At 42.8% G+C, this 57,671-nt stretch carries 41 protein-coding genes (1 of these 41 running past the window's edge); 29 read left to right on the top strand and 12 right to left on the bottom strand.

The annotated features are described in order from the left end of the window. Both ABJL82_RS08095 and ABJL82_RS08090 read left to right on the top strand, forming a co-directional pair. A protein-coding gene (locus ABJL82_RS08095; RefSeq protein WP_347274225.1) for a type II secretion system F family protein crosses the window boundary here: on the top strand, positions 1–777 show its 3' portion. It extends 426 nt beyond the left edge of the window; only the last 777 of its 1,203 coding nucleotides appear in the window; the start codon falls outside the window, past its left edge; the stop codon is at positions 775–777. Between the two features lie 145 nt (positions 778–922). After that, entirely contained in the window at positions 923–1,657 is a 735-nt protein-coding gene (locus ABJL82_RS08090; protein ID WP_347274224.1) for a dolichyl-phosphate beta-glucosyltransferase, read from the top strand. A gap of 115 nt (positions 1,658–1,772) precedes the next feature. Here the strand turns inward: ABJL82_RS08090 and ABJL82_RS08085 are convergent, their stop codons facing one another. The 3 genes from ABJL82_RS08085 to ABJL82_RS08075 all read right to left on the bottom strand — a co-directional run bounded on the left by ABJL82_RS08085 (position 1,773) and on the right by ABJL82_RS08075 (position 8,551). Continuing rightward, positions 1,773–3,767: a flippase activity-associated protein Agl23 gene (locus ABJL82_RS08085; RefSeq protein WP_347274223.1), complete on the bottom strand. Its 1,995-nt coding sequence runs from the start codon at positions 3,765–3,767 to the stop codon at positions 1,773–1,775. 133 nt (positions 3,768–3,900) lie between these two features. Next, on the bottom strand, positions 3,901–6,747 hold the full coding sequence (locus tag ABJL82_RS08080; RefSeq protein ID WP_347274222.1) for a PA14 domain-containing protein: 2,847 nt from the start codon (positions 6,745–6,747) through the stop codon (positions 3,901–3,903). A 490-nt stretch (positions 6,748–7,237) separates the two neighbouring features. Beyond that, positions 7,238–8,551 carry a TldD/PmbA family protein gene (locus ABJL82_RS08075; RefSeq protein WP_347274221.1) on the bottom strand — a complete coding sequence of 438 codons (1,314 nt, stop codon included), beginning with the start codon at positions 8,549–8,551 and terminating at the stop codon, positions 7,238–7,240. Between the two features lie 602 nt (positions 8,552–9,153). On the opposite strand from ABJL82_RS08075, the gene ABJL82_RS08070 reads away from it, so the two are divergent. From ABJL82_RS08070 to ABJL82_RS08055, 4 genes are all read left to right on the top strand, one after another. After that, the gene (locus ABJL82_RS08070) at positions 9,154–9,984 is read left to right on the top strand and encodes a class I SAM-dependent methyltransferase (protein ID WP_347274220.1); all 831 of its coding nucleotides are present in this window, start codon (positions 9,154–9,156) and stop codon (positions 9,982–9,984) included. Then, positions 9,981–10,853, top strand: a complete 873-nt coding sequence (locus tag ABJL82_RS08065; RefSeq protein WP_347274219.1) for a methyltransferase domain-containing protein — start codon at positions 9,981–9,983, stop codon at positions 10,851–10,853. Before ABJL82_RS08070 ends, ABJL82_RS08065 begins: the two co-directional genes overlap by 4 nt. A gap of 26 nt (positions 10,854–10,879) precedes the next feature. Next, positions 10,880–12,838 carry a BCCT family transporter gene (locus ABJL82_RS08060; RefSeq protein ID WP_347274218.1) on the top strand — a complete coding sequence of 653 codons (1,959 nt, stop codon included), beginning with the start codon at positions 10,880–10,882 and terminating at the stop codon, positions 12,836–12,838. A gap of 143 nt (positions 12,839–12,981) precedes the next feature. Further along, a complete protein-coding gene (locus ABJL82_RS08055; RefSeq protein ID WP_347274217.1) occupies positions 12,982–13,551 on the top strand; it encodes a nitroreductase family protein in 570 nt (189 codons plus the stop codon). A 119-nt stretch (positions 13,552–13,670) separates the two neighbouring features. Here the strand turns inward: ABJL82_RS08055 and ABJL82_RS08050 are convergent, their stop codons facing one another. Further along, on the bottom strand, positions 13,671–15,521 hold the full coding sequence (locus tag ABJL82_RS08050) for a PAS domain S-box protein (RefSeq protein ID WP_347274216.1): 1,851 nt from the start codon (positions 15,519–15,521) through the stop codon (positions 13,671–13,673). 453 nt (positions 15,522–15,974) lie between these two features. On the opposite strand from ABJL82_RS08050, the gene ABJL82_RS08045 reads away from it, so the two are divergent. Beyond that, a complete protein-coding gene (locus tag ABJL82_RS08045; protein WP_347274215.1) occupies positions 15,975–16,271 on the top strand; it encodes a hypothetical protein in 297 nt (98 codons plus the stop codon). Positions 16,272–16,479: 208 nt separating this feature from the next. Here the strand turns inward: ABJL82_RS08045 and ABJL82_RS08040 are convergent, their stop codons facing one another. Both ABJL82_RS08040 and ABJL82_RS08035 read right to left on the bottom strand, forming a co-directional pair. Beyond that, positions 16,480–17,262 (bottom strand): DNA-binding protein, encoded by a 783-nt coding sequence (locus tag ABJL82_RS08040; RefSeq protein ID WP_347274214.1) that lies wholly within the window; start codon positions 17,260–17,262, stop codon positions 16,480–16,482. Positions 17,263–17,752: 490 nt separating this feature from the next. Beyond that, positions 17,753–18,448 (bottom strand): phosphopantothenoylcysteine decarboxylase, encoded by a 696-nt coding sequence (locus tag ABJL82_RS08035; RefSeq protein ID WP_347274213.1) that lies wholly within the window; start codon positions 18,446–18,448, stop codon positions 17,753–17,755. A 232-nt stretch (positions 18,449–18,680) separates the two neighbouring features. On the opposite strand from ABJL82_RS08035, the gene ABJL82_RS08030 reads away from it, so the two are divergent. From ABJL82_RS08030 to ABJL82_RS08020, 3 genes are all read left to right on the top strand, one after another. Further along, positions 18,681–18,806, top strand: coding sequence for a hypothetical protein (locus ABJL82_RS08030; RefSeq protein WP_347274212.1), 126 nt, complete (start codon positions 18,681–18,683; stop codon positions 18,804–18,806). 338 nt (positions 18,807–19,144) lie between these two features. Then, positions 19,145–20,362, top strand: a complete 1,218-nt coding sequence (locus ABJL82_RS08025; RefSeq protein WP_347274211.1) for an aryl-sulfate sulfotransferase — start codon at positions 19,145–19,147, stop codon at positions 20,360–20,362. Between the two features lie 68 nt (positions 20,363–20,430). Continuing rightward, a complete protein-coding gene (locus tag ABJL82_RS08020) occupies positions 20,431–23,430 on the top strand; it encodes an SBBP repeat-containing protein (protein ID WP_347274210.1) in 3,000 nt (999 codons plus the stop codon). Positions 23,431–23,505: 75 nt separating this feature from the next. On the opposite strand, the gene folD is transcribed toward ABJL82_RS08020, so the two are convergent. Further along, positions 23,506–24,417 (bottom strand): bifunctional methylenetetrahydrofolate dehydrogenase/methenyltetrahydrofolate cyclohydrolase FolD, encoded by a 912-nt coding sequence (gene folD / locus ABJL82_RS08015; protein WP_347274209.1) that lies wholly within the window; start codon positions 24,415–24,417, stop codon positions 23,506–23,508. Between the two features lie 825 nt (positions 24,418–25,242). Here folD and ABJL82_RS08010 point away from each other — a divergent pair. The 4 genes from ABJL82_RS08010 to uvrA all read left to right on the top strand — a co-directional run bounded on the left by ABJL82_RS08010 (position 25,243) and on the right by uvrA (position 33,396). Then, on the top strand, positions 25,243–27,954 hold the full coding sequence (locus ABJL82_RS08010; RefSeq protein WP_347274208.1) for a PAS domain S-box protein: 2,712 nt from the start codon (positions 25,243–25,245) through the stop codon (positions 27,952–27,954). Between the two features lie 247 nt (positions 27,955–28,201). Continuing rightward, the gene (locus tag ABJL82_RS08005; protein WP_347274252.1) at positions 28,202–28,912 is read left to right on the top strand and encodes a heme-binding protein; all 711 of its coding nucleotides are present in this window, start codon (positions 28,202–28,204) and stop codon (positions 28,910–28,912) included. A 180-nt stretch (positions 28,913–29,092) separates the two neighbouring features. After that, the gene (locus ABJL82_RS08000) at positions 29,093–30,610 is read left to right on the top strand and encodes a leucyl aminopeptidase (RefSeq protein WP_347274207.1); all 1,518 of its coding nucleotides are present in this window, start codon (positions 29,093–29,095) and stop codon (positions 30,608–30,610) included. Further along, on the top strand, positions 30,607–33,396 hold the full coding sequence (gene uvrA, locus ABJL82_RS07995; protein WP_347274206.1) for an excinuclease ABC subunit UvrA: 2,790 nt from the start codon (positions 30,607–30,609) through the stop codon (positions 33,394–33,396). Before ABJL82_RS08000 ends, uvrA begins: the two co-directional genes overlap by 4 nt. 434 nt (positions 33,397–33,830) lie before the next feature. Here uvrA and gspE read toward each other — a convergent pair whose 3' ends face one another. The 5 genes from gspE to ABJL82_RS07970 form a co-directional block, all read right to left on the bottom strand. Next, a complete protein-coding gene (gene gspE, locus ABJL82_RS07990; RefSeq protein ID WP_347274205.1) occupies positions 33,831–35,504 on the bottom strand; it encodes a type II secretion system ATPase GspE in 1,674 nt (557 codons plus the stop codon). Between the two features lie 168 nt (positions 35,505–35,672). Then, complete coding sequence (gene gspG / locus ABJL82_RS07985; protein WP_347274204.1) at positions 35,673–36,113, bottom strand: type II secretion system major pseudopilin GspG; 441 nt, start codon at positions 36,111–36,113, stop codon at positions 35,673–35,675. Between the two features lie 213 nt (positions 36,114–36,326). Next, positions 36,327–37,049 carry a prepilin-type N-terminal cleavage/methylation domain-containing protein gene (locus tag ABJL82_RS07980; protein ID WP_347274203.1) on the bottom strand — a complete coding sequence of 241 codons (723 nt, stop codon included), beginning with the start codon at positions 37,047–37,049 and terminating at the stop codon, positions 36,327–36,329. Continuing rightward, positions 37,033–37,203: a hypothetical protein gene (locus ABJL82_RS07975; protein ID WP_347274202.1), complete on the bottom strand. Its 171-nt coding sequence runs from the start codon at positions 37,201–37,203 to the stop codon at positions 37,033–37,035. The genes ABJL82_RS07980 and ABJL82_RS07975 overlap by 17 nt, the downstream gene beginning before the upstream one ends. Beyond that, on the bottom strand, positions 37,190–37,477 hold the full coding sequence (locus ABJL82_RS07970) for a GIY-YIG nuclease family protein (RefSeq protein WP_347274201.1): 288 nt from the start codon (positions 37,475–37,477) through the stop codon (positions 37,190–37,192). The genes ABJL82_RS07975 and ABJL82_RS07970 overlap by 14 nt, the downstream gene beginning before the upstream one ends. 1,043 nt (positions 37,478–38,520) lie before the next feature. Between ABJL82_RS07970 and ABJL82_RS07965 the strand changes: the two genes are divergently transcribed. The 15 genes from ABJL82_RS07965 (at position 38,521) to ABJL82_RS07895 (ending at position 56,950) form a co-directional block, all read left to right on the top strand. Then, positions 38,521–38,931 carry a response regulator gene (locus ABJL82_RS07965; protein WP_347274200.1) on the top strand — a complete coding sequence of 137 codons (411 nt, stop codon included), beginning with the start codon at positions 38,521–38,523 and terminating at the stop codon, positions 38,929–38,931. A gap of 46 nt (positions 38,932–38,977) precedes the next feature. After that, positions 38,978–40,342 (top strand): cache domain-containing protein, encoded by a 1,365-nt coding sequence (locus ABJL82_RS07960; protein ID WP_347274199.1) that lies wholly within the window; start codon positions 38,978–38,980, stop codon positions 40,340–40,342. A 130-nt stretch (positions 40,343–40,472) separates the two neighbouring features. Next, a complete protein-coding gene (locus tag ABJL82_RS07955; protein WP_347274198.1) occupies positions 40,473–40,856 on the top strand; it encodes a hypothetical protein in 384 nt (127 codons plus the stop codon). Between the two features lie 153 nt (positions 40,857–41,009). After that, the gene (locus ABJL82_RS07950; protein WP_347274197.1) at positions 41,010–42,230 is read left to right on the top strand and encodes an MFS transporter; all 1,221 of its coding nucleotides are present in this window, start codon (positions 41,010–41,012) and stop codon (positions 42,228–42,230) included. Between the two features lies 1 nt (position 42,231). Continuing rightward, a complete protein-coding gene (locus ABJL82_RS07945; RefSeq protein WP_347274196.1) occupies positions 42,232–43,539 on the top strand; it encodes a hypothetical protein in 1,308 nt (435 codons plus the stop codon). Between the two features lie 351 nt (positions 43,540–43,890). Continuing rightward, a complete protein-coding gene (locus tag ABJL82_RS07940) occupies positions 43,891–44,790 on the top strand; it encodes an NAD(P)-dependent oxidoreductase (RefSeq protein ID WP_347274195.1) in 900 nt (299 codons plus the stop codon). 276 nt (positions 44,791–45,066) lie between these two features. Continuing rightward, the gene (locus tag ABJL82_RS07935) at positions 45,067–46,200 is read left to right on the top strand and encodes an SAM-dependent methyltransferase (protein WP_347274194.1); all 1,134 of its coding nucleotides are present in this window, start codon (positions 45,067–45,069) and stop codon (positions 46,198–46,200) included. Positions 46,201–46,373: 173 nt separating this feature from the next. Continuing rightward, positions 46,374–46,619, top strand: a complete 246-nt coding sequence (locus tag ABJL82_RS07930; RefSeq protein WP_099326317.1) for a ferritin family protein — start codon at positions 46,374–46,376, stop codon at positions 46,617–46,619. Between the two features lie 162 nt (positions 46,620–46,781). Further along, positions 46,782–47,759 carry a thiamine pyrophosphate-dependent dehydrogenase E1 component subunit alpha gene (locus ABJL82_RS07925; protein WP_347274193.1) on the top strand — a complete coding sequence of 326 codons (978 nt, stop codon included), beginning with the start codon at positions 46,782–46,784 and terminating at the stop codon, positions 47,757–47,759. Positions 47,760–47,874: 115 nt separating this feature from the next. Further along, positions 47,875–48,516 carry a LexA family transcriptional regulator gene (locus ABJL82_RS07920; protein ID WP_347274192.1) on the top strand — a complete coding sequence of 214 codons (642 nt, stop codon included), beginning with the start codon at positions 47,875–47,877 and terminating at the stop codon, positions 48,514–48,516. Positions 48,517–48,600: 84 nt separating this feature from the next. Beyond that, positions 48,601–49,575 (top strand): alpha-ketoacid dehydrogenase subunit beta, encoded by a 975-nt coding sequence (locus ABJL82_RS07915; RefSeq protein WP_347274191.1) that lies wholly within the window; start codon positions 48,601–48,603, stop codon positions 49,573–49,575. A gap of 15 nt (positions 49,576–49,590) precedes the next feature. Beyond that, positions 49,591–50,841 carry a dihydrolipoamide acetyltransferase family protein gene (locus ABJL82_RS07910; protein WP_347274190.1) on the top strand — a complete coding sequence of 417 codons (1,251 nt, stop codon included), beginning with the start codon at positions 49,591–49,593 and terminating at the stop codon, positions 50,839–50,841. Continuing rightward, the gene (gene lipB / locus ABJL82_RS07905; protein ID WP_347274189.1) at positions 50,792–51,499 is read left to right on the top strand and encodes a lipoyl(octanoyl) transferase LipB; all 708 of its coding nucleotides are present in this window, start codon (positions 50,792–50,794) and stop codon (positions 51,497–51,499) included. The genes ABJL82_RS07910 and lipB overlap by 50 nt, the downstream gene beginning before the upstream one ends. A gap of 256 nt (positions 51,500–51,755) precedes the next feature. Further along, positions 51,756–55,142, top strand: coding sequence for a PAS domain S-box protein (locus tag ABJL82_RS07900; RefSeq protein ID WP_347274188.1), 3,387 nt, complete (start codon positions 51,756–51,758; stop codon positions 55,140–55,142). Between the two features lie 542 nt (positions 55,143–55,684). Then, positions 55,685–56,950, top strand: coding sequence for a DUF2130 domain-containing protein (locus ABJL82_RS07895; RefSeq protein ID WP_347274187.1), 1,266 nt, complete (start codon positions 55,685–55,687; stop codon positions 56,948–56,950). Positions 56,951–57,671: the final 721 nt, after the last annotated feature.

Raw genomic sequence — 57,671 nt, 5'->3', positions numbered from 1 at the left:
CAGGTTTTAAAGAGATTGGGTGATTTTCAGGAAAAATTGCAGAAAACAAAAGGTGAAATTATCTCGGCAATGATTTACCCTTTGTTGTTAAGCAGTACAGGGCTCTTGTCGATTGGGGCGCTCATTGTTTATGTTATCCCTAAATTTTCTCAAATCTTCGAAGGGATGGGCATTTCTCTGCCATTCTCAACAATGGTGCTTATGGGGATGAGCCAATATGGTATAAAATATGGCTGGATTTTTATTGCGGTGATTATGGCGGTATTTTTCATGTATAAAAGGGCGATGAAGGATAATACTACTGCTGCCAAAATAGATCAGAAAAAATTGAAATTGCCTCTCATGGGAAATCTGTTATGGAAAATGCAGATATCCAGATTCGCGAGAACGATGGGTACATTGTTAGAAAACGGTGTTCCGTTGCTGAAGTCTTTAGATATTGTCAAAGATGTTTTGTCAAATAAGTATCTTTCTGAGATTCTCATCGGTGTTAAGACAAATGTAAAAGAAGGCGCCGGTATTACCGTTTCACTTGCGGAGAGAGGTTTTCTGCCTGAAATTGCAATCCATTTGCTTAAGGTAGGTGAAGAAACAGGGAAATTGGACCGGATGCTTCTTAAGGTCGCGGACAATTTTGATGCGGATGTAGAAAGCCGGATGAAACGTCTCGTGACGATGGTGGAGCCTGTGCTTATATTGCTCATGGGGGCAGTTATTGGTGTTATTGTTATCTCTATGCTTACTGCAATTCTTAGTGTAAATGATATGAAGTTTTAAAGTAACTTCTCAATAAGTTGTGATAAACAACCCCCAGTCCCCAGTCCACAGTCCACAATCTGCAATTTTGCCGACTGCTGACTGCCAACTGCTACGGTATAATAAAAAATTCCAGGTCCCTTAACCCTTTCTGTGAATGGTTATAATGAAAGAATGCTTCCTGTCGATAATAATCCCCGCATATAATGAAGAGGAAAGAATTTTACCTACCCTGGAAAGTGTTTGTGCCTTCCTTTCGAAACAGGAGTATCTTTCTGAAGTTATTGTGGTGGATGATGGTTCTGTGGATAATACCATAAAAAAGATAAACGAATTTTCACATGCAAACAAGAGCGGCATAATCCTGTTGAAAAATAAGAAAAACAAGGGCAAGGGTTATTCCGTGAAAAGGGGTATGCTGGCGGCAAATGGCGAGTATGTTTTTTTTACCGATGCCGATCTCTCTACGCCAATAGAAGAGATTGATAAATGTTTACCCTACCTTAAAACAAAAGGCTATGATGTGATTATCGGGTCGAGAAGCATTTTTGGGGCGGATATAATAATACATCAGCCATGGTACAGGGAAAAGATGGGCAAAATCTTTAATTGCATTATCCGGTGGCTATTAATGGGCGGGGTGATAGATACGCAATGCGGATTTAAGGGATTTAAAAGAGACGCCGTGAGAAAGGTCTTTGAAAAGTGCAGAATAGCGGGGTTTGCATTTGACGTTGAGGCGCTCTATCTTTCCAATAAATTTCATTTTAAGATGAAAGAAATACCGATCAAATGGCGAAATTCCACGCTAAGCAAGGTAAGTCCTGTAAGGCATTCACTGCAAATGCTGAAGGATATTATAATGATAAAAATAAATGATTTGAAAGGCTATTACGGCTAGTCCGTAATACTTTGGATTTTTGAAAAATTCCAATAATTGCAATGTAGGGGCGAAGCATTTGTTGTATATTGTCATAAATGCGTTCACGCCCAAACGGGCAAATGCTTCGCCCCTGCTAATCCGGTTTTTTGTGAAAAAATATATCGCCGGGAATCAACGTTTCTTGCCCGCCAGGCGGTTTCCATAATAACGCCATAATGGCCCCGCCTCCAATATCAAAATATTGAATCCGTATAGCATGATACCCTTCTTCGAGGAACATCGTTCCCGAAATATACCGCACGGCATGCGGCTCTCCATTATCTACCACAAGGTTTTCATCAAGGTAGACAAAAGACCCGTCGTCTGACCTTGTGGCAAATTGATAAACCCCGCTTTTTTGAATATGCAGATAGCCTTCCCATGCTATTCCAAAAGGAGACCGGTAAGGTTTTTTGGTCTCATCATTATACGTGAAAGAAATAGAGCCTTTTTCAATGGACGAGGAAAAAGGTTTTCCAATGCATTCAATGTTATAGTAGTACTGAGCCTTTAATCCCGGATCAAGCTCCTCTGCGGAGACATTCAAAGGCAATCGCGTAAACGTTTCTCTCCCGGTTTCATGAGCAAAGGCACTATCATATAATCCTTGTTGTATATATGCGGTGATCCATACGCCCGGACGCAAAACAAACCGTTCGTTTTTGTAATTTCCCTTTAGTTTTCCCTTTAAATCATTATCTCCCTTTTTATCCGCTAAAATAACGGGTGCATTGGGATTATCTATCACTTTCCCCCAGAAATTTGCGTGTTTGTACTCCCGGAGATACCAGGGTAGCGGCCAGTAATCCTTTGAAACGATGTTTATCACCATGTCCTTCCCGCATATGCCTGAAAGCGTTTCTAACCGGTCTATTAAATTATAAACATCTCTTTTTGTCTGAACATACACAAGCTCATATCGCTCATCATCATAATTTACAAAGTTTAACATGATAGATTGATAGCAGAAGAAGCAAAAAACACCGGTGTATATTGCAAAGAAAATTGCGTAATGCCATTTGCGTGTGATAATTTTAAATAATCCGTTTATAAAAATGCCGGCTAAGATTGCAATCGGAAGGGTAAGATTTATGATCAACCAGGGAGTTTTGTATGGTATGCATGAGTAAATGACATAGATAAATACCGCCCATACGGAGGTAAAAATGGCGAATCTGTTTCTGTACCTGAATGAATAGTACACCCCGGCAATTCCCATAACCAGCATGGGAAGCTCAAATTTATAGAGTAATTTAAAATAATAAAAGAAGGGTTTTGCGTGGCCTCCTGCCGAATGAGTGCCGGTTTTTGTCCATATCTTTAACGTAGTTAAAATGCCTTTTACGCCGTCATAGTAAGTGAAAAACGATGAATAAAATAAAAAATTAATGAGCAGAAACAGGCCGATGCTGATGCTGATTACGTGCCATTTTTGCCTGCAGGTATTCCCAAAAACGCTAAAAATTTGTTTTATACACTTGATTCCCTTACGGGGGGGAAAAAGTAATGCTTCACAACCATATGCACAGATTAATGATATGATAAATACGGTAAATGTTATTATGTAGGTTTCTTTTATTGTAACGATAAAAGCGATGCATGATGCGGCGAAATAGATATATCTGGATTTTCCTGTTTCCGAATAGAGAAAAAAAGAGACAACAGTTGTCAGCGTAAAAAATATAAAATACGTTTCGTGGATAGTATCTCTCGAGAAAAAAGAATTAGAGGGAGAGATGGCAATGAGTAACCCGGCAGTGAGCAGGCCAATGTTCCCCATTCTTTTTCGTAAAGGATAAAGTGAGGCCACAACCATAATCCCAAATAAAACCGGCATAAGCCGGAACGAGAAATCTGTTTGGCCTAATACATAAAAAGGGATCAGCCCAATATAGTAGAGGAAAGGGCCATGATAGTTTGCGGGGTCGTAACGATATTGATTCCTCTCAAACAGATTCCGCAGGAAAAAACTATTCACTCCTTCGTCGGAATGTAGCGGACGAATATCCAAATCCCAAAAACGAAAGAGTGATGCGATAAAGACAGGCACAAAAAAAGCAATGATTAATGGTATAGTTTGTTTTTTCATGGATGTTTTATAGTAATTTAAAGAAACGATCTCCTAAATCCCAGGGAGCTTAAGGGAACCACAGATTTCACAGATTTAAAACGATAGCTGATAGCTGATTGTCATGAGCCATCAGCTAATTCATAAAAAACCGCTACATTTCGTTCGCTTCGGATGATTCATTTTCATGAACTGAAAATCTTTCAACAGGTATTTTTACCACACTGCCGTCAGAATTCTTCCACAATAATCTGAACACCGCTCCGCCTTTTTCATCGAAATACTTAATCTTAATTTTGTGTTTGCCTTTTTCGAGAAAAACAGCACCGGATTTTTCCTTTACCATATGGGAACCGCCGTTGTCAATTATCAATGCATCGTTAATGTAAAGCCATGAGCCGTCATCTGATGATAATACAAATGTATAAGTATCAGCAGTATCGATATTGATAAACCCTTCCCAGATAATACTAAAGGGACTGTTAAAAAACTTTGTATTATTACTTGTCCAATCAAATTCAATTTCAGCGTCAATGTCTTCGTAAATGGGTTCGTCTAGCCACTCTATAGTGTCATAGTATTTAACAGACAGCCCATTTTGCCGGTTTTTTAGGGTGTTCAACGGCTTTTTGGGAAGCAAAGCCCGTGCAGGAATAACTGATTCCCTCCCCCTGGAGAGAGGTTTCCATGTAAGTTTTAAAACCGCCCCGCCTCCTTTATCAAAGTATTTTATGACCATTTTGTGGGCGCCTTTTTTCAGTGTAATAGTTTCGGATTTTGACTGTACCCTATGGGCTCCGCCATTGTCAATAAGGAGATCTTCGTTTATATAAAGCCATGAACCGTCGTCCGATGCCAATGTAAAGGTATATTGGCCGGTATTCTTAATGATAATGTATCCCTCATATACAATGCTGAATGGACTTGGCACAAATTTATCATCATCATTTGCCCAGTTGAAATTGATATCGGCAGTAATTTCTTCAAAAACAGGGGCGCCTCTCCAATCTTCGTTGTCATAATATCGCACCGACAAACCGTTTTTTTTGGCTGCTATATCAGAAGTAAGATCCGGGGTGATTTTCTTGTTAAGATCAAATACCTGATAGCTTCGTGTACTGATAATACAGGTATAATTCTTTTTGAAAAAATCCCTGTTTGCATATTTTCTTTTTTCATGGGGACCAATAATCGCGTAATCGGTTTTGTATTTGTTAATAAGTGAAATGGCATTGGGCTTTCCCCTCAACATTGCATTAATATCGACTTCCCGTTCCCTGCCACCGCTGTGTCCATGACTCCAAACATGGCCCGGAAACCCCATAAGGGCCTTTCGTCCTGTTAAAAATACCGGGTGGTTATGCACCGTTGCGTTGAGAAAAATTGCGTCGGCAGGAGTTTCATTGACAATCTGTTTGGCAAGTTCTATTTCTTCCGTGCTGAATTCCTTCCAGCCATTTATAGGGACTATGGCAAATTTAAAAACATCGATGAAACCGGCGGCGATGAGGGAAAACACCGAAAGGAAAAAAATGGTTTTTGAAAGGATCTTCAAACGTTTGTTTTCATAGAGATACGTCAATGCGAGCGCCGCCAACGGGGTAACGCCAAGGTGCCAGTAAATAAGTATTTTTATATTGTCCCATGCCCACGGGGCAAAGAGGAGGATGTTTGGTATTAAAAAAAGTATCAGAAATGTGAGCGGAAAATATTTTAAACGGCTTAATGCAGTAGTGTTTTGTTTTAAAAAGAAGAGGATGCCCCCGCCGATTACAAAAAACCAGAACAGGCTCGTGTTTTTGATCCAGAACCATAATAAATTTTCATCCCCTGCCATCCATCCGAATTGAAATTTAAAGAAACGTTCACTGTCGACATGACTGGAAAAATACCATACCTGCGGTAGTGAGAGTATAAAGGCCGGAAAAAAGAATAAAAACCATTTTCGCCAGTCCCAGTAAATTATTCCTAATGGTATCGTTACCATCAACATTGCCAGAAAACTATGGGTATGGAAAAAGGGCAATGCCCCGGCAACGACGCCTGCAAATAAGAACTCTTTCCAGTGCTTCTTTTGTATGCCGGTGTAGAGGAATAAAAAAATGAGCATAGTAAATGGAAATCCGAAAAGGAAAGACCGCTGCGGCACATTGAGACAGGTTAACGGGGTAATCCAGTGATAATTTAATGGGGGGATTTTTGTGTAATTTTGTGGTAAATCGGCAAGAAATTTCCAGAGACTACCGGACGTGTTCGCAATGTCCTGAAAGAAATAGTAGAAACCAAATCCTCCGGATAAAAAGAAAATAAAGGCGGAAAGGGTTGCGGCAAGCCTTTTTTTCGTTATGCGATAGGTAAAATAGTAAAGAATGCCGTAAAAGGAAACGGTTAATAGAAAACCGGGTATAAACAATATATCTCTGAAATTTAAGCCCGATTTAAGGAAAATAGCCGATAAGAAATCGGACAAAATGGGATAGGTTAGTTTTTTGCCTGCAAAAGCGGGGTCGAGAGGCGGAACGTTCTCTCCCCACGCAAAGGAGGTAATGTACGCAAGGTGTAAAGGCAGGTCGCCGTAATTGTTAGATAAACCTACATATATGCCGGTTTCTTTCCATATAATGGTGCGATAAAACAGACGGCAGAAGATCACGGCAAAAAAGGCAAAAACGGCAATATGTGCAAAATATGACGTTTTATTCAGCAGAAAATCTTTTTTAATGTCCGTTGCTTCATAGAGTATTTTTCGTTTTATATCGCTACGGTTTATTATGAAAAATAAGATGCAAAATAACAATGATAGTGCTATGGAAAAATAGATACATATAAATTGCAGCTTCCAGATTAAAGAGAATAGATAGACGAGCCATGTTTGCAAACCTAACCCTATGGCAATTCCATAGGCGCCCCTTTCAAAAAGGGAATATTTTGCTGCCAGAAAGTAGGTAACCAGAAAACCCGTTATGACGGAGACAATTATAAAGGTAATGGCAAGTATCATAAGGTCGTGTAGTGAAGAATGATAATTACTTAATTTACTATTCAATCAAAAGTAGAAACAAATTAACATACAATAGAAATTCAGATTAAGCAATAAATTTTTAAAGGGGAGAACTACGGTGTTTTCCGGAAAAGAGGCATTGACGCAAAGATGCTAACAAGTTAAGCATAAGCTGGCATAGCCGGAACCAAACAAGCAGGAAATAAGAAATTCGAAGTACGAAACACGAAACAAATTCGAATAACAAAGCATAAAATTACAAAACAAATCCAAAACATCCCTCTGCGTGTGGTCACGCACAGGCAGGCAACAATATGAAACATGAAACGCGAGATACGAAAGATGCACTTGTTTAGAATTTCAAATCATTTTGTAAGTAGAATTTGTTTCTGATTTCGTGCTTCAGATTTTACCATTAATTATTTTGCCACAAAATGCAAAAAAATTACTGATAATGTACTATTGAGCCAATCGATTATGCAGCAGGAGTTCAATCCGCATTTCCCGCCACATTTACTGACTTAAAATAAAATGGCGGTACTTTTGTAGACCCATGCCATTCCGCCCTATCGCCAATCGCAACGATATTGTTAAATAAATCAAAAACGTTCCCTGCAATCATGCAATCCTTTACCCTGCCAATAATTTCTCCGTTTTCGATAAGGTATCCGAGATCTATGTTTACGGAAAATTCACCTGCCAGCACATTGCTTTGTCCTCCGCCAAGCACCTGGTCAACCAGAATGCCGCATTTAATATCTTTCACCATTGAGTCAAACGGCATATCACCCGTTTCAACGAGGATGTTGGAGTATCCGGGAGACGGTTGGGAAGAAAACCCGCGGTTGCCATTTCCGGTTGATTGCGTTTTCATAATGCCTGCGGTCTGTAGATCGAAAATATAGTTTTTCAACACGCCCTTTTCAAATAATGGTGTGCGACGTGCAGGCACCCCTTCGGAGTCCACAGGATAGCTCATATCAGCAAGATCGATAGTTGCGTCATCATAAATACTTACTCTCGCGTCTATTATCTTCTCTCCCAGCCTGTTGGTGAGGGGTGAAGCGCCTTTTTGCAATAATTTCCCATTACATCCTGCTTCAAATGTGGAAAGAAAGACGTCCATGGCTTTTGCCGTAACAACAACAGGATAGTCGCCCGTTTTTAATTTTACTTCCTTCTTTGCTAGTTTTAAATCGTTGAGCGCTTTATCAACGTGTTTATTGAGATCTGTTGCAAGTCTCTTTGAACTCTCTCCCTCGCCGATTGAAAGCAGGCTTTGTCCTTTAATATGTAAGATTTCTATGCCAATGCCCACCGAGGTGGATTCAATGGTAATGTCTAAGCCTTTTGAATTGAGAAGGCGCTGTTTTCCGTGGCCTTTCCCTATTCCCGCACTGCATTCGTAGCCGGAATCTACCGCCAAAGCCCTTTCAATAGCCTCTTTTCCGATACTTACACATTTTTCAATGGGAAAGTCAATAACGTCCCTGTCAAAAACGGTTACGTGCGGATAATTATTTTGCGGGGGAAAATCAAACGCGGCAATTTGTCCAAATTCTGCGCTCTCCAACGCATTTGCCACAAGTTTTTCCGGCTTTCTGAAATCGGTGGTGCAGGAAAACCCTATCCTTCCATCCTTTATTACCCGGAGGCCGACCCCCCGAACGGATTTAGTATTAATGTATTTTAGTTTATTATTTTCGAAGCTTACCGAACGTGTTTCCCCTTCTTCATAAATAACTTCAACGTGTGCAGTATGCTTTAGCGCCTGTTCCAGAATCTTCTCTTCAATTTTGTCCATTTGAATAAAACCCCCCCGTTATTTTGAATTAATTGTATGTGCATTTTACCGTATTGCATGCAAATTTTTACCTGAAAATGAAAGAAGCAACCCTGACAGGGTTCCGAACCCCGTCAGGGTTAATATACTCAGTTTACAAAGACTATGTTGTTTCATCTGAAAATACTTTGTTTGCATACTACATAATTAAGGTCAGTTCCGTCAAGTGCATAGGTAATTAAAATTATTCAAATGAGCAATAATTTGAGAATTGAATATTGAACATTTGACCCTGTCTGCGGAACTTGGGAAAAAAGCATTCTACTTTTTCAAAAAACTAAAATGTTTCAAAAAATCATCTTGTTATTTTGTTTCGGATTTCACCATTAAATACTTTATTAAAAAATAAAAAAACTACTGATTTAGAAAATGCTATGTCCTCGTTCTCAGGCTTGATACAGGCAACCGGCAATGTGAGATACCTCGAAAGGGTTGTTTTAACAGCATTTTTTATGGTTGACAAAAATTTACATGCTGGTTAGCATAAAAATACCGATCGGCAAAACGTACATATTTATCTTTTATCGTATGAAAAATCTTCAGAGGAGGGATATCTGCAAATTATGGATACGAATACAAAAAAGAACCAGCAGGATTTCGGCAAAAATCCTCAATCTATCCGGCGAACCGATCATTACAAGGCTGAATATGTTCACAGTTTTGTGGAGAAATGGGACGAGTTGATCGACTGGGATGCTCGTGCGTCCAGTGAAGGAGAATTTTTTATTGAAGAACTCCGTCGCCGCGGCGCCCGTAAAATCCTCGACGTTGCGACCGGTACCGGCTTTCATTCTATCCGGCTCCTCAAAGCCGGTTTTGAAGTGGTAAGTGCTGACGGAAGCCCTGAAATGCTTGCCAAAGCCTTTGCTACCGGGCGTGAACACGGCTTTATTCTCCGCACGGTGCAAGCGGACTGGCGCTGGCTTAATCGGGATGTTCACGGCAAATTTGACGCCGTGATTTGCCTGGGAAATTCCTTTACCCATCTCTTCAATGAGCATGACCGGCGCAAAGCCCTCGCAGAATTTTACGCCGTCCTTCGACATGACGGCATTCTTGTTCTCGATCAGCGGAATTATGACGCTATTCTTGACGAAGGCTTTAAATCCAAACATACATACTATTACTGCGGCGAAAACGTCAGAGCTGAACCCGAATATGTTGATGAAGGCCTGGCACGGTTTCGCTATGAATTCAACGACGGTTCCAATTTTCACCTGAATATGTTTCCCCTCCGAAAAGATTACACACGCAGACTCATGTTCGAAGTCGGTTTCCAGACAATTCGCACCATCGGTGATTTCGAAGAAACTTACCATCAGGCAGATCCCGATTTCTTTATTCATCTCGCTGAGAAACGCTACGGAAACGAACCAGAGAAAATTGCCCGATGACGTATTCCCAGCTCGAAACAACCACCAGGGATTATTATAACGACCAAAGCGCAGACCATTTTTATTATTCCGTATGGGGTGGTGAAGATATCCATATAGGGATCTATCGGTATCCTTCTGAGCCTATATTCACGGCCAGCAGGCGTACAGTCGAAACCATGTGCGCGTTCCTTCCGCGGCTGAACGCATCTACCCGGGTACTCGACATCGGTGCAGGTTACGGCGGCTCCGCGCGGTACCTGGCCAGGCAGTTTCAATGCCCGGTTACTTGCCTCAACCTCAGCGGCGTCCAGAATCAAAAAAACCGCCAACAAACCGAAGAAGCCGGATTGGATTCACTCATCGAAGTAGTTGAGGGCAGTTTTGAAAGCATCCCGCTTCCCCCGAATAGCTTTGAGGTTGTCTGGTCACAGGATGCCATCCTTCACAGCGGCGACCGCAAAAAGGTGCTGGAGGAAGTTCATCGTGTCCTCAAGCCAGGAGGGGTCTTCATCTTCACAGACCCCATGCAAAGTGACGAATGCCCTAAGGATGCCCTTGCCCCTGTGCTGGCGCGAATCCACCTCGAATCGCTTGGCTCGCCCGGTTTTTATCGCCAAATAGCCACTCAACTTGGTTGGATAGAGCTAAAATTCGAAGATTTGTCTTCCCACCTCCCCATTCATTATGGACGTGTTCTTGAGGAAATTACCGGACGGGAAAAAGAAATCGTCCGGCAGTGCACACCGGAATACATTGAGAGAATGAAAACAGGATTGGGTCACTGGATCAGGAACGGTGAGAAAGGATATCTCAAATGGGGCATCTTCCTTTTCCAAAAACCGGATGTTTCCCATGATAGTTTTGTAAGCTCCAGACCGGTTCAATGATAGGGGGGGCGCATTTTCGCCATCTCATGAAGCATCATACGCCGGTTTTTTATGTTTCTGTCGTTCTAACTGCATTGCTGGTATTCTGGGGTTATTTTGCCCATGAGCACCTGGCGGATACTGCCCAAAGTGCCCTCACCTTTACCATCAACAATTTCGGTTGGTTTTATCTCTTGTCCACCGCGGGGTTTGTCGGCTTTTGCCTCTATCTCATCTTCAGCCCTTACTCCAGCATTAAACTCGGCAAACAGGATGATCCGCCCGAATATTCTTTTTTGTCCTGGCTTGCGATGCTCTTCTCCGCCGGGATGGGCATCGGCCTCGTTTTCTTCGGCGTGGCTGAACCGATGACTCATTTCGCACATCCGCCCCACGGTCTGGCGGAACCACATTCGCCTGAAGCTGCCCGTATGGCGCTGCGGTATTCCTTCTTTCATTGGTGTCTTCATCCCTGGGCCATTTATGCGGTCATTGCCCTCTCCATGGCTTACGCCCAATTCCGGAGAGGAGAATCCGGATTGATCAGTACAGTCTTTCGCCCTCTTATCGGACGGAAAGTGGACGGTCCCATCGGCCAACTTATTGATATACTTGCCGTCCTTGCTACTGTATGTGGAGTAGCTACCTCTCTTGGTTTAGGTACCTTACAAATAAACGGTGGATTACATCATATTTTTGGTGTTCCCAACACGGCTACTATCCAAATGCTAATCATAGTTATTGTTACGGTTTTGTATCTTATCTCGGCCAGCACCGGACTCAACAAAGGCATTCTCTATCTTAGCAACCTTAATCTGCTTATCGCCGGACTCCTCCTTGCCTTCGTCCTGGTTTGCGGTCCCACCGTTTTCATCCTGGATTCTTTTACCACCATTCTCGGCAGCTATTTACACGAGTTTGTGAAGATGTCGTTCCGTCTCACTCCCTTTAGGCATGGTGATGAATGGGTTGGGTCATGGACACTATTCTACTGGTCATGGTGGATTGCCTGGGCGCCCTTCGTCGGTACCTTTATTGCCCGCATCTCCAAAGGTCGGACTGTTCGCGAATTTGTAATTGGCGTCCTCTTCGTTCCGTCCGTTATAGGCGCCCTCTGGTTTGCCGCATTTGGCGGAGCAGCCCTCTATTTTGATCTTTTTCAGGATGGCGGCATTGCCGATGCCGTACAATCCGACATGACCTCTGCACTTTTTATTACCCTGGAGCAATTCCCCCTGGGCATCGTACTTGGCGCCCTTGCGGCCCTACTTATCGTTACCTTCTTTGTTACTTCCGCCGACTCTGCTACATTCGTACTGGGCATGCTTACTACCAACGGCAGTGCAAACCCTCCCACTTCGACCAAAGTGATTTGGGGCATTCTACTGTCTTCCATCGCGGCGGTACTGCTTTTCAGCGGCGGCCTGGCCGGATTACAAACAGCCTCCATCGTCACTGCCCTGCCCTTCGCAGTTATTATGGTTTTCATGTGCCTTGCCTTGTTTACCGCTCTTAGGAAGGACTACCAACTCACTCGTCCGCGTACCCCTGAGCCTGAACCAAAAAACATTCTATGTCCGGTAGATTACTCCATATATTCAGAAAAGGCATTAAATTATGCAATAGAGATTGCCGGCAAATATGGATCAAAACTCTATTTGATACACGTACTTGATGCGCGTATCCATGGTGTGAATGAGTCGGTGCTTTACCGTTTCAATATCGGAGATGAAAGCACTATCAAAGAATTGAATGATAGATTGCTCAGATGCGTAAAAGAAGATGTCCGGAGCAAGATGCCCGTTGAGAGTATCGTCGTACAGGGGGTTCCATTTGTTGAAATCGTTAAGGCGGCAAGGGAGTATGCTATCGACCTGATTGTAATGGGCACGCACGGCAGAACGGGTATATCCCATGCAATTATGGGCAGTGTTGCAGAGACTGTTGTACGCAAGGCGCATTGTCCGGTATTTACCGTTAGACATGCGGAATATGATCCCGGTTAAATAAATCCGGATACTGGTCAATCGGTAATCGGCAGTCGGTATATTGCAGATTGTAGATTGCCGACTGTAGACTGTAGAGACTGTGGAAGGTAGAAATTATTATAAAACCTAAACTTTTTGAGAAGTTACGAAGGAGGGTGAAAATGCTGAAGGATATGATTATAAAAAACAGAAGTTACCGGAGATTTTATCAGGAATTTTTGATAGAGATGGAAGTATTGGAAACCCTTGTAGATTACGCACGACTTTCTGCATCTGCCGGCAACATGCAGCCGTTGAAATATATGCTTTCTTATGATGCACAAAAGAATGCCTTAATATTCCCGCATCTTGCCTGGGCGGGTTATCTGCAGGACTGGCCTGGGCCTGTCGAAGGGGAGAGGCCTTCTGCATATATAGTAATGCTTGGGGATACCACTATCAGCAAAAACTTTTGGTGCGACCATGGCATTGCGGCGCAGAGTATTCTCCTTGGGGCAACGGAAAAGGGGCTTGGTGGATGTATTATTGGATCAATACAGAAGGAAGGATTGCGAAACGTATTGAACATACCCGGTGAGTATGAAATCCTTCTTGTATTAGCGCTGGGAAAACCGAAGGAGAAGGTGCTTATTGAGCCGGTGGGCAGCGACGGGGACATAAAATACTGGAGGGACAAGGAAATGATACACCATGTACCGAAGCGGGCGTTAGAGGAAATCATTATTCCTTAGACCGGGCCTGTAACTTTTTAATCGACAGTCCACAGTCGGCAATCTGCAATCATCAAATTGCAAATTGTGGACTGCCGACTGTGGACTGCCGATTGCAGACTGTAGCCTGTGTCATTAACTTATCGGGAAGTAACCATGGCTTCAACCCTGTTTCCTCCATCGTTTTTCGCTTTGTAAAAGGCCTTATTTGCGAGCGTTACCAAAGGTTCCACTTCGGATGCGTGTTCCGGAAATGAGGAGATGCCGATGCTGATAGTAATGTTTGCCCGATTGCCTGAAGCCGGATCATGAAAACGGGTATATTCTATGCGCTGTCTGATTCCGTCTGCTTTCACCAGCGCCCTTGTGGCAAATGTCGCCGGCATAATAATGGCGAATTCCGCGTCATCATACCTTGCTATAATATCGGAATCACTGACCGAGTCGCTTAAGACTCCGGCTATCTGCTGCAGGAGGAGATTCCCCGCATTATTGGAGCCGTATGTTTCGGTTGTCGCTTTGTAATTGTCGGGTCCCAATATAAGAAGGCTTAAGTTCTCGCCCCTTCTTTTTGCCACTGCGAGTTGCTTTGTCAATAGTTCTGTAAAATACCGTTTATTGTATATTCCTTGAAATTCGTCCATTACGTTTGTATGTTTTGCTATCTCAAGAAGTTCCAATTTGTGCAGAGCGAGCGCCGCCGTTTCTGTATAATTAGACATAAGCCTTTGGTTTTTTTTGTTTTTCCATGTGCTGAATTCTTTTTTCATCATGAGCACCATACCTGCCGTCTTGTTTCCAATAATGATGGGAAAACAAACATAACCTCCGCTTTTCTCGCGTGTTACAATACATTCACACGGAGATTCGGAGGCAATATCATTTACGACTGATTTTTTCCCGGTATTCATTACTTTACACAGTGAAGGGTCAAGTATTGCTTCCTTATGTATTAATTCCCCGGCTGGCATTACAGGGTCAATGACCGGCAGGTAAAGCATGCTTTTTTCCTTGTCAAGCATAATTACGGCAACGATGTCCGGAGCAAAGTTTTTTTGCAGTGCAGAGACAAGATGTTTAAAAAGGGCCTCTTCCTGTACCTCTTCTTCGTTGATAATTGTAGAAAAAGACATCAGGTCTTCCAATTCTTTAATGTGCTTAATCCGCTCTTCTTCCATCAGTTTACGTTCGGTGATATCCTCTTTTACAACGATAAAGTGGGTGATTTTGCCCTCATGGTTTCTGATTGGAGAGAGATATACATTTTCCCAATACATTTCACCGTTCTTCTTTTTGCAGCAAAATTCTCCATTAAGTTCTTTCCCCGAAAGAAGGGTCTTCCACAGTTCTGCAAACTCTTCGGAAGAAATGTTTTCCGGCTTGAGAACGCGGGGGTTTTTCCCGATAACCTCTTTGGCGGTGTAACCGCTTGATTCTGTGAACCGTGGATTAACGTATTCTATGATACCCCTGGAATTGGTTATAATGGTTGTAACGGGACTTTGTTCAATGGCGCGTGAAAATTTACTTAACTCTTCCTCAGCTTTTAAGCGTTCGGTGATGTCTTCTTTTACTGCGATAAAATGAGTGATGGTGTTTGATTGGTTTTTCACGGGGGATATATATGCATATTCCCAATACAAATCGCCGTTCTTTTTTTTGTTGCGAAATTTTCCCTGCCATTCTTTTCCCGAAGTGATTGTCTTCCATAAATGGTCAAATTCCTCTGCCGGAATATTGTCTGGTTTTAAAATATTCGGGTTTTTCCCAACTACCTCTTCAGGCGCATAACCGGTTAACTGCGTAAACTTGGGGTTGACGTATTCAATAATGCCTTTTGCGTTGGTGATTACTACGGTGCATGGACTTTGTTCTATTGCGCGTGATAATTTGCGCAAGTCTTCTTCTGCCCTTAAATGTCCGGACAATTCCTCTTTAAGCATCTTGTTTTCTTTTGCAAGGTCTTCTAATGTCTTAAGTGTTTTTTGCATAGTTGTTTTAAATCTCCATTAATGGGAAGTTATCTCACGGTTCAGAATGTTTTTGTGCTCAGTTTTTGCCATAAATAACCTGAAGGATTCTCATGTAATTTGAGAATTCTTTATTCTATACATCTTTAAATATTCGGTAAATTTCTACTCATTGATTATACAATTCTTCATTGTCAGTTACATAAAATATATCTTCTCATCATCCCATCCATAATTACTACACCTTCCTTTTTTTAACATTTTGCCGTAAATTCTTTCGCATGGATTTTACCTGAGTTTCTATCATAGGTGCCGTGGGTGCTTGGGGATTTTAATCATTTTTCAAAATGAAGTCAAACATTAACCCTAATGAACCAAACAAGCACGAAACGCGAAGCACGAAATACGAAAGGGAAACCCACAGATTAAACAGATTAAAAAAATCATCACAAATTTACTAATGACTAATGACTAATGACTAATGACCAATTCAAAACTTGTTTCGGGGGAGAATATTGTAGAGGGTTTTTATTTACGGCAACATCGGTTTCAGGGATAGGGGAGGAGGATATTAGCGGCAAGGGAAAAACTCCAGGCGGGTTCAGGCTTACAACCGTTCGGCTGAGTTCACGACGAAGCCTGAACCTGTCTGAAATTTTTTATCTGTGCTCATCTGCAAAATCTGACGGAGAAAAAGTATTTTCAGGCGAATGGTTGATTGCTTTATTTACATTAGCAGCTATGGACATAGTTTTCGACTGTTTAAAATAAAACAGGCTGTCCGGGAATAGAGAATCCCGCAAAAATCCAGCTATTAATATACCGTGATTTATTATAGCAGAAAATTGCGAAACACTGAATTCCCGGACAGCCTGAAAAGATAATAAAGAACTTTTTGCCCGTTAGGGCGATGAATACATCACAAAAGAAAATGTGCATCGTTAAAATTCATCTTTAACAAGCCGGGCTACCCCCTCCGTTATTTCTTCACTGTGGCTTCTTCCACGATTACATTGTATTTATAACCGCTGCCGAAATCCTTATCCTTATAGAGAGTGCCGCTTACCGTAACAATGTCGCCGACAGAAGGTTGGTCTTTTGTGGTGACTACGAGGTCTGTATTATTCTTATCCTGGCTTCCGCTTCCGTCCTGAAGATGCAGCCAGTTCTTCCCCATAATGCCAACAGAAACTTTAATCACTTTACCCTTCACAATGACTTTTTTCTTGTTAAGCTTCTCACTGTTTTCATAAAGTTCCTCTACGGTATAAGCGTCTGCCCCTGTAGCTTTTTCCACAGAGATCTTTTCATTTGTTGAAACGCTGATGCCCTTGCTGCCTTTGGTAGTGTATGAAGGAGCTTCTTGCCCTGAATCCGCCAGACCGTTGGAAAAAATGATTTTGTCAAATGTTCTGTTCAATGTCTTGCTTTCAAAGCCGGTCATTTCGAAACCTGGTTGCAAAACAACCTCCTGCCCCACGGATACGGTTGTTTCCGGTATGGCTACCCATGTTTTTTTCCCGTAGTCATCAATGCAGAGATACGTATAGCCGCCACTGTTCATTGTTTCTGCAATTTTTCCGGCAAGAAAATAGCCGCCCTCGTCTTGTGCTTCGTGCGAAGGTTCCTGTGAATAATTACTATGTGTATAGTCACGCGAGGGTTCGTCCACCGATTTCATTTGATAGGCAAAGGTATTTTTGGCGATCATTGCGGAAGACATTGTTAGCGATAAAGCAAATACAAATACAATTTTTTTCATTATAAAGGCTCCTTCTTTATTTTACTAAGATTTCAGGTGAAATAATGTACTGTTTAATGTATTAACGTTAAGCTGCAACACTTGCAGACTCCATTCGGCGGAGCTGTTATGCGGCAAACAGGAAAAAAGGTTGTTTTTCAGCAAAAATACTGCAGTACGTAATGAAATCGGCCAATGAAAAAATGATACTCACTTTATCATGATAAAACAAGAATTTTATTATCCATTAATTTGTTGCAGGTTTGTCTATTCCGCCTCATGTTTCATGCATACGTGTTTTCAAATAGGAGAGGCGTAAAGGGTAATTACACTGCGTGCATGGCCGCAACCAGGACAACCCTGCGCCTTCTCACCTTAGCAACCGGGGAATTACCAGAGTAGGGGCGAAGCATTTGCCTGTGTACAGTAGACTCGTTCAATTAGAGTGGAGTTAACGCGTGTACCGCAACATTTTACGTCCGAATCTTATATACAGGCAAATGTTTCGCCCCTACATTTCTAAAATCAGATTTGTTTGACTATATATTATGTCTATGAGCCTTTCTGCTATATCTTGTTTTGTATTGCACGTTGCCACCAGTTCCTGATGTGAATTAATGATATAACCGGGGTGTTTATCCCCTAAAATCTCATGCTGGTCATTTGCTACCACAAAATCTGCTTTATTTTCCAGCAAGGAGGCATAGGCCCTTTTCATGAGTTCATCATGGGGAATCCCCGCTTCTAATTTAAAACTGATGAGCAGCGAACGGGGCCAAAGCTCTTTTATTAACTTTATTATTTTCGGAGTTTTTATAAACCGTACGGTAATCTCATTGCTATGGGAAGACACTTTTCCTTCGACCGGTTGTTCAGGGATATAATCCAGCACTGCCATGGCGTGGACAACGGCGGCAAAGACTTTCCCCTGTAAACCCTCCCGGAATAATTTTGACAGATCCTGTAGAGTTTCTATTTCAATGAGGGTAAGCCGGTTACCCGTTTCTTTTCCTAAGCAAGTAATATCAGGAATAATACTTCCAGTGCCATACGCCATTGTGACGTCCGCCCCCCTTTTAAGCGCTTCGGTTGCTATTGCAGCCCCCAATCTGCCGGAAGATTTATTGCTTATATATCTGACGTCGTCTATATAACCCCTTGTAGGTCCTGAAGTTATAAGTATGTTTAACCTCTTTTTATCTTTCATCTGCTTAACGTGGCCTTTTAAAAAAATTGAGCGATTGGCAATAAGGTGATTTTCTGAAAAACTCTGTAAAAAACAGGTTTTCTCCTCCAACGTGGGAAGTGTATCAATTTGACAAAGCGGATGCAAGGTCCTGCTTGCCGTTATCGGCAATATAGTACAAGGCAAGTGGGATTGTAACACTTTAGTTTTTTGAAAAACGTAAGAGCGAGAGACGAAGCATGAGAGACAGGAGATGAAAGACGAGAAACGAGAGACGAGAGACGAGAGACGAGAGACGAGAGACGAAGGATGTCCGTTGTCTGTCGTCCCTGCATCGTGTGGAAAACAGCGCTATTATTGGAATTTTTTGAAAAACTAAAGTGTTACAAATTGTTGCAATAATCATTGTGCCATTATGGTGTATTATGGCATTTTTTATTTGCAAATAGGGTGTTGGCATAGTAAAAGAATAGCAAAAACATCCCAATCCCATTTTCCTTAATTGTGAAATCAGAAATCCAAAACAAATTCCCATTTTGTGCTTGATATGTTCTGGCTATGCCAGTTTAGGGGGAAAGGAGGCATGGCAACAATAGAAAACATTAGGTTGTTGTTACAAATTGAACCGTCAAAATAAAGCGTTCGCATTCTAGATATTTTGTATCTGCCGCAGGATTGTATTATAAACTCAAAGGCATTTTATAGGAAAAACTGAGTATGAAAAGCTCAAAACAAATAATAAAAACAGCGATGTATATTTTAGGTTTCACGGCATTGATTAGCGGCTGGCAAGGTAAAGGCATACAAGCCGATGACCTGGCGTATAAGTTGACGATAGACCAGCAAACCTTCCGTAGGGTTAGCCGCACAGGCGTTGTTGCAATTGACAGGGAAAAAGCTGCTATGGGATATGTTCTTTTTACTCCAATGAATAATACCTGCGGCGAAGTATTTCTTATTGATACGAATGACGGCAAGGTGGCGCATCAGTGGAATTTGCCTTATGCCCCCGGTGTATATGGCTATTTACTGCCGAATGGCAATCTTTTCTATAACGGGCAGGTGGAGGATGACGGCGCCTGGGATCTGTGGCCAAACTGGAGCAGTTTTAAAGGGGGCATTATGATGGAAGTGGACTGGAAAGGAAATATTGTATGGGAGCTTCGCAATCCCTACCATCACCATGACGGCAGGCGTACCTCTTCCGGAGGCGCCATTTACCTGGCGGTGGAAAAATTGCCGGCGGAGATAAGAGACCAGGTACAAGGGGGGACAGAAGGTTCCGGCAAAAAAGGCGATATGTGGGCGGATATTATTATAGAGGTAGATGCGAATGGAAGTCGGGTATGGAAGTGGCATGCGAAGGATCACCTTGATTTCGATACGGATGTTATTCAATCAAATTGCCCCAGGGATGAGTGGACGCACGCAAATGCCGTTGTTCCGTTAGAAGAGGACAACCAGGTAATGGTGAGTTTCCGGAATATCTCTACCGTTGGAATTATTGACAAGAATACCGGGAAATTTGTCTGGAAGCTCGGACACTCTACCTTTGCCCAGCAGCATGACCCACGCATCCTTAAAAATGGCAATATACTTGTATTCGACAACGGACAGCAGCGGAAGTCTGAACCCGTCCCCTATTCCAGGGTAATAGAACTAAACCGGGATACAAAAGAGATTGTGTGGCGATACCGTGATGTGCCGGCAATTAATTTTTTCAGCCCTACAATATCGGGAGCGCAAAGATTATCAAACGGGAATACCCTTATCACCGAAGGGTGTTTTGGCCGCATATTTCAGGTAACATCCGACAAGGAAGTGGTATGGGAATATGTAAGTCCTTATTTTTATGCGAATAAAGAAGATGTGATTGATAATTCCATTTTTAAAGCCACATTTTATACCGCAGAGGAAATTCCTAATTTACGATAACATAATAGTAGGGACATGGCATGCCATGTCTATATCTTTGCAAGAACCCGAGGAGGGGAATTTTTGAGATGAAGAACAGGAACGTTGCGTTGGCATTTTTGATATGCATTGCACTATGGGTGTTTTCTTTTAAACAGGCATATTCAGCAGGTGAGAAACCTGATATACAAACGCCTGTTTCCAAATATGAGTTGTTTGGCGGGAGCGGACAGCAAACAAAGGGCAAAAGAGCCGTTGAAAAGATTGTGAAAATGGAGATGCCTTTTATTGTCAACAAGGGGCAGCAGGATGAACGGGTGGCATTTTATACGCACATCTTCTGCGGCACAGTGTTTGTCACAAAAAACGGAGAGATGGTGTATGTATTGCCGGAGCATCAAAAAAAACAGGCATTAAGTGCGTGTAAGGCTAAAAACAAGACGACTCCCGCTGATTTCTCCGAAACAATTGAGAAAAGTTCCGGCAAGGAAGGCATTGACGGTGAAAAGAGGGGATTTTTCATTCTCCGGGAAAAACTTGCGGGCAGTACCGTATCCGGAATACGAGGGGAAGAAGAGGCGGCAACGAAGATCAATTATTTTAAGGGAGATGACACAGGGAAATGGATGTCCGCAATTTCAAGCTACAGGATGGTAAGTCTGGGAGAGGTGTACGAGGGGATAGAATTGAAATTAAAAGCGTATGGAAATGCCGTAGAAAAGCTGTTTTATGTAAAAACAGGGGCAAACCCCGACGAAATAAGGGTTTTCCTTGAAACGGCAGAAAGAAGCGCATTAAAAATTAATGATTATGGCGGACTTGCGGTTGAAACACAAACCGGGATGGCAACATTTTCGCGCCCTGTTGCGTATCAGATTATCAACGGCAAAAAAGTAGATGTGCCTGTGGCATATTATCTTCATGAGGGTGAAAAGATATCAGACAACAGGGGGCGTCGTACCGGAGAAAATAAGAAGTACGGATGGCGCAGAACGGCAAATAGTAAGGGTGCGAAACCTGCATTTGCAAACAATACAACGGAAATCGCTATTGGTGATAAATTTATCTATGGCTTCCGAACGGGTAATTTTGACAGGTCAAAGGAACTCATCATTGACCCTATGATTTCATCTACTTTTTTGGGAGGTTCTTCTGACGAAGAGTGCAGGTCTTTGGCAGTGGACTCAAATGATAATGTGTTTGTTCTTGGAGTAACAATGTCAGATGACTTTCCTGTGACAGATGATGCATATGCAACCTCTTCCAGCGGTAATAAAGATGTCTTTATCTCAAAATTCAGCAATGACCTGACGAGTCTTCTTGCTTCAACATATCTTGGCGGTTCTAATACTGAAGATGCCCATGCACTGGCGATTGATTCAGGAGATAACCTCTACATAGCGGGCTTTACTTATTCAAAAGATTTTCCTGTAACGGGAGATGCGTATGACGCCTCGTATTCCGGCGGTGATGCCTTTGTGTCGAAGTTGAGCGGTGATCTTGGCAGTTTATTGGCGTCAACATATCTGGGCGGGTCGTATAGTGAAGAAGCCCGCTCGCTGGCGATTGATATAAACGGCAATGTATATGTAGCGGGTATGACCTCCTCTACTAACTTTCCCACCACCGAAGGCGCTTACGATACGTCATCTTCCGGCTTATACAGAGATGTTTTTATCACAAAATTCGATGATGGTCTAACCAGTTTGCTGGCCTCGACATATCTGGGAGGGTCAGAGTATGACGGAGCCTATTCACTTGCTCTTGATGCAAATAATAATGCGTATGTAACGGGCATTACCAAATCAGAAGACTTTCCGGTGACTGACGACGTTTTTGACGAATCATTTAATGGCAGTGCGGATGCGTTTCTCTCGAAATTCAACAGCGATCTGACCAGCCTGCTTGCTTCAACCTATCTTGGTGGATATGATTATGACGGCGCTTATTCATTGGCGCTGGATTCAAGCGGAAACGTATATGTAACAGGTTATACAGGTTCAACAGAGTCTGCGGATTTTCCCACAACTGCCGGTGCATATGATTCGTCTTATTATGGGGGAGACGTCTTTGTATCGAAGTTTAATGATGATTTAACCAGTCTGCTTGCATCAACCTATCTTGGCGGCTCGGATTATGAAGAGGCGTATGCAGTAGCAACAGATGCTGAAGATAATGTGTATGTAACTGGCATTACCAAATCAGAAGACTTTCCTACAACTGCTAACGTTTTTGACGAATCATTTAACGGCAGTGCGGATGTGTTTCTCTCAAAATTCAACAGCGATCTGACCAGTCTGCTTGCTTCAACGTATCTTGGGGGGGCGGATGATGATAAATCCCTCGCGATGGTTTTGGGTGCTGCCGGAGGTGTGTATATTGCAGGTTCAACGTATTCGAATGATTTCCCGGTTACAGAAGCAGCATATAGCGCCGGTTTTAATAGTGAGTCGGGCAATGCATTTATATCACGATTCGACAGCTCACTTTCGGTAAATGGGGAAGTAACTACGGGAGAGGCGTTATATATAACCGTTGAATCGGCTACATTGCACGGGACAATTAATGCCGCCGGACTGTCAACGATAGCATGGTTTGAGTATGGAACGGTGAGCGGTTCTTATGATAATACAACAGAAGAACTAACGGTTGGCGGATATGATGATATTTCTATAAATAGTAGTGTCAGTAGCCTGAGTTTCAGTACAACGTATTATTACCGGCTGGTAGCAAAAAACAGCGTGGGGACGTTGTACGGCAGTGAAATGTCATTCAAAACGTCAGCGCAGTGTAATAGGGAGACTGTATCTGCAGATCAGCAGATTACGGAAATTGCCCGTACTTCTTCCGCACCGGTTACGATAACAGTTGCATGTAAGGGTGGCGACCCTCGCTATGGTGTGCTGGTAATATGGGAAATCATTAAGGGAGGAAACAATATTTCCATATCTCCGGAAAATGCAATCACAGATGATAATGGACAGGCTGTGTTTACGATTGAGGGCGTAAAGAGGGGAAATGCAACGGCAAGGTTTGTGTCAAGCGACTCAAATAGTAAGGCAAAAGTGAAAGTAAGAGTAACTCGATAGTGTAAGGTTAGAAGTCAGAAGTCAGAGATCCGTGTTTTTCGCGGACCTCCGACCTCCGGATGAAAGCGTAATTTTCTATTTTATCCCCAGTTTAAACTTCAGAGACCTGAGGGTATTTCTCATAAGCATTGTAATGGTCATAGGGCCTACTCCTCCGGGAACAGGGGTAATAAATCCTGCAATTTCACTCGCCGCTTCAAAATCAACATCTCCTTTTAAAAGAGCAACCATTTTGTTTGGGTCGTTCTTGCTGGGTTTTTCGCCTACCCTGTTTACCCCCACATCAATTACACACGCGCCAGGTTTTATCCATTCGGGTTTTACCAGCCCGGGAACTCCTGCGGCAACAATAAGGACGTCCGCGCGTTTGCAGTGTTCCGCCATGTTTCTTGTTTGTGTATGGACTATTGTTACCGTAGCGTCCGCCCCTTTCCCTTTCTGAAGCATCATATTCGCGATTGGTTTTCCCACAATGTTAGAACGCCCAACCACAACCACCTCCGCGCCGCGGGTTTCAACGCCTGACCGTACAATCAATTCCTGAATGCCGGCGGGGGTGCAGGGCGGGAATTTAACCTCATTGCCTCCGATCATAAGACGCCCGACATTTACGGGATGAAACCCATCAACATCCTTGTCCGGATCAATGGCATTAAGCACCTTCTTTTCATAAATATGTTTCGGGAGTGGAAGCTGGACAAGGATGCCGTGAATTGAATCGTCGTGGTTGTACTTTTCAATAAGGGCGAGAAGATTCTTTTCTGAAATATCCGCCGGTTGTGAATCCTGCACCTCTTTAAAACCCACCCGGTGAGCGGTTTTGATTTTTAAGGTTACATACGACATGGATGCCGGGTTTTCTCCGACAAGGATTGTTACCAGGCCTGGAACAACGCCGTGTCTCTTCTTTATTTCCGCTACTTCACCGGTAATTTCCTCTAATATTTGTTCGCCAATCTCTGTACCTTTAATTAATTTTGCGGACATGACAATACACTCTCCTTTCAGCTATATACACTAAAAAACAAGTTTTACCTTTGCAACACAAGTATCCTGCTTGCGATATTTTACCCTCAAGCTGGAAGCTTGAGTTACTATTAACCTTCCATACTAATTGCATTTTTATAAAAAATCGGAAATGCGCCTGCAAAGTGACACAACAGGTTCTTTTTTGAGGAGTCAGAATAATAGTAAAACACACAGGTAAATACAACTTTTTTTCGTAGTTTTTCTGTGATATACAACATCAGATATTGAATGTATGAAAAAACTAAAGTGTTACAAAAACACGTGTTTTGAGCAAAGCCGGGAGGGAATAAATCTGTGCTACTATCCAGCAACTTCTTGTTTTTAATGCGCATTTTTCAAAAATGCAGCACCGTAAGGCATTGATTAGTAGAGACGCACGGCCGTGCGTCTCTACAAGTTTGGAGCATTGGGTTTTTTGTCATTTGAATTTGTTTCGTATTTCGATATTCGCATTTCGAGTTTGGTTGCGGCCAAATGCTGCGCCAGGTTGTAAGGCGGAAGAGACAAATAAAGTGGATTATTTTAAGCTGCTGTTCGATTCTTGACAAGGGAGTATCTTAAATGTACAGTAGGTCGCATTTATTCCATAATTAAAAGTATAGGAATTTCAATATTTTTAGTTGATCAATAAACAAACCCACCCCTGCCCCTCCCAAGAGGGGAATTTGATAATTCCTCTCCTGGGAGGGGATTGAGGGGTGGGTAAAAATGAATGTCGTTGGTTTTTTGTATTTTAAAAAGGCAACCTGATTTAAATTTCTTACAGACCTTTTTGGTAAAAAAATGATGATTTTTGACAAGATTAAAGGGAAATTATTAACGTTTGGACTTTGCATATCGCTCATCCCAATCTGCGTAATTTCAACAGTATATTATATTACAGCCAGAGAGAAACTTCGTACCCGCCAAATAGATGCGCTATCTGCGATGGCACAATCAAAAAAAATCCATTTACTCTCGCTTATAGAGTCAAAAAAAGGCAGAACGATCGATTTTAGTTCTGATGGGTTTATAAGAGACTATCTTGAAAAAATAAACCGTGGGATATCCTCTCACGATTTACTTGTAAAATCGTTAACGAGGCACCTGGCAAACAACAAAAAGCCGTTGGATTCACATATCGAAGGGATATCTGTTGTAAACATGAAGGGAATGGTTGTTGCTTCTACTTACAAAGAATGGATTGGGCAGGATATTTCCGGACAGGAAATTTTCTCAGAAGGAATGAAGCTATTTCCCGGCAATGCGTATGTAGGCCCTGCCCATTTCTGTCCGTATGGACACAAAAATATCCTTTCGATAACTGCTCCTTTAACTTCAAGGCGTTCAAAAAACAATGAGAAGATAGGCACGATCATTAACTGTTATGATGTGGGAATACTGAATACGGTAACAACCGGTTATGAAGGATCGGGAAGTACAGGAGAAGTATATCTGGTAAACAAAAATAAGGTCATGATTACTAACTCCCGTTTTTTTGAGAATGCCGCGATAAGACAGGCAGTGGATACAGAACCGGTGCGCAAAATACTGGAATCGGGGAAGGACATTACGGGTGTATATCCTGATTACCGTGGAGTGCCGGTAGTTGGAGCGGGTAGGTATATAAAGGAATATAGCTGGGTATTATTGGCGGAAATGGATAAAGCGGAATTGTTTGCCCATTTAAATTCGATAAAGTTAATCGCCCTCGTAACGGGCGCGGCAAGCGGAGTATCCGCCATTATCTTTGGGGTGTTTTTTGCCCTATCAGTTTCTTGCCCTATTAATAAATTAAAGATGACAACAGAGGCATTTGCCTCAGGCAATCTTTCAGAAAGAGTTTTGATAAAACGGAATGATGAGATTGGAAGTCTTGCACAGAGCTTTAACACTATGGCGCAGGAGATTCAGGAGAAGAATCGTGCCCTAAGTGAAAGCGAAGAACGTTTTCGGGCAATATTTGAGCAGGCGGCGGTCGGTGTTGCACTTATTGATACCAATACCGGTAAATTCCTCAAAGTAAATAAAAAATATTGTTCAATAACGGGTTATTCGGAAGAGGCAATGCTTTCCACAGCATGTCAGGATATTACCCATCCTGATGATCTTCAGGAAGGTTTGGAGAATGTGGAGAAATTGAAAAAAGGCGAACTACAGGAATTTTCGCGGGAAAAGCGTTATATCCATAAAGATGGTTCTCTTGTTTGGGTAAATATTACCGCTTCTCCCATGTGGAAAAAGGGAGAAACCCCGCATTCACATATTGTTATTGTAGAAAATATTACACAAAACAAACGTATTGAAGAAGAAAAAGAAAAACTGAAAGAGCATCTCATCCATGCACAGAGACTGGAAACCGTTGGAAGACTTACCAGCGGTGTTGCGCATAATTTTAATAACCTCCTTATGGCAATTATGGGGTATGCAAATTTATTGAAAATGGATACGGTGGTAAACGCCAAATGCCAAACGTACATACAAAACATACTTTCATCATTGGACAAGGCAGCGGATTTGACCCAAAGCCTCCTTGCATTTAGCAGGAGGCAGACGATTAATCTGCAGGAAATACCATTGGATAGCATAATAAACGATACGGAAAATTTTTTAACGGGAATACTCCGGGAAAATATACGCTTTAAAATATTGGTGAAAGGGAAAAATTGTTACGTATTGGCGGATCGTACTCAAATTGAACAGGTTTTAATAAATCTTTATTCGAATGCAATAGATGCAATGCCCAACGGAGGAACGTTAAACGTCAGCAGTGAGAGAAAAGCATTAGATGCCTGTTTTATGGAAATGCATGGATTCAACAGGGAGCCGGGCGAATATATGGCAATTTCCATTTCGGATACTGGAACAGGAATCCGTGAAGATATTAAAGACAGGATCTTTGAGCCATTTTTTACTACGAAGGAAGTGGGGAAAGGTACAGGGCTTGGCCTTTCCATGGTGCATGGCATGGTTGAGCAACACGGCGGCTTTGTAACCTGTTCAAGCGAACCCGGGAAAGGAACCACCTTTACCCTCTATCTTCCCCTGTTAAAAGACAAAGGAAAAGCCGCGGCAGAGAAGGAAGAAGGGCTGATGAAAGCGGAGGCGGGACGCAGCGATAATGTTTCCGGAAAAGAAATGATTTTGCTGGCGGAAGATGAGGATGATCTGCGGCATGTGCTGGAAAAATATCTGGAAATGTATGGATATGAGGTTATAGCCGCAGCGGATGGCGACGACGCCGTTAAAAAATACCGGAAACATAAAGCGGGTATCAGACTTGCCGTCTTAGATGTAGTTATGCCTAAGAAAAATGGGAAAGAAGTATATGAAATCATGCAGCAGGAAACGAGTAAAATACACACTATTTTTATGAGCGGTTATAGTGAAGATATCCTGCATACGGACGGCATTATAATAGAAAAAGGCTTGCATTTTGTTCCCAAACCGGTTTCCCCCGTTGGTTTGTTATATAAAATACGGCAGATTCTGGATGCGTCAGTTCCTGTTGCATAGCGTCTGAGGTTCTGAGGCACTCAATTGGATATGTCAGGACGCTGGACGACGGACGAGGGACGATAGACGATAGACGAGGGACGATAGACGATAGACGTCCCTCTTCCCTCTTCCCTCGTCCCTCGTCCTTCGTCCTTCGTCCCTCATGTATGGTTCAATTACTAAAAATTTATTATTGGGAGGTAGTATGATGAGCATTCGTAAGATACTTTTTTTTGCCTTTTTTGTTGCCGTGTCTTTTCATGGTATGAATTCTTCTTTGTATGCTGCCGGTGGTTTGCCTTCCCATACGGCATTAAAGGATGCGTTATCGGCGGTGATAAAAGAAGACAACGGCGGCTTTGGTTTCAATATGTGGGCGACCGTTGTAGATCGGGACGGCTTTGTGAGAGCGGTGGTCTTTTCCGGAAATGAGAGAGGCGATCAGTGGCCAGGAAGCAGGGTAATTTCCGCACAAAAGGCAAACACTGCTAATGCGTTCAGTTTGCCAGGATTTGCATTATCGACTGCGAATCTTTTTTCCGCAGTTCAGCCTGGCGGCAGTTTGTTCGGGCTGCAGTTGAGCAATCCGGTTGATACAGAAACCGCCTACCGCGGCTCGCCGCAGAAATATGGTAAGGAAAACGACCCTATGGCTGGCAGGAGGATTGGTGGTATAAATGTGTTTGGGGGCGGCTTGGCGCTTTATAATAATGACGGTGTGCTGATTGGCGCATTGGGAGTGAGCGGGGATAGTTCCTGTGCCGACCATATTATTGCATGGAAAGTACGGCATGTACTTATGCTGGACTATGTCCCCAAAGGTGTCAGCCCTTCCGGCGACGATAATATAATACATGACATAATTGCCGGGACAAGCCTAAGCGGCTGGGGGCATCCGGAATGTTCTCCGGAGGCAATGAAGATTGCGGAAAAATTGCCGAAAACACATCCTGTTCGTACAAAAAAAGAGAAATAGGTAACTTCTATTATCAGTCGGCAATCGGCAATCCACAATCTGCCGACTGCCGACTGCCGACTGCTGGCTGCTGATTGCCGATTGTGGACTGTAGATTGCCTACTGCAAATTAAGATACAATAATTTTTCAATGCCAAAATATCTCTTGAACTGCGCTTAAAGAAAAGAAAGGTGTTATTTATGATTGTCAATGCGAAAACAGGACATGCGGCGGACGAAACTGCGGAAATGTTAGTTTTTTATATGTACGAAGAGAGCAAAAAGATACACGAGACACTAGAACCCTTCGATGTTTCATTCAACCATGCCATCTCTGAATTATCAAAAAATAAGGAATTTACCGCAAAGCTTAACAATACCCGCGCCTTGCCTACCTATGGTAAATTCCCCTCGCAGCGTATCCTGCTTGTTGGTTTAGGGAAAAAAGAAGATATTACCTTTGACAAAATCAGACAGGCGTCCGGTACTTCCGTTAAAACAGCGCGTGATATGGGTATTAAGAAGGTGACAAGCGTAATGGATTCACTGGAAATCCCGGCAGAAAGGCTGGAAGAATGGTGCCAGTCCTTTACCGAAGGCGCTGTATTAGGGCTGTATCAATTTAAAAAGTATAAACAAACAAAGCCGGAAGAAGTAAAGGAAGTCAAGGCGCTTACCCTTTTGGTATCTGATAAGAAAATCCTGACTCCAGTGAAGGAAGGCATAAAACGCGGACAGGTTATTGCAAATGCAGTTTCATTCGCCAGAGACCTGGTGAACACTCCCTCACAGGATAAAAATCCCACCATACTGTCGAATATTGCAAAAAATATTGCAAAAGAGCAAGGCGTCTCATGCAAGATATTATCAACGCCTGACCTTAAAAAACTCAGGATGGGAGGTATACTGGGTGTTGCCCAGGGCAGCACACAGCCCCCGAAATTCATCATACTGGAGTATAATCCGCGAAGCAAAAATCAGGACACAATTGTGATTGTCGGGAAAGGCGTCACCTTTGATTCCGGGGGGATATGCCTGAAACCGGCAAAAAACATGGACCAGATGAAAAGCGATATGTCGGGAGGGGCAGCCGTACTGGGTGTTTTCAGCGTCCTTGCCAAACTTAAGGTCACGCAACGTGTTGTAGGGCTTATTCCCTGTACGGAAAACATGCCTGGAGGCTCTGCAATTAAACCGGGTGATATTGTCACATTTTATTCCGGCAAAACTGCTGAGGTGGCAAATACCGACGCCGAAGGACGTCTGATCCTTGCCGATGCGCTTGCTTACGCTGAGAAATTTCATCCCGGCGCAGTAGTGGATTTCGCAACGCTTACCGGGGCATGCGTAGTCGCTTTGGGCGGCATTGCAACAGGAATGCTGGGGAATAATGAAGAACTGAAAAACAGGATAAAAACCGCAGGAGAAAAATCATGGGAAAGGGTTTGGGAACTCCCTCTCTGGGAAGAATACCAGGAATTAATTAAAAGCGATATTGCAGATATTAAAAATACGGGAGGCAGCGGCGCCGGCACGATAACTGCCGCCTGTTTTTTAAGTAAGTTTACGGAGAAATATCCATGGGTACACCTTGATATCGCGGGAACCTCCTGGGCGGAGAAAAATGACGCATACCTGCAAAAAGGAGCAACGGGAGTAGGCGTTATGCTGATGCTTGAGTTATTAAAGGACTGGAAGAAGTTTACGAAAGAAAAATGACCACAGAAGAAAACGGCAACTCCATTATCATCCGGGGGGCAAGAGAACATAACCTTAAAGGTATAAACGTGGACATACCGCGTGACCACATTACCGTTATCACAGGTATAAGCGGTTCCGGAAAGTCATCCCTTGCCTTTGATACGATTTACGCGGAAGGGCAGCGGCGCTACATCGAGAGTCTTTCCTCGTATGCCCGTCAATTCCTTGACCAGATTCAAAAACCCGACGTCGAACTTATTGAAGGGTTGCCGCCAACGATTGCCATTGAACAGCGCACCTGTCCCTCAAGCCCGCGTTCAACCGTGGCGACAATAACGGAAATCTACGATTATCTGCGCCTGCTCTACGCAAAAACAGGAACCCCTTATTGTTGTCTCTGCAACTGCGTAATCGCCCGCCAAAGTATTGAACAAATACAGCAGAAAATCATGGAAGTCCCACAGAAATCAAGGATTATGCTCCTTGCGCCGCTTGTTATAGGGAAAAAAGGTGAACATCGGGAAATATTTCAATCGCTCTTACAAAAGGGGTTCGTAAGCGCACGGGTTGACGGCTCGGTCACCGACCTTGACGTCATCCCGAAACTGGCACGTTATAAAGCCCATGATATTTACGCAATTGTGGATAAACTCATTATAAAAGACGGCGTCCAGTCACGGCTTCTCCATTCCATTGAAACATGTCTCACTCTTGGCAATGGAGTAATGGTCGTAAGCGAAGAAAAGAAGAAACGTTGGAAAGACACGATCTTCAGCGAACGGTACGCCTGTCCCAATTGCGGCAAGGGATATGAAGAACCGGCCCCTCGCCTGTTTTCATTTAATAGTCCCTATGGCGCATGCCCGGGATGCGACGGACTCGGAAACACCCTTGATTTTGATCCGGAATTAATTATTAAATCGAAACATCTGAGCATTAAAGAGGGGGCAATTGATGCCTGGAACAATTGGGGTTCTCTTACACAGACAATTTATGATGATCACATCAAAACATTTACAGAAATGTATTCCATTTCACCTGCTACACCTTTCGCCAATCTGCCGGAAAAGGTTTCTCACGCATTGCTTTACGGGTCTGCGGATTTCGAGGGGGTTATTCCTAATCTGCACCGGATATACAAAAAAACCACCTCTGAACGTGTTTTGAAGCGTCTTTCAGGTTACATGAGCTACAGAACGTGCTCACTGTGCAATGGCGCACGATTAAGGCCGGAGGCGCTTGCCGTAAAAATCAGTAACACCTCTATCCATGAAATCATGACATTCACCGTAGAGGAGGCGCTCGCATTTTTCAAAACGCTGAAGTTCTCAGGACAACAGGCCGTTATTTCCAAACAACTGCTGAAAGAAATTCAAAGCAGGCTTCAGTTTATGATGGAGGTTGGGCTGCACTATCTTGCCCTTGGGCGCAGCAGCGATACCCTTTCCGGGGGAGAAGCGCAAAGAACCCAACTGGCAAAACAGGTAGGAACAGGGCTTGTTGGTGTGTGCTACGTGCTGGATGAACCCACAATAGGCCTTCATCCGAGAGATAACGAACGGCTCCAGAAAACCCTGTACGCCCTGAAAGAAAACGGAAACACGGTAATTCTTGTCGAGCATGACGAATACACCATTCGACATGCAGATTACATCATCGACCTTGGGCCAAAAGCGGGAGAGCAGGGCGGGCGTATCGTAGCGCAAGGGACGTTGAAGGAAATTCTCGACAATCCTGACTCCATAACCGGACGGTATCTGTGCCATTCACCGGAAACAATCACTACGCAGAAAAGAAAAAAATACAATCTGAAACACGCCCTGGAAATAAAAGGTGCATGCGCCAATAACCTGAAGACAATCTCGGTAAAAATTCCGCTAAAGGTTTTCTGTTGCATCACCGGCGTATCCGGTTCAGGCAAGAGCACACTTGTTCACGACGTCCTGTACCGCGCCCTTACAAAAGCCCTGCACGGCGGCCATGCCCTTCCCGGGAAACACGAAAAAATTACCGGCATCAGGCATATTGACAAGGTTATTGAAATTGACCAGTCTCCCATAGGGCGCACGCCGCGTTCAAACCCGGCGACTTATACAAAGGTGTTTGACCCCATTCGCGCCCTCTTTGCGCAAACACAGTCGGCAAAGATACGCGGTTATACCGCGGCAAGATACAGCTTCAACATCAGCGGGGGGCGCTGTGAGGCATGCAAGGGACAGGGCACAAAAAAAATGGAAATGCATTTTCTGCCCGATACCTATGTTATCTGTGATGAATGCAATGGAAGACGATACACTACTGCAACGTTGGAAACCATGTATAAAGGGAAAAATATATCCGAGGCGCTTGAGATGAGAATAGAAGATGCGCATCTTTTTTTTGCCGCTGTTCCCAGGATAGAAAGGGTTTTACGCACACTCAAGGACGTTGGGCTGGGATATATAAAACTGGGGCAGTCAAGCACGTCCCTTTCCGGAGGGGAAGCTCAAAGAATCAAGCTTGCCACGGAGCTTTCCAGGAGAGAAACTGGAAAGACCCTTTATATCCTTGATGAACCTACAACCGGTTTGCATATGGCAGACATACAACAATTACTGAAAATATTGCACCGGCTTGTTGATTTGGGGAATTCCGTGCTTGTCATAGAACATAATCATGAGGTTATTAAAGCGGCGGACTACATTATCGATCTGGGGCCTGAAGGCGGTGCAAAAGGAGGTGAAATTGTTGCGGCAGGAACGCCGGAAGAAATAGCAGAAACAAAAGAATCCTATACCGGAAGATATTTAAAAGAATATTTATGACAAAGTAAGTTCTCAACCAATCCACAGTCTACAGTCGGCAATCCACAATCTACAATCTATAATCGGCAGTCGGCAAATTGCAGATTGTAGATTGCCGACCACCAACCATTCGCGGGTTCAGGTTTGTAACCTGAACCAAATGTTTTATACTTTCAACCCAGCCTTCTATTAACAGAACAACTGACAAATAAATTCCAGATCCATACAGGGGTTTTGTGATTTGGGCCGCGGAATTTTACCGCAGTACATGTCTCCATTATACGCATAAACCCATGGGTTCAGGTTGCAAAACCTGAACCCGCCGGGAGCTACAGTCGGCAGTCGGCAAATTGCAGATGGCTGACTGTAGACTGTGGACTGTGGACTGTGGACTGTAGACTGTAGACTGTGGACTGTGGGCTGTGGATTGTGGACTGTGGGCTGTGGATTGCCGACTACCCGCTTTCTGTATCAGAAGAGACCCTGAGTAGTTCCTCCATGGTGGTTTCTCCCTTTCGAACCAGATCCAGCCCGTCATCCCATAACGTTTTTGTCCCTTTTTTCACGGCTTCTTTCATTATTTCACCTGAGTCTTTGTGGGCTAAAACGAGCCTTCGGATGCCTTCATCCACTACAAGAAACTCTGCAATTGTCCTTCTTCCCTTCAACCCCGTATTATTACAATCATCACACCCCTTTGGGCCATACAGAGGAACGCCTTCTTCTAACCCAACCGTCTTGCGGATCTCCGGCCCCGGCATATACAACTCCCGGCATTTCGGGCATAGCCTGCGAACAAGCCTTTGGGCAAGCACGCCAATAAGGCATGATGAAATCAGATAATCCTCTACCCCCATATCCATCAGCCGGGTAAAGGCAGAAGCTGAATCATTTGTATGGAGTGTTGAAAACACGAGGTGTCCGGTCAAAGAGGCCTGGACAGCGATTGACGCTGTTTCGCGATCCCTGATCTCGCCGATCAGAACAACATCCGGATCATGGCGTAAAATTGAACGCAGCCCTGACGCAAACGTCAGGTCGATCTGGGGGTTTACCTGTATCTGGTTTACGCCCTGCATACTGTATTCTACCGGATCTTCTACGGTTATTATCTTCACTTCAGGGGAAACGATCTCCTTGAGAACGGCATACAGCGTGGTTGTCTTTCCGCTTCCTGTAGGGCCTGTTACAAGAAACATGCCTTCCGGCCTGCTGATCAGTCTCCGGAATTTCTTTAAAAATTCAGGTTGAAATCCCAGTGTTTCCAGATCCAGCATTACGGCAGTACGGTCCAGAATCCTCATTACAATACCTTCGCCATGGCTCATCGGGATAACGGAAACACGCAAATCAATCTCCTTGCCCGCAACCCTCATTCTTATCCTGCCGTCCTGCGGCAGCCGTTTCTCGGCAATATTTAACTTTGCCATAATCTTGATACGTGAAACAATTGAGTTATACAACTCGCGGGGAGGGGGGGGTAGCTCGCCAAGTACGCCGTCCACACGATAACGCAGCCGGGTATTTCTCTCAAAAACTTCAATATGTATATCGCTGGCGCCTACTTCAATCGCCTTTGTCAGGATGCTGTTTACCAGGCGGATAACGGGCGCTTCGGAGGCCATATCACGCAATTGTTCTATGTCTTCCATCATCTCAACAGATGAAGCCATAGAGTCCTCTTCTTCGCTCACCCCGGTTTCATAGAGTTTTTCCAGAGAACTAATGATATCTCTTTCTGTTCCGGCAAAGACCCTTACCTCCCTGCCGGTTGACAATGCAATTGCTTCAATCAGCAGCGTATCCTGCGGATCTGCAAGCGCGATATCCAGTACGTTTTCGTCGAGGTTTAAAGGAAGTACCCGGTTTGTGGTCAAAAACACCTTCGGCACATTTTCCAGCATCGGATATGTATCGGTTTTCTTTTTTTCCCAAACTGGTATTTCCAGCAACCTGCTGTATGCGAGGCGCAGGTCTTCTTCTGAAACGGTTCCAAGGTCAATTAGTATACGGCCAAGCTTTTGCCCCGTCTGCTTCTGCGCTTCAAATGCCCGCTCCAAGTCCTGACGGTTTATCTTGCCTATTTCAAGAAGTACCTCTCCGACATTATTGTCCGTTGCCAACACCATACTTTATTACTCTCTCCTGTAAAAACACCTTTGTGGGCTCAAATTTGCGGCTTGAACCCTGCATTCATATTGTTGATTCGTTGCGCGGTTTCGGAGACAGACGCATGCAATGCGTCTCTACAATCCGGCATTTATAATTTGTTGATTCGCCGCCCCCGCCTGTGAATGCTATTCCCAGCTTACCACGTCGGCATTTTCACCATCGCCGCCTTCTGCGCCGTCAGCGCCATACGAAATAATGTCATAATCCCCATTTTCTCCCGGATACACATATACGTACTCATTTCCCCACGGATCTTTGGGAATAAACTTCTTTTTTAAGTAGGGGCCTTTCCAGTTTTCCACTCCGTGCGGCGCTACAACCAATGCCTCCATACCCTGCTCCTGCGTTGGATATCTGGTAGTATCGAGTTTAAACATTTCCAGAGCCGTTGAGAACCCTTCGATCTGTTGTTTTGCCACTGTCTGCCGTGATTCACCCACACGGCCAATCATTTTAGGCCCTATCAATGCAGCAAGCAGGCCTATAATAATCATAACTATGAGCAATTCCAACAACGTAAAACCACCATTTCTCAACAAATACGACCTCATTTTCAATTCTTTCATTTCACCGTACTCCATGTAGTAAAGGTTGTAAAATTGTAACAATACTTCTTTTTGGCAAAATATTTAATGGTAAAATCCGAAATGCTAAATACGAAACTAATTCTAATGACAAAGCATAAAATTCAAAACAAATTCAAAATCTGTGTGATCTGTGGTTCCCCTTTCGTCTTTTCAAAGTATTAATATAGTACATTGGCCGTTTAGCGCATGCCATTAATTGTCATCCTCGTCATCCTCGTCATCCTCATCCTCATCCTCATCCTCATCATCGACATCAGAGGAATCGTCTCCGTAATTGTCAAAGGAATCGCTTCTGTTATCCGCGTTTAATGGGGCCTTTTCCCTCGGCCCTCTACTTGTTAAAACAGCAGAAACTTTCAATGCATTGATCTTTTGTTCAATTTCTTTATCGGTAATTTCTCTCATAATTCTTTCATATTTTACGGTCTGTTCCATCTCTTCGCCTATGCGAAACGTGGCAAGGCCGCCCAGGGGTTCTATGTGTAAGACTGCCGTCATTTCACCATATGCAAACCCCAATTTCCTGCCATGGGCAGTGCCGTTCGGGTAAAAGGTAAATACCCTTATTTGTTCGTCAGCATCCTCAAAATTATCAGAAAACATTTGTATTTCATAGGGGATTTCCAGTTTTTCCATGCCTTCGCACCATAGATAGCCGTCCAGCAGGTCAAGCACTACTTCCGTTTTTGCCCCCCCGGACATTGCAATAATCCTGGCTTCTCTCAGGGAAAAAACAATGCCGGACATAATCTTCCTGAATTTAATGGTATCAAGAGACCCGGTATAGCGGGGAATTGAAATACCGGCAATGATTCCCATAATTGCCATAACGATAATAAGTTCGATTAAAGTAAATCCATGCTTTTTTAATGAATTCTTATTTGCAAATAATATACATTTATCCAATAAATACATAGCGCAGCAAATCCGCAACCAAAAAGAGTTTAACCACCTTGTCATTATGAGGTTGCTTCGGAAAAGACCCTCGCAATGACATGCTGTGGTCCTTGTAATGACATGCTTTTGTCATTGCGAGGGCTTTTTCCGAAGCAACCTCATAAACCGTCATAGAGATCCTTCCATCCTGCATTCATTCCATTAATTAATTCTATTTTTTTAGCCCTTGAGCCTCCCTTAATTTGCTTCTCACGGGATATGGCGTTTCTTACGTCACGAAATATCTCGTAGTATACTAATTTTGTAACATTATACTTTTTTGTAAATCCATCGACCCTCTTCTCTCTATGCTCATATACTCTTCTTTTAAGATTATTCGTTACCCCTGTGTAGAGTACTGTATCATTTTTATTCGTCATTATGTAAACAGAGTATAATTTATCCATTACAATTTACCTTGATTGAATCCGGTATTATTGAAAAAGATTGCTTCGGAAAAAGCCCTCGCAATGACAAGTCGGAAAAGACCCTCGCAATGACAAAAGCGTGTCATTACAAGGGTCTCAGCGTGTCATTGCGAGGGTCTTTTCCGAAGCAACCTCGCAGTAAACACGCTCTTAACCACGGAACACCTGGCGCAGCCTTTGGCCGCAACCAAATTCGAAATACGAGTATCGAAATATGAAACAGCCTTTCGGAGTGAGAGATAAAGTGAAAGTGAGATTTTCACTCTGGCTTTATCTTTCACTCCGAAGGACGGTTATGCATTTTGAAAAACGAGCATAAAAAACAAGAAGCTGATGGATAGTAGTACAAAGAATACAGAATACAAAGGGCACGAAGAAAAACTTACAAAAAAATAAGGTTTTTACAGGGTAATACAAGAGAGCGTTATTCGTCAAATAAACTATGGGTTCAGGCTTCGTCGTGCGCTCAGCCGAACGGTTGCAAACCTTAACCTGTCTGCTTTTTCCCAAAAAATATCTTTAAAACAGACAGTGTCATTATACAGCATGCCTAAGCGTTTAAATAGAAATTTTTGATGTTGCCACTCCCTCTTTGGCAATCGGCAAATTGCCGATTGCCGATTGCCGATTGCCGACTGTGGACTGCCGGCTGTAGTAGATAGGTAGAAATTATTATAAAAACCTCAACTTATTAAGAAGTTACCCATATTTGCCCTGCCGCCCCGCTCACCTTTACGAAACTGCAACCAAATTGTTTCCATCTGCAACCTTATTGTATTTTTGCTTCTATGCCTTGTTATTTTATGTAGTTATGCCTATTGCCATAAATTTAACAGGAAACAAAAAGGTTACAACATTCTTTCTCCACAGAGTACCTGTTTTAGTTTTTAAAAATTTTATATCTCCTTAATGAAAGCACTTATGAATGTTTTACTGTCCTGTTTTTTTTACAGGCACATTGGTTGCTTTATTCATAAAACAACGAATGCTATCGCAGGAAAACATCTGGCAGCACAAGAACAATGAGAAAAGGTTTAACCATTTTAGTGCAGGAAACAGAGAGTACACACATGCTATCGAAAAGAATTCTGATCGTTGATGATGAAGAGGGGTATAGAAAAGTATTATCAAATTCCCTGACGGACTTAGGGTTTGAGACAACAGTTGCAGCAAGCGGCATGGATGCACTGGAAGAGATGAAAAAGAAAAACTATGCAGTGATATTACTGGACATGAAGATGCCGGGCATAGATGGAATTGAACTGTTAGAACGCATTCTAAAGGAACAACTTTTTTCTTCAATAGTGATTATTACAGCATATACGTATGAAGATATTGCAAGGGAAGCCATTTGTAAGGGAGCAAAAAAAGTAATCAGAAAACCTTTTAGTATGGATGAAATCAAGTCGTGTCTTAATGAATTAATGAATTAATGAAGCTGGAAGAGACCGGTAAATTTAACATGGAAGAGGTATAAACATGAAGAAATTATTTAAGGAAAGTATCTTTATCGTAGCCATTACCCTTGTATTCTTTGGATTATTTCCGCTTTTGTTGTTTCGCATGTTGGCATTTCCCAATGCGAAAGCAGAGTTGGAACAGCATGTTCAAAGAAATATGGAAGACGCATTGTACAAACAAAATGACCGCCTCACCCTGTTTTGGGAAGAAAGAAAATCACATGCACGCGCAATTTCTGATGCTATTCAGAGCACAATGTTTATTTATGGTGATGAAGATTTTGTAGGTATTTTAAGCGGAGGAAATGAACACGAATATTTACGATTAAACACGCAACTGGAGTGTACGAAGGCAGATTACGGTTATAAGGGGATTTTTGTATGTGATGCGGCAGGTATTGTCCACATAACAACCACAGGCGAAAAATCACTTAAGGGAATGAATATCATGAAGGAAGATACATTCAGGGATGTTCAGGAGACTTTGTATGACGGCAAATCATATATTTCCGGCGTATCACATTTCCAGGTTGATAGAAAAGAATATGAAGAAGAACCTTCGCTGTTTATTTCATACCCAATCAAGGGAGAGCGTCATGATATCATTGGAGCTGTTTTCCTTTGGATGAATACTTCCCTGCTGGATACGGTAATGGATAGTTTTGCGCTTGGGAAAACAGGCGAAGCCTATTTGATAAACAAAGACGGAGTTATGGTTACACAATCAAGATTTTCCAGGCATCATGGAAATGAGACGAATGACACATGCAAAACGTGCCATATAGTAGAAGACCCGACGACGAAAATGTTGACAAAGGGGGTTAAAAGCTGTGTCACGGAAAAGACATCCGGCTATAATCTCGCAGGATATCACGATTATGGAGGAATAAAGGTCGTCGGCACATGGCGCTGGCTGAAAGATATGAACATGGGTTTAATGGTGGAGATAGATGCGGATGAGGCATTCGATACAATAAACAACATTAACTCCATGATAAAATCTTTCATGATCGTAGTGATTGTCCCCGCAGTTGTCCTTGCCTTTTTATTACACAGAAAAATTAATCTGGGATATATGTTAAAGGGTATGCCTCTCCCCAAAAAAGCCTTGCTCGGGACGGCCTTTATTCTTGTTGTGGGATTTATCATAGCGATTCTGGATGGATATCAGTTGAAGAGGGAAAGCGGTTATATCAGAGAGCAGGAATATAGAATATCAAATCCCTTTAGTGTATTGGGATCTATTGCCATACCGAGAGAAGAAGATTTTATAGAAAATAACATTTCAAAGTTCAGAAAGGAGTATCGTATTCAAAAATCTGAAAATACTTTTTACCATGATAAGAAGGATAGCGAACTGGTAAAAGGCGGAAATTACCATTAAAAAGCGCCCTAGCTTACTTTAAAACCACAGATTTCACAGATTTTACACAGATGAAAATAAAATAAATTCGAATAACTGTAGATGATACAGGACATTTTCAAGACACTTAATTTTTTGGAAGGAGTTATTTATGACTAACGTTATTTTATCCCCAAGGGAAAAGACAAGAAAAGCTTTAACCGTGGAATGTACAAAGGGGTGGTATGAGTATGAGGCCTCTTACGACGGCGTACTTTTGAATATCGATACTGCGGGCGCAAGGCTTCTTGGCTTCTCGTCTCCCGATGACATGCTCGGGAAAAAGATAAATGAATTGTATGCGCATCCCTATGACCATGAAAAGACGTTGTCTATGCTGTTCAGGGATGGAAAGGTAAGCGGTTTTTTCACCCTGATGAAGGGAATGGACGACAATCTGGTGTTTATAAAACAAAGCAGCACTCTGATTACCGATGAGTATTACCATTTGCCGCTAAAGGTACAAACCTCTTTCGAGATATCCCGTACGCTGTAGTATTTTCAAAGGCTTTTCCACTAACCCTGACAGGGTTTGAAACGGAACCACGAAACACACGGAATATAGGTAAAACAACCCTGTCAGGGTTAAAATCACTTAGGGAAACGTATAGATTAATTTTCATTCATTACATTACCGGAGGTTTTTTTTATGAATGTTTCTGCAAATGCACCCGCTGAAGAATTAAAAGGGAACACAAGGGTGCTTATACTTGCTACGCTTGCCTTTGCGGTAAGTTTTGCCGGATGGTCACTGTTTGCGCCTTTGGCCTCATATTTAAAAGCGGAATTTAATTTATCTTCCACCGCATTGGGATTACTGCTTGCCGCACCGGTGTTGCTTGGCTCCATTGTCAGAGTGCCTATTGGTATTTTGACTGATAAATATGGCGGAAGAAAGGTCTTTAGCGCACTGATGGCGGTGTGTTTTTTCCCTATGTTCATCGCAGGCTTTGCGCATAGCTACCTGTTTTTATTGATATGCGGGTTGTTTTTTGGCACAATCGGGGCGTCTTTTGCCGTTGGTATTCCACAGGTCTCCCAATGGTATCCGAAAGAAAAACAAGGACTGGCGTTGGGAATTTATGGCATAGGAAATGTCGGTTCTGCCGCAGCGGTATTTGGAGCGCCATTTATTGCTGAATCCATAGGATGGAACAAGGCGTTTATCTTTTATTCCATTCCATTGCTCCTGATGGCTGCTATTTACTGGTTTTTTTCCGCTGATGCGCCAAAACCTAAAACGGTAAAACCCAAGACCTTGAGCGACAGGTTGAAGGTTTATAAATCTTCTCATTTAATATGGGTATTTTCCCTCTTCTATTTTATGACGTTTGGTTTTTTTGTATGCTTTTCGCTTTGGCTGCCTTCTTATCTTAAAGAATCTTACAACATTACACCGGTAAAGGCGGGCAGCTTTACTTCTATATTTGTGTTTCTGGCGACTTTTTCAAGGATTTTGGGCGGATACCTGGGAGATGTCTTCCCCGGGAAACGTGTTTTAACAATTCTCTCCTTGTTCCTTATTGGCATACTTATTTATCTGAATCTAAGCAGTTCTCTGGCGCTTACGCTTGTTGTTTTCTATTGCATGGCGGTTTGTCTGGGCATCGGCAATGGCGTTGTCTTTAAACTGGTAGCGGAATACTTTCCAAAAGAAACAGGCGCCGTAGGCGGCATGGTTGGAGCTGCCGGAGGGCTTGGAGGATTTTTTCTTCCCATAATTCTTGGCACCATCAGGGATTATACCAACAATAATTCATTAGGATTCATCTTTGTTTCTCTCGTGTGCCTCGTGTGCCTCTCCTTTATGGAAGAAAAGACCTTTATAACAAAGAAGGGCAATAAAATGGCGCCCGCTGTGGGACGATAGTATGAACATAGTAACGATTGCAACTTATTCAACCAATACTCGCTGGTTTATTCCCGCTATGGCGACAATGATGATGGCGCTCATATCGTCATCCTACGGGTATAATGAAGCTGCTCCCTATCTTTTTATCGCCGGAATTGCAGCATTTTTTTCAGTGGCGGTCTTTATCACCATAAAGGCCGTATTTTTTTACAGCGAATTTTTACATGACATTCATAGCCCGGAAAAAACCAACTATCTCTTTTCAGTGGTGGGGGTTATTGGCCTTGCAGGTGTTTTTTGTTCTAAACTATGGAGCAATCATACCGTTTCCTGGATATTCTGGTATGTTTCTCTTGTCCTTTGGGTAATTATTACCCTTTTATCTTTCAGCTTTTTGTTTTTGTCCCGCAAATCTGAAGATAGGAAACTGGAAGAAGTATTACACGGCGGATGGTTTTTTATTTGCATAGGTACTCAGGCAACCGCATTGATGAGTATCATTGCCGCCAAACAGGCAACAAGCCACCTCTTTCTTATCCACCTGATTTCCTTTGGTTTGTGGTCGATAGGGGCGTTTTTATACCTTTTGTTTATGACGTTAATTGTACTTAGGCTCATTTTTTATTCATTCCCCAATAATTCAGAACTCTCACCCTATTGGATGCATGCCGGAGCCGCTGCGCTTACGGCGCTTACCGGTGTTGCATTATTTCAGCATATATCAGCCACAGGGGGGCCATTTCTTGATCTTTTGCCTTTTCTAAAAGGGTTTTCATTGTTTTTTTGGTCTGTGGGGCTATGGTGGCTGCCATTATTGAGTATTATGGCGCTGAAAAAACAGGCGTATGATGATGACCGTTTTGTGTTTACTGTGGGATATTGGGAGATAGCGCTGTCGCTTGCCTTATATGCTGCTGGAACCAAACAATTAACGGGCATTTTTGCCGGACAATACATAGTAGTATTTTCACACTTTCTTCACATTGCCGTTCTTCTTGTGTATGGTTATGCGCTTGTCTCTACCATAACACATTTGGCATTCTCCTCGGTATGGACGCCGGTAAACGACCTGACAATCAGTTGTGTTGTCCCCTATCGCTTCACCTTACGGGGAAAGATCTTCTATGTAACCGGCATTGTAAGTGAATGGATGGACAAGAATATTCAGGGCAAGGTTAAAAAACAATATTATGCAATTGTCAACAATAACCTTTCCTGCCTGATTTCCTACGACCTGTTTTCGAAAAAGTGGTATATTCGCCTGGCGGATGCTGCTATTGACACAAAAGGACAACCACCTATTCAACCTCCAGTTCACAATCCTTAATCCTCAATCTGCAATCTGCAATCTGCAATACACAATTTGCCGACTGTAAATTGCCGATTGCAGACCGTGCCGTATTCCCCATTCTTCTAAGAATTTACGTGATGTTTCCGGTTCACTGTTTAACGGCTTTTATACGTGAGCTATCAACCCTAAACCGTGAACAAGGTTAAATGGTTAAATGGTTAAACCCAGAACCCAGAACCCAGAACCTTAAACCCTAAGTATTTTTATATTGGCATGAAATTCATATCGAATATAATAAAGGGGAATGGTATCTGATAGTCAGGAAGTGTAATAGTGGCGATGGCGGCGTTTTGCTCTATAAAGTCAAACGATAAAAGGGGCATAAATATGAAAATAGCGGTAACGGGTTTAACGGGGTTTTTGGGGTATTATCTTGCAAAGCGGTTTTTTGAGAAGGGTATACAAATCCTGGCGCTTGTTCGAAATACAACGAATCTGTTGCATCTTCAGGATTTTCAAAAAAACATTACATATGTGCAGGGGAATTTAGACGATAAAGAAACGTTGAAGAAATTTGTGTACGGTGCGGATATTGTTGTTCATATGGCGTACGAAAGAAATGGGGCGTCATTTCATGAAGCGGGCAATAAGGATATAAAACGATTTGTGGAAACGAACCTTTTGGGGAGCATAGAGCTGCTTGACGCTGCGAAATGCGAGGGGGTGAAACAATGTATCTTTATCAGCTCCTGTGCTGTTTATGGATTTATTTATCCCTATATCCGTCTTGATGAATTGCACCCTTTGCTGCCGGAGTCTAATTATGGGGCCTACAAGGCGTCTGTGGAGGCATTTTGCCATTCTTATTTTCTTTCAAAATATTTTGACATAACAATATTCAGGCCTGTAGGCATTTATGGGATTGCGCCGCACCTTGCACATTCCGCCTGGTATAATATTGTAAAAGATATTAAGCATGGCCGCGATGTGGAAGTGTCCGGCGGGGGAAAAATAGTTTACGTTGAAGATGTTGTCCGTGCAATTGAATTGGCGGCTGGCAATAAAGATGCCTCGGGAAAGATATATAATCTGATGGACATGTATATTGACTATATGAACGTTGCCCAAATTGCCAGGGAAATTTGCGGTTCACGGTCAATTATCAGTGGCACGACAAAAAAATCTATTCATACGATCGACAGTACGCAATCAAAGGAACTGGGAGTTTCTTATTCCGGCATTGAAGGGGTAAAGCGATACATTCGGGAGTTGGCGCATCGTATTTGATTATAGGACGTTTTGGTGCTTAGCAGTAATTTCTTTGCACTTTTTGGCAAAATATCTAATTGTGAAATCCGAAACTCGAAATTCGAAATCCGAAGCAAATTCTAATGACAAAATGATTTGAAATTCTAAACAAATGCATCTTTCGGATTTCGTGCTTCATATTGTTGTATGTCTTGGATTTGTTTCGCATTTCGTATTTTTTATATCTCGCTTGTTTGATTCTGGCTATGCCAGCTTAGGGAAATAGATGCTTTTAGCTATATACTGACTGACTTAATGACTATCCTCAGGGACTTAATCATCGAACGTATTAAAAATAAGGGGAACATTCCCTTTGCCGAATTTATGCAGATGGCATTGTATTGCCCTGAATACGGTTATTACAACTCGAATGCCGTGTCAATTGGTAAATCAGGGGATTTTTATACAAGTCCCGCTGTTCACCGGATGTTTGGAGAACTTGTCGCAGTCCAGTTGGAAGAGATGTGGAGGATATTGGGGTGTGCTCCATTTACTGTTGTGGAAATGGGAGCGAATGCCGGTTGGTTATGTTTTGATATTATGCATTATATAAAAAATGAGTATCCCGGGTTTTACAAAAACATACAGTACTTTATTGTTGAATCGAATCCCTATCTTCGGGAAAAACAGCAGGAACTTTTTTGCGGAGACCCTGTTTTTGACGAAAAACTTTCGTGGCACTCATACGGAGAGGATGGGTTTTCATTTGACGCTGTTCAGGGCTGTTTTTTGTCAAACGAATTTATCGATGCGTTGCCTGTACACCGGTTATTAGTAAAAGAAGGTGAAGTAAAAGAGATATATGTTGGGTACAATGGTGACGATTTTTATGAAATTGTTGGTGATGTCTGTAATCACGCATTAAAAGACTATTGCATCAATGCTGAAGTGCCATTAAGAGAGGGCAGGGCGCTTGAAATAAACCTGGCCGCCCGTGATTATCTGAATCACGTTGCGCAGAAATTAAACTGCGGTTTTGTGCTAACGATTGATTATGGAGACACCGCGCAGCGGCTATATCGGGACAACACAACGGGAGGCACATTGAGGTGCTATTACCGGCACAATGTTAACCAGGATTATTATGAACGAGTGGGAGAACAGGATATTACCGCTTCTGTTGACTTTTCTTTCCTGATGGACGTTGGGAAGGGGGTGGGGCTAGATGCGACAGGATTGGTCAAGCAATCTCATTATTTAATTGCTTTGGGTATACTGGAGAAGTTAAATAACATGAGGAACGATCTTGAAACTGTTTTGAAAGTAAAAAACCTCTTTCTGCCTGAAGGCATGGGAGAGGTTTTTAAGGCGCTGATTCAGCACAGGAATGTGAAAAATCCATGCTTGTCCAGCCTGAAACCTTTAAGTGCGTTAAAACCCGGAACATAATGCGCTTCAATCGCGAAACGCGAAATACGAAAGAGGAACCACAGATTTCACAGATTGCACAGATTAAAAAATTGTCACAAGCTTATAATTGTCTCTTCCTCCACCGGTAATCTACCGTCGACAGTCGGAGGTTGACCAATGACCAATTTCATTAAAACAGAAAGGAGTAATTTGTGGAGAGCAAACAACCATTGGAAGTGGGATTGATTATGAATATCCTGACTGAGGCGATAAAAAGAGAAGAGGAATCATATGAATATTATTATAACGCTTCATTAAAAGCAACAAAACCTGCGACAAAAAAATTGCTGCTTGAACTTGCAGAATGGGAGAAATCACATATTGAAGAACTACAACATCATGTGGCGGAACTGAAGGCGCAGAAGGAAATAGACAGAGCAATTACCGGCGGTATATAAGGGGCCAGGGTTTTTTTTATTATACCTTAGAAATCGGCAATCTACAGTCGGCAGTCGGCAGTCTACAATCGGCAAATTGCAGATTGTGGATTGTGGACTGCCGACTGGAGACTGTAGACTGAGCTAACTTTACCATTTTTATCATATAAAGCAGAGGCATATATGGAAATAAAAAAAGACGATCTATTGCAGATGTACTATTACCTTAAATTAACGAGGAGGCTGGAGGATCGTGTAACCTCTCTCTACCATCAGGGGAAAATTATGGGAGGGGCATGGACGAGCAACGGCACAGAGGCGGTTTCTGTAGGATACGGATATGCGCTTGAAAAGGATGATATTGCCGCCCCTTATTTCAGGGACATGGGAGTATTCCTGATACGGGGTATTTCTGCGAAACGCATTATTGCGCAGTATTTCGGGAAAAAGACCGGTGTTACCGGTGGAAAAGAAGGCAATGTGCATATAGGTGATATGAAGTATGGCGTTGTCGGGTTCCCAAGCCATTTGGCGGACAATTATCCCGTAGGCACCGGTGTAGCCCTTGCCTTTAAAATACGCGGAGAGAAGAAGGTTGTGGCTGCGTGTACCGGTGATGGGGGCACAAGCCGCGGTGATTTTCACGAGGGTATGAACTTTGCTTCGGTAAGAAAATTGCCCATTGTTTTCTTCTGCAATAACAATCAGTACGCATATTCGACGCCGCTGAGGCTTCAAATGAATATCAAAGACGTCGCGGAACGTGCTGCTGCATACGGCATGCCCGGCAAAATTGTGGATGGTAACAATGTTGTTGAGGTCTACATGGCTGCAAAGGAGGCATATGAAGTTGCGAGGAATGGCGGAGGTCCTACGTTTATAGAGTGTAAAACCATGCGTATGCATGGTCATTCGGAACATGATAGCGCCAAATATGTACCAGGGGAATTGCTGGAAGAGTGGAAGAAGAAGGACCCTATCGCAAATATGGAAAGGTATTTGACGGAAAAGAATATCGCAGGTAAAGAAGAACTTGACGGCATTGACGCCAGGGTAAAAAAGGAAATAGATGAAGCGGAGGCATTTGCAGAAGAGAGCCCGTATCCCGACCCCGCAGACGGCCTGAAAGGTGTTTATGCTACGCCGGTAGAAACAAGATAGGAATAGTCAAGTTTTTAATCTGTGTAATCTGTGGTTCCCCTTTCGTATTTCGTGCTTTTTTTAGTTCTGGCTATGCCAGCTTAGGATGCTGTATTAAATTTTTGGAAACTGAAAAATGTACAATATAAAATTTTCAGAGGTTACAGAGCGGCTTAAGGAAGTGCTGAATACCAAATCGGAAGATGATTTGGCAAGAAGCCTTGAAATAACAGCACAGGCATTTCTTTCCTTCAAAAGACAAAATGAAATTCCCTCCGAATTGCTCGTCCGTTTTTGCCTCTTACACCAGGTATCCATTGACTGGCTTATTAAAGGAGAGCAGGAAAAAACGAGTGATTATGTGAGTATCCCTATATATAACGCCAAAATATTTTCGGAGGAAAAGGCAAAAGAACCGGAACATACAGCGGGATTTATGGCGTTTAAAAACGATTGGTTAATGTCTGAATTCGGCGCTAATAAAGCGAATCTTTATTTATTTTATGTAAAAGATGATTCCATGGAACCTATGTTAAAAAACGGCGATGTTGTCATCGTTGACAAAAAAAATAATGTGCTGGACCGGGATGGATTGTATCTTTTGCGTACCGAAGGTGCGGCAGCGTTCATTAAACGGGTGCAGCGCCTTCCCGGCGGTAGTCTTCGTCTGTTGTGCGACAATGCTGCTTATAAACCCATTGAAGCAAAAACGGCTCAGATAGAGAATGGTGATATTGTGATTGTCGGCAGGGTTGTGTGGTCAGGCAAACGGTTATGACGAGTAGCTTGCAGGGAAAGAAAATGAATCAGTGTATCTAACACAAATATAAAATACTATGTAAAAGTCAAAAAGGAGGCATGGATGGGGCAAATTACCTATCTTGAAGCAATAAGGGAAGCCATGGATGAAGAGATGTCCCGCGATCCGGGCGTGTTTGTATTGGGTGAAGACGTAGGGGTATATGGCGGGGCGTTTCGGGCTACGGAAGGGTTTTATGAGAAATACGGAGAGTGGCGGGCGCTGGATACCCCTTTATCGGAATCAGGGTTTACCGGAGCCGCAATTGGCGCAGCCCTTGTCGGGATGCGGCCGATTGTTGAAATGCAGTTTGCTGATTTTATTTCCTGCGCTTTTGACCAGTTGATAAACGTGGCGGCAAAATTCCATTATCGCATGGGTTCCGCCGTGCCTATGGTTGTTCGTGCGCCTTATGGCGGCAATATACATGGCGGGGCATTTCACTCACAGAGTATTGAGGGATATTTTTTTAATGTACCTGGATTAAAAATTGTGGCGCCATCGAGTGTGTACGACGCAAAGGGTTTATTGAAGGCTGCCATCCGTGACAATGACCCCGTGCTCTATTGCGAGCATAAGTACCTTTACCGGCGGATAAAAGATACGGTTCCGGAAGACGATTACATCGTGCCGATCGGCATGGCAAAGGTGGTTCAGGAAGGCACGGATGTATCGGTTATTACGTATGGAGCCATGGTGCATACGGCTATTGAAGCGGCAAACGAAGTGAAGGCGAACAGTGTTTCTGTTGAAATTATCGATTTGAGAACACTCCTGCCACTGGATAAAAAAACAATTTACGAGTCCGTTAAGAAGACAAACAAGGTGATTATTCTGCATGAACAGACAAAGACGGGCGGCGTTGGCGCCGAAGTATCTGCATTGATTTCCGAATATTGTTTTGATGATTTGGATGCCCCGGTCATTCGCATTGCTGCCCCGGATACCCCGGTACCCTACAGCCCTTTAATGGAAGAAGCATTTATCCCGCAAACAAAAGATGTGGTAAACGCGATAGATAAAATAATACGTTATTAATTCGGAGAAGTGTATATGACTATTGATATAATCATGCCGCAAATGGGAGAAAGCGTAGCGGAAGGCACTATTCTTAAATGGCTGGTTCACGAGGGTGATTACGTTGAAAAAGAACAGCCGCTGGTAGAAATCAGCACGGATAAAATTGATACCGAAATACCTTCGCCGTCTGCCGGTATCATAAAGAAGATTCTTTACAAAGAAGGCGCTGTCCTGGCGGTTCAAACCGTTATTGCTCAAATTGAAGAGGGCGAAATAAAGGCGCAGGCCGGAACAGTGAGGAAAGAGCAGGAAGAGAAAGAGAGGGTTGAAATATCTGAAACGGCGGCAATTGCCGGTGAACGTGATATGCATGAAAAAAGATATTCTCCTTTAGTAAAAAAACTGGCAAAGGAATATAACGTCAGCTTGCCTGAAATAAAAGGTTCGGGCGAATTTGGCAGGGTAACCAAAAAGGATATAATGGAATATATCTCTTCAAGGCAGGAGATTACTGCTTCAAAAGAAAAAATCGTCAAAGAAGCGGAGCGGGAGACGCTTATTCCGTTGCATCCAAAACGCAAAATTACGGCGGAAAGGATGGCGCTCAGCAGACAAACAGCGGCGCTTGTAACTACCGTATTTGAAGTGGATATGACGCCTGTGACAAAATACCGCGAACTGAACAGAGAAGCGATGAAAAGGGAAGGCATACATCTTACCTATCTCCCTTTTATTGCATTTGCGGTAGTACAGGCTTTAAAAGAACATGCCGCCTTGAATTCATCGTGGACGGATAACGGCATTTTGCAGAAGAATTATATTAATCTGGGCATTGCCGTTGCCCTTGAGGATGGCCTGGTTGTTCCCGTTATTAAGGATGCGGATAAAAAAGATATGTTTCAATTAGCACGGGAAATTCAGGAAATAGCAGTAAATGCCCGCTCAAAAAAATTGAAACCGGATGACGTCCAGGGCGGGACATTCACTATTACAAATTACGGCGTCAATGGCAGCCTGTTTGGGACTCCATTGATATTGCAACCCCAGTCTGCAATACTGGGAGTTGGGGCTGTGGTAAAAAGGCCGGTTATCCTCGGTGATGCTGACGCCATTGCCGTCCGGTCAATGGTGTATCTTAGTCTTTCATTTGACCATCGGGTAATGGATGGCGCCCATGCCGATGCATTTCTTCATAAGGTAAAGAATATTTTGGAGACGTGGGGAGTATCTCTCTATGAACAGAAAAAACCTAATCCTCCTGGCGGATATGGTGGAATATGGTGAAGCCTGGGAGTTGCAAAAAACACTGTTAGAGCTAAGGATCTCTGAAAAAATAGAAGATTGCCTGCTTCTTCTTCAGCATCCTCCCACATTCACCTATGGACGCAGATATAAAGAATCCAATCTTATTTCAAATAAAATGCGCTATGAGAAAATCGGCATTGCTGTTTACAAGACAGACAGGGGCGGTCTTGCCACGTATCATGGCCCTGGCCAGGTAGTAGGATACCCTATCTTAAAAATGCGTTCTTATACGAATGATTATTATGAATATCTGAGGATGCTTGAAGAGGTAATGATCCAAGTCGTATCTGATTATGGGATAACGGTAAACAGGAGAAAAGAATATACCGGCGTTTGGGCGGATAATGCCAAGATAGGTTTTATCGGCGTCAGGATTGCCACGGGTTATACGATGCATGGTTTCTCACTCAACGTTAATAATGACCTGTCTCCTTTTGAATATATAATCCCATGCGGAATTGACGGGATAAAGGTCGCATCCCTGCAAAGCCTATTGAATACAACGGTTGATTTAAAAGAAATATATGAAAGGATTACAAGTCATTATGCAAACATCTTTCAAACCGAAATAGTTTTCATAGAAAATTCGTTGCCATATTTTTGTAGAGACGCATTGCATGCGTCTGGAAACTGTTGAGCGTAAAGAGAATGTTGATACAAGAGAACTTACAGACATAACAGAGAGACGCATGCAATGCGTCTCTACATTAACATCAACATACGTCCTGTATTTGCGAGCATGTATATTAACCCTGACAGGGTTGTTTCTTTCATTTTCAGAATTTACAATTAAATATTTTGATATATTATATATAATAAGTAGTGTTAGTATTACTATCATGTAATGATTTGCAATAAAAATTAAATATATTAGTTTGAAAGCGGGCAATTGTATGCATATAAATCTCGGTCAATTATCGGTAATTGAAATAAAGAGATTCTCCAAAAACATTAAAGATAAATGTAGTGGACATGCATTTATGGAAGAATCTGTTCTGGAGGCAACAAGGCTTTTTTACCATTCATTTGTTACCGATAACGGAAGCAGTTCTTTTGCACTAGTACGCATTTTTAAATCATGTTCTTATCAGGAACTTCCGGATGATGTTCTGTCTTATATAAAAAACAAGGCAACAGCGGAATCAATAACTTCACAAAACAGGTATTTGACTTTACTAGGGACATGGGGTGATTTGGAAGCGTGGTGTGATAGAAAAAAATCCTGGAATCATATTGCCTTTCCCATGGATGATCCGCAATTGTCTCATAAATACCCTATGATCGCTGCGCTTTTAACGCAAATAGGAGAACATCCTTTTTGTGAAGTAAATGCGGGAGTAGATTTTCTCAAAAATGACCAACATAAAAATTATGGATTATATTATATTGAAGATGCTGGAGACATGACGTCAATTCAGGAACAAGCAAATTTTGTGAATACACATTCCATAAAATCAGTTTTCGGGTTTGGCGGAAAATTTACTTCAGGCAATGTCTATGCGATTATCATCTTTTCCAAAGAGTCAATTCGTAAAAATACCGCAAAATCATTTCTCGCCATCAATCCCGTGGTAAAGCAGATTATGCTGCCATTTGAAATAGAGGGCAATATATTTAAAAATAGTCTGCACGCACCGAATTCAAATGGAATAAGCATTAATAATGATGAATCTGGCATAAACATCAAACCGTTTCATAAAAATAGTATTGATTACCACAAAAAATACCTCATCGAAAGAGAAATGTCTGCCGCCATCCGGGCTGAACTGGATATGACAAATGAGTACATGATTGAGGTGACAGAGGATTTGAAAAGGGCAAACAAAAGCCTGGAAGATGAAATCATTAAACGGCTTCAGGCGGAAAATGAACTGCAACAAAGTCAGAGTCAATTACAGGCAGTGTTTGATAATGCCGCAGCGTGTATTTACATAAAAGATATTGAGGGTAAGCACCTGTTTATTAATAAGCACTATGAAAAGCTGTTTCACATTACCGGGGATACGATAAAAGGGAAAACAGTTTACGATATATTCCCACGGGAGATGGCGGAGGCATTACATAAGAACGATCAAAAAATGCTTGAGTCGAAAACTCCTATGGAATTTGAAGAAATTGTTCTCCAGGATGACGCCCCTCACACCTATCTATCAATAAAATTTCCATTATATGCTTCAAATGGCGTCCCTTACGGGCTGTGCGGGATTTCGACGGATATTACACAGCGCAAGGAAATGGAGATCGAACTTAAAAAAATGAATGCACTTCTCAAACAGGATGCCAGGGAATATGCGGGAAAGCTGGGAAAACAGAATATTAAACTGGCAATGGAATCGAAAGAACGGAAAAAGACTGAATCTGCCCTGCGGGAAAGTGAAAAGCGTTTTCGCGTAATGTTTGACCAGGCTGCGGTTGGTGTTGCGCTTCAGGAAGTAAAGACGGGCAATTATATTTTAGTCAATAAAAAATACAATGATATTATTTGTAGTGCGCCGCTTGCCCATCCCGATGACCGGCAGGCAACTTTAGTAAATATACAAAAATTAATCGACGGCAAGATTCGTGAATTTATTATGGAATCGCGGTTTTTTCAGTGGGACGGGTCTGTTGTGTGGGTGAATATGACGGTATCGCCCATGTGGAAGATAGGTGAGAAACCTGATTTTTACATGATAATTGTGGAAGACATTACGGAACGTAAAAGGGCGATAGCGGCGCTTGAGGAAAGTAATGAAAAAATTCAATTGTTGCTTGATTCCACAGGGGAAGGTATTTATGGGATAGATGAGCATGGTATATGCACGTTTGCAAATATTGCATGTACTAAATTGCTTGGATATGAGAGCCCGCATCAGCTTGTCGGGAATCAAATGCATAAAATGATTCATCATTCCCGCCGGGACGGCACGCCGTTCCCTATAGAGGAATGTAGTGTTTTTCAGGCGTATCAGAAAGGTGAAAGTATTCACGTTATCGATGATATTGCATGGCGTGCCGATGGATCGTTTTTTCCTGTCGAGTATAGGTCATACCCGATACGGAAAAATAATAAAAATATCGGAGCAGTTGTTACTTTTCAGGATATTACTGCACGAAAACGCATGGAGAAAGAGCTTTTACATTCTAAAAAAATGCAGGCACTGGGAACAATTACTTCCGGTGTTGCACATGAGGTGAATAATATCCTTGCGGCTATTGACGGCAATATACAGATGTTAATGAGACAGAATAAAGGCCGGAAGATGCTGCTGGACTCTCTTAAGATAGTTCACAAATACGTAAAAGACGGGGCTGAGATTGTTAGAAGATTAAATGAATTTACCAAAAAGAACGAAGATTTCCCCGGCTATGTATCGGTTGATCTGTCTGAACTGACAAAACATGTTGTGAAATTTCTCAGGCCCAGATGGCAGGATATGGCTCAGGGGGCAGGGATAAAGTATAGCATGAACACAGATGGACTTAAAATAGTCAGTGATATAAAAGGCAATCCTTCAGAATTACGGGAAGTAGTATTGAATATTATCAATAATGCATTGGATGCCATGCCCAAAGGAGGCACCATTTGTTTTAATGCCTGGGAGGATGAAGATAACGTACATTTGAGTATTTCCGACACGGGGGTCGGTATGACTGAAGAGGTGATATCGAAAATCTTTGATCCTTTCTTCACGAGCAAGGAAAAGGGCACAGGTTTAGGTTTGAGTGTTGTTTACGGAATGGTTAAAAGGCATGGTGGGGTGATACACGTCTCCAGCACGGTGGGAATGGGAAGTGTTTTCCTATTGTCGTTTCCATCAAAAAAAGAGGTTAATACGACAGAAGAAGCACAAATAATCGAGACAAAAAAAGGGATGATGGAAGATAATGTATTGATGATTGATGATGCGGACACAGTCGGCGATGCGGTGTTGGAGTCTGGTGGAGGAAATAAGATATTGGTGATTGAGGATGAATTGGTTATAGGAAAAGTATTGTGCAATTTTCTTACAGAGGAAGGGTATGTTGTTGAATATTGTAATAATGGCGCAGAGGCATTAGATAAATTCAAACAATACAAATATGACCTTGTCCTTTGTGATCTTGGGATGCCCGGGGTTTCGGGATGGGAGATAATGGATGCAATAGAAATATTAGAAGAAAAACCGAAGGTAGGTATAATTACCGGATTCCTGAATACCGCAGATACTTTTCCAGATAATAAAATAAAAGCAAATTTTATCATCAATAAGCCATTTGATTTAGAAGTTGTATTAGAACATATTCAGCAGATACTTTAAAGGGATAGATAATTCGTATCTGCTTTGTATTTTAAAAGGGGTTAAAGTTATTCGCGTGGTAGGTACAACATGTACATGCGCATGCGCATTTGGAGTTGCAGAAAAAATGAGTTGGACGTGTCCTCACCAAAAAAATAATGAATGTATTCGGTTAAAGAAACCATGCCAGCCTCTGCAGAAGGGTTGTGTGTTGGAAGATAAAGTTACATTTATAGATTTTCAATATGAGGACAACGAAAATCAAAAACATTCAAAAAAAGGGTAACACTTTAGTTTTTTGAAAAATTCCAGCAATAACAAAATACATGAGTAAGCATTCCCGATTTTTTGTAACCGATTATGTGATTGGGGGTAAAACAACGCTGTCAGGGTTAATGTTTCATTAAAACATGGCGGAAGTCACAAAAAAACGGGAATGCTCCCGTGTAGGGTGTAGGGGCGAATCATTTGCATATTTGGACATGAATGCATGTATGCCAGTTATTGCAAATGCTTCGCCCCTACAGTGTTATCGGTTTGTTGATATTCTAAAGGAGAGATGTGTGACAGAGCCAATGATTACTTGTCCGAAATGCCAGACTGCGATTAAGCTGACAGAATCGCTTGCGGCGCCGATCGTCGAGTCCGCTCGTCGCGAGTATGAGCAACGTCTGGCACAAAAAGACGCTGACATCGCCAAGCGCGAAACCTTGCTTTGTGAGCGTGAAAAAGAGATTGCCAGGGCAAAAGAGGCTATTGACGGACAGGTCGCAGAGAAACTGCGCCAGGAGCGCGACAGGATAGTCGCCGAAGAATCCAGGAAGGCCAAACTTGCACTTGCTGCCGACTTTGAGCAAAAACGAAAGGAACTTGCCGATCTTCAGGAAGTGCTCAAACAGAGGGACGAGAAACTTGCCGAGGCGCAGAAGGCGCAGGCTGAAGTCTTGAGAAGGCAGCGGGAACTTGATGACGAAAAACGAGAATTTGACTTGACGGTGGAGAAGCGCATACAGGAAGGGCTTGCCACGGTACGTGAACAAGCGCACAAAGAGGCGGAAGACCAACTTAAATTCAAGGTGTTGGAGAAAGAGCAGACTATCGCCTCAATGCAAAAGCAGATAGAAGAACTTAAGCGCAAGGCCGATCAGGGGTCGCAGCAACTTCAGGGAGAAGTCCAGGAGCTTGAGCTTGAAGCGCTATTGATCTCGAAATTCCCGCGCGATACGATAGAACCCGTTCCGAAGGGCGAGCATGGCGGCGATGTGTTGCATCGGGTCATTGGCCACCTCGGCCAATCCTGTGGTACTATCTTGTGGGAGTCCAAAAGGACAAAGAGCTGGAGCGACGGCTGGCTTATCAAGCTTCGTGAAGACCAGCGGGCAGCAAAGGCAGAGGTTGCCGTAATTGTCAGCCAGGCGCTCCCGAAGGGCGCGGCGACATTCGAATTGATTGACGGCGTATGGGTAACGCACCCCAGGGCGGCAATTCCCGTAGCTGTCACGCTCCGCCACACCCTCATCGAGGTCTCATCAGCCCGGCAGACTATGGAAGGGCAGCAAACCAAGATGGAAATGGTCTACCGGTACCTCACCGGCCCTAGATTCCGACAGCGTGTACAGGCCATCGTTGAGGCGTTCTCATCTATGCAGGAAGACCTCGAAAAAGAGAAGAAGGTCATTACGAAGCAATGGGCCAAGCGCGAGGAACAGATCGGGCGCGTGATGCAGTCTACCGTTGGCATGTACGGCGACCTGCAGGGTATTGCGGGGAAGACGTTGCAGGAGATTGAGGGGTTGGAATTAAACGCTTTGGAGGCATCTGAAGAATAATTGCAGTACGTAGTGTTATGACTCTAGAACCGTCCAAAGTTAAAAGAAACATTCAGCCGGGTTCCTGGTTGATTAAGCCGCGTTCCTGGTTGATTAAGCCGCGTTTTTATTTACCGCAATACAGGCGAGAAAGTCTTCACTCTTTTTTTCACCATCATTTAAATCATCGCGTTAATCCATAGTGTGAAAGCGCACGTATTTCTTAGCCCATCGCAATATGTACTCACTATATGAATTAAATAGTGATACCGCCGCATCACATCCCTTATGCAATACTAAATTTAATACGAGAATCTGCTGTATGTATTTGCATACAGTGGAAAACAAGCATAACAACTCTAAGCATTAATAGTTTATGAAATATCAACTATACGGTGTATTGATTTGCATACACTATTTGTAAATTGCCCGGATTTGTTTTTATCACTGCTTCTCATGCCGTTGTTAATTTTATCAGTCATAACTACTTTTATCTTTGAAGGTTATAAATTTATTACTGCTAGTATAAAAAAATTATATTGTTTTAATTTTCAATGGCAAACGCATTGCGTAGGTATTGCGTTGAGAAAAAAGTCTGTTTCGGGAGTGTTTCCGGAAGATTGTTAAAAAAGATGTAAATTGAAGGAGGATGGCGAAATGTTTAAGAAGATAGGTATTGGTGTTGTTATTTCAGGGGCGTTAATGTTTAGTTATTTTGGATTAAACACAGCATTCATTAGCC

Source organism: Candidatus Kuenenia sp., assembly GCF_039794105.1.
GTDB lineage: Bacteria > Planctomycetota > Brocadiia > Brocadiales > Brocadiaceae > Kuenenia.
This window is presented reverse-complemented; position numbering and strand designations above follow the sequence as displayed.

Excerpts from the sequence above, each read along its gene's own strand:
- ABJL82_RS07900 (WP_347274188.1), top strand. The coding sequence starts at position 51,756 with ATGCATATAAATCTCGGTCAATTATCGGTAATTGAAATAAAGAGATTC.
- ABJL82_RS08060 (WP_347274218.1), top strand. The coding sequence starts at position 10,880 with ATGAAGCATCATACGCCGGTTTTTTATGTTTCTGTCGTTCTAACTGCA.
- ABJL82_RS08065 (WP_347274219.1), top strand. The coding sequence starts at position 9,981 with ATGACGTATTCCCAGCTCGAAACAACCACCAGGGATTATTATAACGAC.
- gspG (WP_347274204.1), bottom strand. The coding sequence starts at position 36,113 with ATGAAAGAATTGAAAATGAGGTCGTATTTGTTGAGAAATGGTGGTTTT.
- lipB (WP_347274189.1), top strand. The coding sequence starts at position 50,792 with ATGAACAGAAAAAACCTAATCCTCCTGGCGGATATGGTGGAATATGGT.
- ABJL82_RS08030 (WP_347274212.1), top strand. The coding sequence starts at position 18,681 with ATGAAAGACGAGAAACGAGAGACGAGAGACGAGAGACGAGAGACGAGA.
- ABJL82_RS08000 (WP_347274207.1), top strand. The coding sequence starts at position 29,093 with ATGATTGTCAATGCGAAAACAGGACATGCGGCGGACGAAACTGCGGAA.
- ABJL82_RS07950 (WP_347274197.1), top strand. The coding sequence starts at position 41,010 with ATGAATGTTTCTGCAAATGCACCCGCTGAAGAATTAAAAGGGAACACA.
- ABJL82_RS07975 (WP_347274202.1), bottom strand. The coding sequence starts at position 37,203 with ATGACGGTTTATGAGGTTGCTTCGGAAAAAGCCCTCGCAATGACAAAA.
- ABJL82_RS07945 (WP_347274196.1), top strand. The coding sequence starts at position 42,232 with ATGAACATAGTAACGATTGCAACTTATTCAACCAATACTCGCTGGTTT.
- ABJL82_RS08045 (WP_347274215.1), top strand. The coding sequence starts at position 15,975 with ATGACTAATGACCAATTCAAAACTTGTTTCGGGGGAGAATATTGTAGA.
- gspE (WP_347274205.1), bottom strand. The coding sequence starts at position 35,504 with ATGGTGTTGGCAACGGACAATAATGTCGGAGAGGTACTTCTTGAAATA.
- ABJL82_RS07960 (WP_347274199.1), top strand. The coding sequence starts at position 38,978 with ATGAAGAAATTATTTAAGGAAAGTATCTTTATCGTAGCCATTACCCTT.
- ABJL82_RS08010 (WP_347274208.1), top strand. The coding sequence starts at position 25,243 with ATGATGATTTTTGACAAGATTAAAGGGAAATTATTAACGTTTGGACTT.
- ABJL82_RS07910 (WP_347274190.1), top strand. The coding sequence starts at position 49,591 with ATGACTATTGATATAATCATGCCGCAAATGGGAGAAAGCGTAGCGGAA.
- uvrA (WP_347274206.1), top strand. The coding sequence starts at position 30,607 with ATGACCACAGAAGAAAACGGCAACTCCATTATCATCCGGGGGGCAAGA.
- ABJL82_RS08020 (WP_347274210.1), top strand. The coding sequence starts at position 20,431 with ATGAAGAACAGGAACGTTGCGTTGGCATTTTTGATATGCATTGCACTA.
- ABJL82_RS08090 (WP_347274224.1), top strand. The coding sequence starts at position 923 with ATGAAAGAATGCTTCCTGTCGATAATAATCCCCGCATATAATGAAGAG.
- ABJL82_RS08085 (WP_347274223.1), bottom strand. The coding sequence starts at position 3,767 with ATGAAAAAACAAACTATACCATTAATCATTGCTTTTTTTGTGCCTGTC.
- ABJL82_RS08075 (WP_347274221.1), bottom strand. The coding sequence starts at position 8,551 with ATGGACAAAATTGAAGAGAAGATTCTGGAACAGGCGCTAAAGCATACT.
- ABJL82_RS08055 (WP_347274217.1), top strand. The coding sequence starts at position 12,982 with ATGCTGAAGGATATGATTATAAAAAACAGAAGTTACCGGAGATTTTAT.
- ABJL82_RS08035 (WP_347274213.1), bottom strand. The coding sequence starts at position 18,448 with ATGAAAGATAAAAAGAGGTTAAACATACTTATAACTTCAGGACCTACA.
- ABJL82_RS07955 (WP_347274198.1), top strand. The coding sequence starts at position 40,473 with ATGACTAACGTTATTTTATCCCCAAGGGAAAAGACAAGAAAAGCTTTA.
- ABJL82_RS08080 (WP_347274222.1), bottom strand. The coding sequence starts at position 6,747 with ATGATACTTGCCATTACCTTTATAATTGTCTCCGTCATAACGGGTTTT.
- ABJL82_RS08040 (WP_347274214.1), bottom strand. The coding sequence starts at position 17,262 with ATGAAAAAAATTGTATTTGTATTTGCTTTATCGCTAACAATGTCTTCC.
- ABJL82_RS07915 (WP_347274191.1), top strand. The coding sequence starts at position 48,601 with ATGGGGCAAATTACCTATCTTGAAGCAATAAGGGAAGCCATGGATGAA.
- ABJL82_RS08050 (WP_347274216.1), bottom strand. The coding sequence starts at position 15,521 with ATGCAAAAAACACTTAAGACATTAGAAGACCTTGCAAAAGAAAACAAG.
- ABJL82_RS07935 (WP_347274194.1), top strand. The coding sequence starts at position 45,067 with ATGACTATCCTCAGGGACTTAATCATCGAACGTATTAAAAATAAGGGG.
- folD (WP_347274209.1), bottom strand. The coding sequence starts at position 24,417 with ATGTCCGCAAAATTAATTAAAGGTACAGAGATTGGCGAACAAATATTA.
- ABJL82_RS08005 (WP_347274252.1), top strand. The coding sequence starts at position 28,202 with ATGAATTCTTCTTTGTATGCTGCCGGTGGTTTGCCTTCCCATACGGCA.
- ABJL82_RS07940 (WP_347274195.1), top strand. The coding sequence starts at position 43,891 with ATGAAAATAGCGGTAACGGGTTTAACGGGGTTTTTGGGGTATTATCTT.
- ABJL82_RS07965 (WP_347274200.1), top strand. The coding sequence starts at position 38,521 with ATGAGAAAAGGTTTAACCATTTTAGTGCAGGAAACAGAGAGTACACAC.
- ABJL82_RS07920 (WP_347274192.1), top strand. The coding sequence starts at position 47,875 with ATGTACAATATAAAATTTTCAGAGGTTACAGAGCGGCTTAAGGAAGTG.
- ABJL82_RS08025 (WP_347274211.1), top strand. The coding sequence starts at position 19,145 with ATGAAAAGCTCAAAACAAATAATAAAAACAGCGATGTATATTTTAGGT.
- ABJL82_RS07925 (WP_347274193.1), top strand. The coding sequence starts at position 46,782 with ATGGAAATAAAAAAAGACGATCTATTGCAGATGTACTATTACCTTAAA.
- ABJL82_RS08070 (WP_347274220.1), top strand. The coding sequence starts at position 9,154 with ATGGATACGAATACAAAAAAGAACCAGCAGGATTTCGGCAAAAATCCT.
- ABJL82_RS07970 (WP_347274201.1), bottom strand. The coding sequence starts at position 37,477 with ATGGATAAATTATACTCTGTTTACATAATGACGAATAAAAATGATACA.
- ABJL82_RS07980 (WP_347274203.1), bottom strand. The coding sequence starts at position 37,049 with ATGTATTTATTGGATAAATGTATATTATTTGCAAATAAGAATTCATTA.